The sequence below is a fragment of the Tessaracoccus terricola genome (genome assembly GCF_054776555.1).
In genome coordinates, this window is the sequence record NZ_BAAHBS010000005.1 from 1,090,185 (window position 1) to 1,147,855 (window position 57,671).

Sequence of the window (57,671 nt, forward strand, 5' to 3'; positions counted from 1 at the left end):
ACGGTCTCCCTCAGCGGCCTGCCCGACGGATTGAGCGAGGACCGCCGCCGGGACCTCGGGGCCCAACTCGTCTGGTCCCTGACGGCGATCCCCCGGATGAGCGGGCTCAGCGTCGAGGACGGTGCGGTCCCACTCGCGCTGCCCGGCCAGAACGAGGAGGGCGTGCTGGAACTGGCCTCCCAGCAGGGCTACCAAGTGCTCTCGCGCGCGACCATCCCGGACCTGTTCGGGGTCCGGCTGGGGGCTGCTGGACAGCTCGCACCCTCGGGATCCTTCGTGCGGATGCAGTCGGGCGGCCGGGACGTCGCCGAGGTGGCGGTCTCTCTGGACGCCATGCTCGTTGGCTTCATCGACGAGGAGCGGGACACAGTGCTCCTCGGCCCCCGTGCCGGTGACCTCGTCGAGGTGGGGACCGACTACGTGGAGCTCAGCTCCGCCCAGTTCGTGCAGGGTGAGCTTTGGGTGATGGGGCGGGACCCGGAGGGTCGGGTCCGCCTGCTCATCATCGACGCCCAGGCACGGGTGACCTCGGTGGACACCAGCCTCGTCTCCGAGGAGATCACCAGCTTCTCGGTCTCCCAGGCAGGGGCTCGGATCGCGTTGGTCACCGCGGGGGAGGAGGACTCGTCGCTCGTGATGGCCACCATCTCCGCCGCCGGCCGGCCGACGCTCGTCCACCCCGGGGAACTCGTCATCGCGGACCAGGCGGACCAACTGCACGACTTCGTGGACGTGAGCTGGAGCGGTGAGACCGAACTCGCCCTGATCGCCAGCGCACGTGACGACCCGTCGGTCTACCTGGTCTCCGCCGACGGGGCCCTCGTGGAGCACATCGGGCCGGTGGGTGCGGAGCCGGTGCAGATCTCCGCCCTGCCTAGGATGGGCGGCGACGCCGTCGTCATCCGCAGCGCCGACAACGAGGTGCGCCGTTACGAGGCCCGCAGCCGCTGGACCGGTCTGGACGTGACCATGTCGGAGGTCAGCTACCCGGGTTGAGCGGGCTGTGGAGACGTGGCGGAGGTGGCTGCACGACTACCAGAGTGTGGACATGGTCACCCTCCTCGACGCCGCCGCCCACCTGTTCCTCGGTTCCGTGTGCCCGGGGTGCCGGTTGCCCTCGTGGTCCCTGTGCCGCGGCTGCCGCACGCTGCTTGCCGACCCGGCGCCCAGGGCGGTGCGGCGCGGTGGGCTGGAGGGCGTCACGGTCCTGGCGGCCAACGACTACAGGCCCCTGCTCGAGCACCTGGTGCCCGCCTTCAAGGACGACGGCGCACTGCACCTGGAGCGGGTGCTGGGACATCGGCTGGCCGTGGCGGTGGCTGCGCTCCAGCCGCCTCCGGGAGCAGTCCTGGTCCCGGTGCCGTCGCTGGCGTCGAAGGTCCGGGCCCGCGGCTACGACCACGGGCGCCGACTCGCCGCAGTCGCGGCCCGCAGGACGGGTCTCAGGTGGCGTCCGCTGCTGGTGCGGGCCACGACTGGCCAGGACCAACGGGTCCTCGGCAGGCAGGGCCGCAGCCGCAACGTCGCGGGCTCGATGCGGGCCCGGCCCAGCAGTGCCCCGGTGGTGCTGTGCGACGACGTCTGCACCACGGGCTCCTCGCTCGCGGAGGCACTGCGGGCCCTGCGTTCGGTGGGGGCCGAAGTGCACGGCATCGCCGTGGTCGGGGACGCGGATCGCACCAGGGGTGCCCAAGTCTCGGATATCCCCCACCCTGCTCGGAGAACCGGGTAGCGTATGGGAATGGAGACGCCTTCGAACCAGGGTCCTTGGATCCAGACCGGTTCGGGGGCGTCTGTGTTTACCCCGTAGCGCTTCGGCGCCGAGAAGGAGGAACGATGGACATCGTCGTAACTGGCAGGCACTGCACGGTCGGACCGGATCTCAAGTCCTTGGTCAATGACCGCCTCACTTCGGTGGAGAAGTTGAAAGACCGGTTGATCAGGGGTGAGGTGGAGTTCTCCGCCACCGATGGCACCAAGAACCCGGCCGACGCCGTGGAGGTCCAGATCACGCTGCGCAGCCGCGGCCCCGTGATCCGGGCCGAGGCCAAGGCGAACGACAAGACGGCCGCCTTCGAGACGGCCTTCGACAGGCTCAAGACGCAGCTGCGCAAGGCTGCTGACCGACGCAAGACCCACCGCGGACTGCGATCCGCGATCCCGCCCAAGGACCTGCCGCCCCTGCCGACGGATGCCACGCAGGAGACCGACGACGACACGCACGAGGTGGCTGGAATGGTGGTCACTGGGGACGGGCCGCTGGTCGTGAGGGAGAAGGTGTTCAAGGCCGCCCCGCTGACTCTCGCCCAGGCGTTGGACGAGATGGAACTGGTCGGGCACGACTTCTTCCTCTACCAGGACGCCGCCACCGGACGTCCTTCGGTGGTCTACCGACGCAAGGCCTACAACTACGGAGTGATCCACCTGGACGTCGAGAGCTGAGTTTCGCGAGTCCAGATCTTGGGTGGTTCGCCGCCGCTGGCTAGGATGGTCAGCGGCGTGCGACCACCTTTGGTGGTTCAACGGCCGCTATGACGTCAACCAAAGGACCACGACGTGGGATTCATGGACTTCCTGAGCAACCTGGGCTCGGGTGCGCAGTTGAAGAAGCTGGACAAGATCGCCAAGCAGGTGAACCTCATCGAGGAGGACTTCCAGGCGATGTCCGACGCCGAACTGCGAGCCATGACGGACGAGTTCCGCCAGCGCCTGAGCGACGGCGAGGACATCGACAAGATCATGCCGGAGGCGTTCGCGGTGGTGCGCGAGGCCACCGTGCGCGTCGTCGACAAGCGACTCTTCGACGTCCAGATCATGGGCGGCGCCGCGCTCCACTGGGGAAACATCGCCGAGATGAAAACCGGTGAGGGCAAGACCCACGTGGCTACTCTTCCCTCCTACTTGAACGCCCTCACCGGCAAGGGCGTGCACGTGGTCACCACCAACGACTACCTGGCCAAGTACCAGTCCGAACAGATGGGCCGGATCCACCACTTCCTGGGCCTCACGGTGGACGTGATCCTGTCGAAGATGACGCCGACGCAGCGTCGCGAGGCCTACAAGGCCGACATCACCTACGGCACCAACAACGAGTTCGGCTTCGACTACCTGCGTGACAACATGGCCCTCAAGGTGGAGGACCTCGTGCAGCGCGGCCACCACTACGCCATCGTGGACGAGGTCGACTCCATCCTCGTGGACGAGGCCCGCACCCCGCTGATCATCTCCGGCCCCGCCCAGGACACCCACGAGTGGTACCCGGTGTTCGCCAAGCTCGTGCGTCAGCTCGAGCGTGACAAGGACTACGAGGTGGACGAGAAGAAGCGGACGGTGGCCATCAACGCCTCCGGCATCGAGCACGTCGAGGACCGCCTGGGCATCGACAACCTGTACGAGTCGGCCAACACGCCGCTGATCAGCTACCTCAACAACGCCATCAAGGCCAAGGAGTTGTTCAAGAAGGACAAGGACTACGTCGTGATGGACGGCGAGATCCTGATCGTGGACGAGCACACCGGCCGTTCGCTGTCGGGCCGTCGCTACAACGAGGGCCTGCACCAGGCGCTGGAGGCCAAGGAGGGCGTCCAGATCCGGGACGAGTACCAGACCTTGGCCACCGTGACCCTGCAGAACTACTTCCGCATGTACGAGAAGCTCGCGGGCATGACCGGCACCGCGAAGACGGAGGAGTCGGAGTTCCAGAAGATCTATGGCCTGGGTGTCATCCCGATCCCCACCAACCGGCCGATGATCCGCATGGACAAGAAGGACCTCGTCTACCGCACCGAGGAGGCGAAGTACGACGCCATCATCGCCGACGTCGTCGAACGCCACGCCAAGGGCCAGCCCGTCCTGATCGGTACCGCCTCCGTCGCGAAGTCCGAGATCCTCTCCAAGCTGCTCAAGCGCGCCGGGATCCCGCACAACGTCCTGAACGCCAAGCAGCACCAGAAGGAGGCGGAGATCGTCGCCCAGGCCGGACGCAAGGGTGCTGTGACAGTCTCCACCAACATGGCGGGACGAGGCACCGACATCATGCTCGGCGGCAACCCCGAGTTCCTGGCGGACCTGCAGCTGCGCAAGCAGGGCCTGGACCCGGTGGAGACCCCGGAGGAGTACGAGGCCCAGTGGCCCGACACCTTGCAGGCGCTGGAGGACCAGGTCCGTGCCGAGCACGAGGAGGTCAAGGAAGCCGGCGGCCTCTACGTCGTCGGTTCCGAGCGCCACGAGTCCCGACGCATCGACAACCAGCTGCGAGGCCGAAGCGGACGTCAGGGTGACCCGGGCGAGAGCCGGTTCTACCTGTCACTGTCCGACGACCTGATGCGGCTGTTCCGCCCCGAGTTGCTGGAGCGTGCGCTCCTGATGCTCAAGGTGCCGGACGACGTCCCGATCGAGAACAAGTCGGTGACCAACACCATCGAGTCGGCGCAGAAGGAGATGGAGGCGCGCAACTTCGAGATGCGCAAGAACGTCCTCAAGTACGACGACGTGATGAACCGCCAGCGCCACGTCGTGTACCGCGACCGGCGCCGGGTCCTCGACGGCGCAGACCTCGAGGAGCAGCTGCGCGAGCGGGCCGAGTCCGTGGTGGCCGAGGTGGTCCGCACCCACACCGTCGGAGTCCCGGAGGACTGGGACATCGAGATGCTGCTCAACGAGCTCCGTACCCTCTACCCGGTGGGCGTGGACATCGACGACCTGCCCGAGGACCTGCCGAACCAGTCCGAACTGGTGGAGATCTTCACCGAGGACATCAAGGAGGCCTACGACCGGCGCGAGGAGGAGCTCGGGGCAGAGACCATGCGCGAGCTGGAGCGCCAGGTCCTGCTCAGCGTCGTGGACCGCAACTGGCGTGAGCACCTCTACGAGATGGACTACCTGCGCGAGGGCATCGGCCTGCGGGCCATGGCCCAGCGAGATCCGCTCGTGGAGTACCAGCGCGAGGGTGGTGACATGTTCATCGCCATGCGTGAGGCATCCTTCGAACAGGTGGTGGGCCTGTTGTTCAACCTCGAGGTCAACAAGCCCCAGCCCGCGGTCAACGTCGGCCTCGTCACCGAGGGAGACGGCACCCCGGTTGACGTGCTGGGCAAGGCGGGCCTCGCCTCCGCCAACGGACAGGAAGCCGCCGATTCCGCCCCTGTGCCGCAGGAGCGCAAGCCGCTGGCCAAGGGGCTCGAGGCCAAGGAGCAGCAGAACCTCAGCTACTCCGCCCCGGACGAGTCCGGCGAGGCCAGCTCCACCACCACCCAGGTCAAGACCGAGCGCAAGCTGGGGCGCAACCAGCCCTGCTTCTGCGGATCCGGCAAGAAGTACAAGAACTGCCACGGCGGCGCGGCAGCCTGAGCCTCAGCGGGGGAGTCCGACGACGGCGAAGTCCGAACAGACCCAGCCGTCGGGTCCCTTGTCCAGACGTAGCACGCAGGCCAGCCAGCGGCCGCCCACAGCGATGCTCGTGGTGGCCTCGACGGCGCTCGCGGTGGGCATCTGCGCGGTGATGCGTCCCGTGGCCATCCGGATCACGCGTCCGGTGTCCAACAGATCCACGAGCGACTCGAACGCGGTGCGGGTCATCCTGGCCCGGATCTGGTGCAGCGGCCGACGCCCGGCCAACGCCTCCAGCACCCCCACCGCCACGCCCAGCGATCTCGGGGGAGCCCCGGGGGCCGGTGCGTCGGGTCGGGTGGCGGTGGCCTGCAGCAATGTCATGGCACGAGACGCTAGGACCGGCCACGGCCCGGGCGACAGGGTTCTGCGCGCATCGACAACACCGACGCCCCCGGTGACAACACCTCTGGGTCCCGTGACAACACCCGGGGCCCAACTGACAACACCCTGTGGGCCTCGGCCTGCGCGGCGCAGCGGCCCGGTGGCGCGTCGCCCGTTAGGCTGGCGCTGTGGAACGCCAACTCGTATTCGTCCCCATCCGCAGCGATGAGCTCGGCGCCATCACCGGTGCCGTCGCCTTGGAGCGACGCTCCGCCCACACCGTGACCCCCGAACTCCTCGAGGCGCTCGAGTACAGCACCGGCCAGCTGGAGGATGCCGAGTACGCGGCGATGGTGATCGCCTCCGTCGCCGCCCTGTCGGCCCACGGGGAGCGACTGGTGCTCGTGGCCGAGGTGCCGCCATCCCAGGTGCGGCCCGGCACGGACCCGGGCAACGGCCAGGTGGAGGTTCTCGAGGTGCGCCCGGAGTCGGTCACCTGTTGGTTCTCCGAGGCAGAGGGGGTGGACTACGCCGACGCCGCCGCCGCAGCGGCCGGCCTGGACATCGACACCGCCTGGGACTTCCCCCAGGTGCAGGAACTCCTTCACGCCAACGACATGCTGTGGAACGACGTGGAAGAGTACCGGAGGGCCGCTCAGGAGCTCTGAGACGCTCTGACCTTGCCAATCATGTCGAACGCGACGGCGAGGGCGGTGCTCGCTGACGCAGGCGAGTCCGGCGGCGTTGGCCCGTTCCACCGTGCTCTGGTGAGAAGATGGGACTCGGCACTGCAGCCCACGACAGGAGGACGACATGCCCAGGGCAATCTGGAACGGGTCGATCTCGTTCGGACTGGTGACGATCCCGGTCAAGCTCTACGGGGCCACCGAGGACAAGGACGTCAGCTTCCGCCAGGTGCACGCGGAGGACGGCGGTCGGGTTCGCTACCAGCGAGTGTGCGAGAAGTGTGGCGAGGTGCTGCAATGGGGGGACATCGCCAAGGGGTTCGAGGCCGCGGACGGCCGGATGGCGGTCCTCACCGACGACGACTTCAACTCCCTGCCGTTGAACTCACTGAAGACCGTCGACGTGGTGCAGTTCGTGGACGAGTCGGAGATCGATGACTCCTACCTGCAGAAGTCCTACTTCCTGGAGCCGCAGAACATGGGCCAGAAGCCCTACGTGCTGCTGCGTGACGCACTCGCCAAGCAGGACAAGGTGGCCGTGGTCAAGGTCGCGCTGCGGCAGCGGGAGTCCTTGGCGCTGCTGCGGCCCAAGGACGACCTCCTGGTGATGCACACGATGTTCTGGCCCGACGAGCTGCGCGACGGCGACTTCGCGAAACCATCCGAGGAGGTCACCGTCTCCGACGCCGAACTGGAGATGGCCAACATGCTGATCAAGCAGTTGGAGGGGACCTTCGACCCGGAGGCCTTCACCGACTCCTACCGCGAAGCGGTGACCGAGGTGGTGGAGGCCAAGCTCGCTGGTGCACCGATTCCGGAGGCTGCACCCGACGAGGAGGGCACCGGCGAGGTGGTTGACCTGATGGCCACCCTCAAGGCCTCGGTGGAGGCCGCCAAGAAGCGGCGCGCCGGGGCCAAGAAGGCGTCGTAGCGGTTCAGGTTCAGCCCTGCTGGTCCCGGGCGAGCCAGTCCTGGGCGCGGCGCTCGATGCCGGCGAAGGCCTGCTCGATGAACGGGGCCACCATCTTCTCGACCTTTCCGCCCACGAGGGGGATCTTGACTCGGAGATCGCCGCTGTAGCTGCCGGAGGTGGCGTCCCCGGCGGGGCGCAGGACGGCGGTGGCGGCCACGGTGATCGGCAGACCCTTGACGGTGACGTCGACCTTCCCTGTGCTGGAACCATCGGCCGCCGGGTCGCTCCACTCGAAACGCTGGGACAGGTCCACCTCCCCACCCACGAACTTCGCGACGTCGCCCGGCACCGGCAGTGTCATCCGCAGCTGCGTCACGTTGCCGGAGATGGCGACGTCGTGGCTGGTGGCACCGGCATGCTCGGCCACGTCGGTGATGAAGTCCTTGTTCCGCATCAGGGCGACGACCTGCTCGGGCGTGCCGTTGTAAGTGTGCTCGTAGTTCAGCTGCATGATTACAAATGTACCCAGCGGGCCCAGCACGCTGCCACGAGTTCCCGGGCTGCCCGCGATCCTAGGATGGGCGCATGAGGATCGACCTGCACACCCACTCCCGCGTCAGCGACGGCACCGACACGCCCACGGAACTCGTCGCCGCGGCGGCCGCGGCGGGCCTGGACGTCGTCGCGCTGACGGACCACGACACGTTCGACGGGCTGCCCGAGGCGCTGGCCGCCGGTGAGCGGTTCGGAGTACAAGTCTTTCCGGGCATCGAGATCTCCACGGAACTCGACGGCGCGTCGGTGCACCTGCTGGGCTACGGCTGCGACGAGACGGACCCGGCCCTGGCGGCCGAGCTGGCCCGCAACCGCGAGGGGCGGGACGGAAGACTGCCACTCATGTGCGCACGACTGGCCGCGGCCGGGGTCCCCGTGACGATGGAGGAGGTGCTCGCCGCGGCTGCCGGTGCTCCATCCCTCGGCCGGCCGCACTTCGCTGACGCCCTGGTGGCCAAGGGGCATGTCAGGGACCGCAGGGAGGCGTTCGACCTCTACCTCGCAGAGGGTCGTCCCGGCTTCGTCCACCGCTACTCCACACCACTCGCCCGGGCCATCGACCTCGTCCACGTCGCCGGGGGAGCGGCGGTGGTCGCCCACCCGTGGGGACGTGGCAGTGCCCGGCTGCTGACGCCGCCGGTGGTGGAGGACCTGGCGTTCCAACACGGGCTGGACGGGATCGAGGTCTGGCACGCCGATCACGACGACGCCGAGCGTGTCGAACTCCGGGCCCTGGCACAGCGTCTCGGCCTGGTGGCCACGGGATCCAGCGACTACCACGGGACCGGCAAGAGGGACCATCCCCTCGGCCTCAACACCACCACGCCGGAGGCCTTCGAGGAACTGCTCCGAGCGATGAATGACCACCGCACCTCCGGACGCTAGGGTAAAGGGCGCACCAGACTCAGGAGAACTCGCATGGAATCCACCCCCGACACCGAGGCGTCGCTTCGGACCGCCACCGCACGCAGCCAGGAGATCGAGGCCAAGCTCGCCAAGGACCCCTCCGGCTTCAGGATGTTGACGGGGGACCGTCCCACCGGGAAGCTCCACATCGGGCACTACTTCGGTTCCCTGGCGAACCGGGTCCGCCTGCAGGACATGGGCGTCGACACCTTCCTGCTGGTGGCCGACTACCAGGTGATCTATGACCGCGACGGTGTGGGAGACCTCTCGGACAACGTGCGAAACGCCTTGGCGGACTACGTCTCGGCGGGTGTCGACCCCGAGCGCACCGTCATCTTCACCCATTCCTCGATCACCGCGCTCAACCAGCTGATGCTGCCCTTCCTCGCGCTGGTCACCGATGCCGAACTGCGTCGCAACCCCACCGTCAAGGACGAACTGGCCGGCTCGACCCGACCCATGTCGGGACTCATGCTGACCTTCCCCGTGCACCAGGCCGCCGACATCCTGTTCTGCAAGGCGAACCTCGTGCCCGTCGGCAAGGACCAACTCCCGCACATCGAACAGGCCCGCGTCATCGCCCGGCGATTCGACGAGCGCTACGGCCGCGTCGACGCGGACCGCCCGATCTTCCCCGAGCCCGACGCGCTGCTGAGCAGCAGCGGCACCATCCTGGGGCTGGACGGGACGAAGATGAGCAAGTCGAAGAACAACACCATCGAGCTCGGCATGAGCGCGGACGAGACTGCCAAGCTGCTCAAGCGGGCGGTCACCGACTCCGAGCGGCACATCACCTACGACCCGGTCAACCGGCCGGAGGTGTCCAACCTGGTCAACATCGCGGCACTCTGCCTGGACCGGGACCCGGTCGAGGTGGCCGACGAACTGGGCGACGCCGGTGGCGGCGGCCTCAAGAAGCTCGTCACCGAGGCCGTCAACGAGCACTTCGCCGCCCACCGCGCCCGCCGGGCGGAACTCCTCGCGGACCCGGGTGCCCTGAGCGCCATCCTCGCCGACGGCAACCGGCGCGCCACCGAGGTGGCGGAGGAGACCCTCGACGAGGTGCGACGGGCCATGAACATGTCCTACTGAGCGTTCCGCAGGAACGGATCCGGCCCACCGACCAAGCAGGTCGGTGGGCCGGATCGCGTCAAGGGCCGGATCGCTCAGTCGGCGGCGGGTTGCGCGGGGGTGATGTCCTCACCCGCGCGCCTGCGCCGGCGGCGGCGGCGCGGCTTCGACGTGCCGGCCGTCGGGGCCTCGTCCTTGCGGGGGTGGTCGCCGGCCTGCTCGGTGCGGCGGCGACGACGGCGGCCCTCCCCACCCTCCCGCTCACGATCCCGGTCCCGGCTGCTGGCCTTGCGTTCGGCGCGCTCGACGGGCTTGGCGCCGGGGAGGCGTCCCTTGGTGCCCTCGGGGATGTTGAGCTGCTCGTGGAAGTGCGGCGAGGAGGAGTAGGTCTCCTCCGGGGTGCCGAGGTTCAGGTCCAGCGCCTTGTCGATGACCTTCCAGCGGGTCACGTCCGCCCAGTCCACCAGGGTCACCGAGACACCCGTGTTCCCGGCACGGCCGGTGCGCCCGATGCGGTGGACGTAGGTGGCGTCGGTGTCCGGGCACTCGTAGTTGATGACGTGGCTGATGCCTGAGATGTCGATGCCGCGGGCGGCGACGTCGGTGGCCACCAGCGTGGTGATGGTGCCGGCGCGGAACTTCTTCAGCGCACGTTCCCGGGCGGCCTGGTTCAGGTCGCCGTGGATCGGTGCGGCGGGGAAACCCCGATCCACCAAGTCGTCGGCGAGGCGCTGCGCGGCCCGCTTGGTGCGGCAGAAGATCATCACCTTGGTGGCGTCGGAGGACTGCAGGATCCTGGCCACCATCTCGGGCTTGTCGAGGTGGTGGGCCTGGTAGACGAACTGGTCGATGTCCGGCACCGTGGCCTGCGCGTCGTGTCCCTCCGCGCGGATGTTGATCGGGCGGTTCAGGGTGGCCCTTGCCAGTGCGAGGATCGGCGCCGGCATGGTGGCCGAGAACAGCAGGGTCTGGCGGTCCTTCGGGGTCTTGGCCAGGATCCGCTCGATGTCGGGCAGGAAGCCGAGGTCGAGCATCTCGTCGGCCTCGTCCAGCACCAGGACCTCCACCTTGGACAGGTCGAGGGCGCGCCGGTTGGCCAGGTCCAGCAGGCGGCCCGGGGTGCCGACGGCGACGTCGATGCCCTGCTCGAGAGCCTCCAACTGCTCGTCGTAGCCGGTGCCACCGTAGATCGTCAGCACCCGGGTGTTGAGCTTGCTGCCGGCAAGGGCCAGGTCACGGGCGACCTGCAGCGCGAGTTCACGGGTGGGGGCCACCACGAGCGCACGCGGCTTGCCGTGGTTGGGACGCTCAGTTGCGTTCTCGGCGGCGAGTTCGAGCCGGTGCAGGAGGCTGACGCCGAACGCCAGCGTCTTGCCGGTGCCCGTGCGCGCCTGGCCGATCAGGTCCGTGCCACCGACGGCCAGCGGGACCGCCAGGGCCTGGATGGGGAACGGGTGGACGATGCCGGCCTCAGCCAGCGCCGTCGTGATTTCTTCCTTGATGCCTAGTTCGGCGAACGTCTGTTCGCCCGGCTGCTCTTGATCGCTCAGCGTAAAACCTTCGTTTGGGCCGGCCCGGGCCGAAGGCCTCACAGGCGGCGGGGAGCGGCGCGCAAGCGCCGTGGATCTTTACCACGGGTCATGCTACTCCACCACCGCCCGTCACGTGGAACTCAGACGGCGCCGAATCCCACGGGACGCTCGTCGGCGGCTCCCAGGTCCACGTAGGCCACCTTGGCGGCGGGGACGACGACGCGCCGTCCCTTGTCGTCGGTCAACTCGAACAGGCCGCCGCCCTCCAGCGCGTTCCCGAGGGCCGACACCACCTCGTCCGCGGCGAGTTCGGTCTTGACTGTGAGCTCGCGGGCAACGTCCGCAACGCCGATCTTCACGTCCATGGGTTCAAGTTCTCCAGACTACGAAATTCCAGTTGGTGCCACCCTACCCGGGAGGCAAGGGGCCTCACGCCTCGTAGCGGGCCAGGGCGACGGTGATGTTGTCCCGGCCGCCCTGTTCCTTGGCCCAGTCCACGAGTGCCTCGGCGACGGCGGCCGGGGTGCCCAGACGTTCGACGAAGCCCTTGACCACGTGGTGCATCCCCTCCGGGGAGCTGGCGTAGTTCCACAGGCCGTCGGTGCACAACAGCAGCCAGCCGTTGGTGGTGGGCTGGTGGGTGATGACCGAGGGAGTGACGTTGCTGGCGTCGCGGCCGAGCCACTTGGTGATGGAGTGGGCCTGGCTCGACTGCTCCGCCTCCTCGCGAGTCATGCCCAGCATGATTCTCGCCTGGGCCATCGAGTCGTCGGTGCTCAGCAGCTGGCACAGGCCGTCATCGCCCAACCAGTAGGCGCGGGAGTCCCCGACGTTGCCGACGGCGATGCTGCCGTGCGTCATGATCCCGGCGATCAGGGTGCAGGCCGAGGGCTCGTCACCCTGCTTGGCCGCGATCACGGCTTCCTGCGCCTCGGCGAACGCCTGGACGAAGGCGAGGTTGGCGGCGGCACCCTCCTCGAGCCGGTTCACCAGATGGGTGCAGGCGGCCTCGGAGGCCACCAGGGAGGCCAACTCGGAGCCGGCTGCGGTGCTGACGCCGTCAGCGACTGCAAGGACCGCGGTGCGTTCCGCTCCGGGCCGCGCCGCCAGGCAGAAGGCATCCTGGTTCGTCTTGTGCTTGAGGCCGACGTCGCTGCAGGCAGCGAGCCAGGGCGCAGGGACACGGACGTAGTGGTTCCGTTCGCTGCGGGTCGGCGTGCTGGGGTGGGTCATTGCGTCCTTGCTGGTCTCGGTGCACAGGTCATCCTAGGTGCACTGCCCGACATGGCCGCAGGGGCCCCCAGAAAATCTGGAAGGCCCCTGCGGTTCTTGAAGTTCTGGTCTGACTTGTTGGTCAGATCACCTGGACGTGATCCGCCTGCATGCCCTTCTGACCTTGGACAATGTCGAATTCGACTCGCTGGTTCTCCTCGAGCGAACGGAATCCCGTTGCCTCAATGGACTTCCAGTGCACGAATACGTCTTCCGTCTCGCCACCATCGACGGCGATGAAGCCGTAGCCCTTCTCGGCGTTGAACCACTTGACGGTTCCCTGTGCCATTACTGCTTCTCCTCTTAAAACTCCCGCTGCACACCTCGTGCCCCGGCCCCGTCGCCTGTTCTCCACCGGCGCGGTGGCCCCACTCTTTCACAGCGGAAGGGTCAGCGGCGACCCAAACAACGAAATCGTGATCGCCGAGATGCAGTTGTCAGTGGTGGCTGGTTGCATTGGGGCCGTGAAGTTGCAGCCCACAGCCGGCTGGCGGCTGGTCCGCCGCCCGCCCGAGAGCAGTCCCGAGCCGACGCCCGCCCAGTTGGAGGCGGCGCGTCCGGGCGAAGGTGTGCGCGTGGTGGTGGGTGGTCCGGGTACGGGCAAGACCACGTCGCTGGTGGAGGCGGTGGTGGCACGGCTCCGAGGGGGATCGTCCCTGGACCGGCTGGCCGTGCTTGCCTCGTCGCGGGCGGACGCCCAACGGCTGCGGCGGGAGATCCTGCGCCGCACCGGCGGAGCGCAGGTGTCTGCCCGGGTCACCACGGTGCACGGGGTGGCGCTCGGTTGGTTGCAGGAGCTGGGGGACCCGGAGGTGGCCTGGCGGCTGCTGCGTGCCCCGGAGCAGGAACTGAGGATCCGCGAATTGCTGGACCAGCTGGGTCCGGGGTTCTGGCCGGAGGAACTGCAGGAGGCGGTCCCCACCCGCGCGTTCGCCCGGCAGGTCCGCGAGGTGCTGGCCCGCGCACGTCACCTCTCCATGGACCCCGAGGACGTGGCCCGCATCGCCGCCGAAGGGGACGACGCGCTCTTCGCACGGGTGGCCGAGTTCTTCGAGCAGTACCTCACGATCAGTGATTTCGACGGCTCCGTGGACTACGCCGAGTTGGTCTACCGGGCGCGGCTCCTGCTGGCGGACCCCGGAGCCGCGCGCACCCTGGCGGCGCGCCTGGACGCCATCATCGTGGACGACGTGCAGTCCTTGGACGCGGCACAGCTGGCGCTGCTGCTGGACTGCGCGCGCGCCGGGATCCCGCTGCACGCCTTCGGGGACCCGCAACAGCGCATCCACGGCTTCCGTGGTGCCACGGCGGACGTGGTCCCGGAGCTGTTGGCGGCACCGGGAGCGGAACTCGTGCAGCTCACCGACGGTTTCCGGAACTCGCCGGCGGTCTCGGAGGCGCTGGCGACGTTGCGGCAGCGGCTCTCGCCCGTGGGCGCGGCACCGTCCCCCACACCTGCGGGCAGCGCGCCGGGCCTGGTCACCGCCCGGGTCTACGACGACGAGGGCGCCGAGCAGGCCCACGTGGCGCAACAGCTGCGCAGGGCCGTGCTGTCAGACGGGCTCGAATGGTCTGACCTGGCCGTCGTCGTGCGCTCGGGCAGGGCCCAGCTCGGACCCCTGGCCAGGGAACTGAGCCGCTACGGCGTGCCCGTCGAGGTGGCCGGAGACGAGATCCCGCTGGCCGGCCAGCTGGCGGTCCAGGTGCTGCTGCTGGCGCTCGCAGTGGCGGCCCGGGGTGGCCGCCCGGATGCCGAGGAGACCGGAAGGCTGTTCACCTCCCCGCTGAGCGGGCTGGACTCCATCGGCCAGCGCCGGCTGGGGCGGCGCCTGCTGGAGGCGCACCGGGGCAGCGGCAACTCGGTGCAGCTGTTGGGGCGTTGCCTCGTGGAGCCCGAACTCCTCGAAGGCATCGAGGGCGAGGAGGCGGAGCTGGCCGTGCGGCTCGCGGGTCTCCTCCACGGAGCCGCCGCCGTCCTCGAGGCGGGTGGCAGCGTCCAGTCGGCGCTGTGGCAGGTTTGGGACGCCACCCAGTGGCCGCAGGAGCTGCGGGAGGCGGCGCTCGCCGGTTCCCGTCGCGCCAACCATGACCTGGACGCCATCGTCGAGCTGTTCGAACTCGCCTCGCGGCGCGAGGACCTGGTGGGCCCGGCTGGGGCGCGGACATTCATCACGGAGGTCTCCGGGCAGGAGATCCCGGCGGACACCGGACGTGAGCTGGAGCTGGTGGGCAGGGGAGTGCGGTTGCTCACCGCGCACCGAGCGGCCAGCGGCCAGTGGCGCAGGGTGTGGGTGCTGGGTGTCCAGGAGGGGCGCTGGCCACAGCTGAACCGCAGGGGACTGCTGCTGGACCCGGACCGGCTCGCGCCGGACCACCTCGACGCGGTCAGTCCCGCCACCGTCCTCGGGGACGAGCGGCGTTCCTTCCACGTCGCCTGCGCGCGGGCACAGGAGGAGCTGCACGTCTCCGCGTCCCAGGGAGTGGAGGGGGAGGCGGGCCGCCCCTCGCGGTTCCTGGACGAGCTGGGTGTCGTGGTCGAGCGCGTGCACGGACGGCCGGCGCAGCGGCTCACCGCGGCCGCGCTGGTGGCGGAGCTGCGCGCGGTCGCCAGTGACCCGGGAACCACCGAGGGCATGCGCCGGGCGGCCGCGCTGCGGCTCGCGCGGCTGGCGGAGGTCACCGACGCCGACGGGCACCGGCCCTTCCGGGCCGCGGACCCGGCCGCCTGGTGGGGCGTCCGGGAGGAATCCTCGGGCGCCCCGGAGGTCCCGGACGTCATCAGGATCACCGGCTCCCAGCTCGAGACCCTCCTCAGCTGCCCGCGACGCTGGTTCCTGTCCCGCCGGGCGGGGGCCGAGGCCGGGCGACGTTCCCGCGCATCCGTGGGCGACGTCGTCCACCTGCTGGCCGAGCGCGCCGTCAGCGACGGGCTGGACGCAGCCGCCCTGAAGGAGGAGCTCGCCAGGGTGTGGGACCGCATCCCCTTCGAGGCGGAGTGGCTATCGGTGTCCGAACGCGCGGAGATCGAGGCCGCGGTGGAGCGGTTCGCCAACTGGAACGACGCCTCGCCCGAACAGGTCCTCGCCGTCGAGGTACCGTTCAGCGTCCGCCTGCGGGTGGCGGGCCGCACCGTGGAGCTCGCCGGTGCCGTGGACCGGTTGCAGCTGGTCGACGGCCGGCTCCGTGTGGTGGACCTGAAGACCGGGCGCAAGCTGCCGCGGCCGCGCGACGTCGTGGACCACCCGCAGCTGGGCGTCTACCAGCTGGCGGCCAGCCTCGGGGCCTTCGACCAGTTCGCCCCCGGGGTACGGGCCGTCGCCCCGCCCGGCCTCCTGATGCTGCGGCACGGGGACACCTGGCCGGAACTGGTGGAGCAGCCCTCCATCGACGACAAGCCGTTCCTGGACGACGAGGAGCCCGGCGCGGAACCCACCTGGGTGCACGAGAGACTCGCGCAGGCGGTGGAGGTCCTCACCTCGCAGGAGTTCCCGGCCACCGAGTGTGCCGCGTGCTCCTACTGCCCGTTCGCGGACTCGTGCCCGGCCCTTCACCCCAGCGACAAGGAGGTCGGTTCATGACGCCGGCGATCGAGTCACCACAGGACCTGTGCGAGGCCATCGGGGTGCCCTTCTCCGAGGAACAGTTGCGTGCCATCACCGCCCCGCTGTCGCCGGCGGTCATCATCGCGGGCGCCGGCACCGGCAAGACCACGGTCATGGCTGCTCGGGTGGTGTGGCTGGTGGGCACGGGCCAGGTCAGGCCGGAGCAGGTCCTCGGCCTCACCTTCACCCGGAAGGCGGCGCAGGAACTGGCAGGACGGGTCGCCGACGCGCTCGCCTCGGCCGGGGTGCTCAGCGGCGACGACTCGGAGGGCGCCGAAGTCATCCAGACCTACGACTCATTCGCCGCGGGACTGGTGGCGGAGTTCGGGCTGCGGCTCGGGCTGGACTCGGATCCCGTGATGCTCACCGGGGCGTCGCGGTTCCGGCTCGCGGCCCGTGCGGTGGCGGCCGCTCCCGGCCCGTTCCGCAGCATCAGCCGGCTCTCCCACACCAACATCCCCGAACGCGTCCTGGACCTGGACGCGCAGTTGCAGAGCCACCTCGTGGACCCCGAGCAGGTGGTCGAACTCACCCGGACCGCCCGGGCGGCCTTCGAGCAGGCACCGCTCTACCGCGGGAACGTGATGAAGGACGTCGCAGCTGCGCTCGCGGCCCTCGACGAGCGCCTGGAACTGTTGGAACTCGTGGCCGACTACCAGCAGTTGAAGACGAAACTGGGGCTGGTGGAGTACGCGGACCAGTTGCGCCGCTCGGTGCAGTTGGCCACCACCGTGCCCGAGGTCGCCGCCACGCTGCGGCGCAGGTTCCGGGTGGTGCTGCTCGACGAGTACCAGGACACCTCGGCCGCCCAGGCCGTGCTGCTGCGGGCACTGTTCGGCAACGGCTTCCCGGTGACGGCCGTGGGGGACCCCCACCAGGCCATCTACGGGTGGCGGGGGGCCGCGGCCAACAACATCCTCGACTTCCCCCGCCTGTTCCCGATGCCGGACGGGTCCGACTCGCCACGGCTCACGCTGCGGACCAACCGTCGCAGCGGGCAGCGCATCCTGGACGTCGGCAACCGGCTGGCCGAGAGCCTCGCCTCCGTGGCCGGGGCGGAGGGGGTGCGGCTGGTGGCGCCGCCGGAGACCCCGGAGGGCAGGGTGGACGCAGCCGTGTTCGACACCCTGGCCGAGGAACTCGACGCGTTGGCCGAACGCATCATCGCGGAACACGAGTCCGGGACGCCCTGGCCGGACATCGCAGTGCTGGTGCGACGCAACCTCACCCTGGCACAGGTCTACGAAGTCCTCCGGGACCGTGACGTCCCGACGGAGATCGTGGGGCTGGGCGGTCTGCTGCACCTGCCCGAGGTGGTCCCCGTCGTGGCCACCCTGCGGGTCCTCGACGACGTCGCCGCGAACCCGGCGGCCGCGACCCTCCTGACCGGTCCCCGCTGGCGGATCGGGTTGCGAGACCTCGAGGTGCTGGGACGCAGGGCACGCGAACTCGCGGGCGACGGAGCCTCACCGCGCGAGGTCTCCGGCCTCGCGGACCTCCTGGCGGACACCGTCACCGAGTCTGACCCCGGACAGGTGGTCTCCCTGCTGGACGCCGTCGCCGACCCGGGCGATGCGCCCCTGAGCGAGGAGGGCCGTCACCGGCTCGCCCAGTTCGCCGCGGAGCTGGCCGAGCTGCGTCGGCACGTTGCCGAGCCGGTCGTCGACCTGGTGCGGCGAGTCATCGGCCGGCTGGGACTGGAGGTCGAGCTCCTGGCGCGGCCCGGGGGAGACTCCTCGCAGCTCGCCCGCTTCCTGGCGGCAGTCAGCGAGTACGTGGACGTCGACGGTGACGGCAGCCTCGGCGGCTTCCTGGCCTACCTGGACGCCGAGGAGCGGCACGGGATCGGGCTGGAGCAGGCCGTGCCCAGCGACGCGGACTCCGTGAAACTGCTGACCATGCACCGGGCCAAGGGACTCGAGTGGCACACGGTGTTCGTGCCGGCGCTGGCGGACAAGACGTTCCCGTCCCAGGACCGCGGCGGTATCTGGCCCACCCGGGCACAGTCGCTGCCGTCGCCACTGCGCGGGGACGCCTCTGGGATCCCGCAGCTCGGGGAGTACACGAAGAAGGGGATGGAGGCCTACAAGGCGGAGACGAAGGCCGAGCACCGGCGTTCCGAGGACCGGCTCGCCTACGTGGCTGCCACCCGCGCCAAGCAGTTGCTGGTGGCCAGCGGGCATGTCTGGACCCCGGGCCTGAAGCGTCCCCATGAGCTGTCCGACTACTTCGTGGCGATCGCGGAGGCAGCGGGGGTGGACCCGCAGGACCTGGACGCCTCGGTGGAGAACCCGCAGCCGCGCCGGGAGGCCGTGGCGCAGTGGCCGCCCGCCCAGGACACCACCGAACTCGTCGCCCGCCGCGACGCCGCGGCCCACGTCGCCAGCGCCACCGAACTGCTGCAGTCCGGGGCGAGCCCGGAGCGCATCGAGGACTGGGTCTGGGACTCGGGCACCGCCGAGGCGGACTCGGCCGCCCGGCTGGCCGGCTGGGACGCCGATGCGGCGCTGCTGGCAGACCAGCACCGCAGGCGGCGTGCCCGCGACGTCGGTGTCCCGGAGGGCCTGTCCGCCACCGCGCTGATGGCGATGGCCAAGGACCCGGAGGAGTTCGCGGCGAGGCTGTTGCGCCCCATGCCGCGCCACCCGTCGACGGGCGCCTCGCTCGGCACCCGCTTCCACGACTGGGTGCAGCGACGCTTCGCCACGGCGGCGGTCACCTTCGACGAGTTGGCGCCGGTGCGCGGTGCCGAGCCCCCGGGCTTCGCCGAACTGGTGGCGGCCTTCGAGGCTGGCCGGTTCGCACACCGACAGCCCCTAGGCGTGGAGGTCCCCTTCCTGCTCCACTGGGACCAGCACGTCCTGCGCGGCCGTATCGACGCGGTGCACGCCTGGGACGGCGAACGCTTCGACCACGTGGTGATCGACTGGAAGACCTCCAACCGTCCCGCCGACCCCCTCCAGCTGGCCGTGTACCGGCAGGCGTGGGCCCGCGCCAACCGGATGGACCCGGAACGGGTGGGGGCAGCGTTCTACCACGTCCTGGCCGACGAGCTGGTGTTCGCCGAGGCACCCGCCACCCTGATCGACGAGGCGCTGCTGCCAACGCGCGAGCCGTGACCCCGGCCGCCCGGTTCGCCGTAGGCTGGGGACATGAGTGAACCCGGGGCCGGCCCCGCGCCTGTCGGGCGACTGGCACAGGCCGTCCTCGGCCTCTTCTCCGCGCCGCGGATCAACATGCGCGAGGATTACCAGCTGGTCCGCCGGGCCCAGCGGGCCCTGTCCTGGCTGCCGCTCGACAGGACCCGCATCCAGGACCGCTCCGTGCCCCGTCCAGACGGCACCGAGATCCCGGTCAGAGTTTTCCACCCCAAGGGGGACGCGCGTCCCGGAGCCCTGCTGTTCTTCCACGGCGGTGGCTGGGTCATCGGTGACCTGGACACCTACACCACCACCTGCCTGACCATGGCGGACCAGACCGGGCGGGTGGTGTGCTCGGTCGACTACCGGCTCGCCCCCGAGAACCCGTTCCCGGCCGGGTTGGAGGACTGCGTGTGGGTCACCGAGTTCCTGCTCGAGCGGCCCGAACTCGTCGGTTCGGATGGTCCGGGGGAGATCACCCTGGCGGGGGACTCTGCGGGCGGGAACCTGGCCGCCTGCGTGTCACTGGTGCTGCGCGAGCGCGGGGGAGCGCTGCCCGGGGCGCAGGTACTGCTGTATCCGGTCACCCAGTGGGACCACGACGCCGCCACCTCCCCCTTCGCCTCGGTGGAGGCCTACGGGACTGGCCTGCGGTTGACGGCCCAGGAGGTGTCCGACTACGTGCAGATGTACCAGCCGGACCCGGCGCAGCGGGACTCCCCCCTGGTCTCCCCGCTGGCTGCCGAGGACCTCTCCGGGATGCCGAGGACGCTGGTCATGACGGCCGAGTTCGACCTGCTGCGCGACGAGGGGGAGGCGTTCGCGATGGCGCTGCGGGCTGCCGGGACCCCCACCCGCCTCGAGCGCATCGACGGTGCCCTGCACGGCTTCATCGCACTGCCCAGGTTCCTCAGGCCGACGGCGGCCTACGAGCACGTCAACTCGTTCCTCGACGGGGACCTCACCGACAGCCGGCAGTTGCAGGTCCACACGGGGACACCGACGCCGTGACCGAGCAAGCGGCGGGCGCCGGGCCACCGGAGCGCAACTGGGTGCGGCTGGACAACGCCGCGAACATCTTCCTGGCCGCCCGCAACGAGGTGGACACAAAGGTGTTCCGCCTCGCCGCCGACCTCGACGAGCCGGTGGACCCCGGGCTCCTGCAGCAGGCCCTGGACTCGGTCTACGCCCAGTACCCGCTGTTCCGGGCCGTGCTGCGCCACGGAATCTTCTGGTACTACCTGCAGCAGTCCACCCTCCACCCGAGGGTGGCGGAGGACGTCCTGCCGTCGGTGACCCACATCTACCGGCCCGACAGCCGCGAACTCCTGTTCCGGGTCCTCCACCGCGGCCGGCGGGTCTCGCTCGAGGTCTTCCATGCCCTGACCGACGGCACCGGCGCGCTGTGGTTCTTCGAGGACCTGCTGACCGTCTACGTGGGACTGCGGCACCCGGAGGGCTTCGCAGCAGCGACTCCGGCCGGCGCCGTCAAGCAGGAACTCACCGTGGACGCCTTCACGCACTGGTTCCGGGCGAAGCGGGGGCGCGCGTCGTTCGCTGACGAGGCGGCCGCCGCCGTGGAGTCGGCGCCCCTGCCGAAGGAGGAGGCTCCGCAGACCGCGGCCGAACGCCCACGGCACACCCCCGGGAGGCGGGTGGTGCGGGTGCACGGCAACCGCACCCCGGACCTGCGCAGCCGGGTGGTGGAACTGTCGATGCCCGTGGCCGAGGTGCTCGCGCTCGCCCGGGCCGAGGGGGTCTCCCTGACGGTCTACCTCACGGCCCTGTTCTTCCAGTCGGTGCGGCAGGTGCGTTCGGCACGGACCAGGGAGGACACGATGACCATGTCGGTGCCGGTCAACCTGCGGCAGTTCTTCCCCACCGCCTCGGGACGCAACTTCTTCGCCACCACCCGCCTGGAGCACACCCATGACACCGAAGGGGCCACCCCGATCGGTGAGGTGTGCCGCAACCTCGCAGAACAGTTCGGACGCCAACTCACCAAGCAGGGGTTGACGGCCAAGATGCACCGGTTGGTGGCGTTCGAGCGTCACCCCCTGCTCCGGGTCTTCCCGCGGCCGCTGAAGGACCTCGTCCTGGCGGTGGTCAACTGGTTCAACAACCGGGGGATCACGTTGGCGATCTCGAACCTCGGACGGGTGGACCTGCCGCAGCCCACCGCCCAGCACGTGCGCGGGCTGGCGTTCCACGTGTCCGCGGCCCGGCCCCAACTCTGCGCCATCAGCAGCGGGGCCCGGCTCACCCTCACCCTCACCAGCCCGTTCGTCGAGACCGACTACCACGCGGCCCTCGTGCAGCACCTCACCCGCCACGGCGTCGAGGTCGGTGTGGACGCCACCCGCGTCACGGCCGAGGAGATCGAGGAGGCCGGGGTGAGCGGGCAGTGAGGTGTCCCACCTGCGCTGCCGAGGTCCTGGGCCGTTGGCGGCACTGCCCCCTGTGTGGCGCAGCCCTGGAGTCGAGTACGCCGTCAGCGGCACCGGAGACCTACCCCGCGCCCGCGCTCCGCTTCGACAGGCGCCAGCTGCGCCGAGTCCTGCTGGCACTGTCCGCGGTGGCCGTCGCGGCCTCCTTCGCCGCGCAGTTGCTGGTGCCCGACCTGATGGCCCCGGTGCGCACCGTGTGGTTGTCAGTGGCGACGCTCTGGTTGGTGGTGCTGGCAGCGGCTCACCGTCGTCGCAACTTCGGGGGCCTCGTGCTCTGGCTGGTGGTCCTGCTCTCCGGCTCGGCCCTGGCCTGGGAACTCGTCACCGAGGGGCCGCCGTGGGCGGTCACGTGGGCGATTCCGGCCGTCTGCACGTCCGCCAACCTGGCACTGGGCATCGCGGGATGGGTGGTGCGGCTAGACCCGCTGGAGCACATCAGCAAGGCGGCGCTGGTGTTCCTCTTCGGACTGGTGCCGGGCGTGTTCGTGCTCCTGGGCTGGGTCAGCGTCATGACGCCGGCCCTGGTCTGCGTGGGCATCAGCATGGGCTTGCTGGCGGCGATGCTGCTCTTCCGACGGCGCGTCCTGTGGGACGCCCTGCAACGAAGACTGCACATCTGAAGCGGGCCACCGCGGCACGGTAGCGTCGGACGGGGGCGGCCCCAGTGGGCGCCGCCGGAGGAGGCAGAGATTTGAACCCGTGGAACAAGCCGTCGGCCCTGGACCGGCTGGAGACCGAACGCACCCCGGAGCGGGTCGCGGCCCTGTGGGAGGGGGCTTCGGTCCTCGAGGTGGACGACTCCGGGCGGTTCGCCGGCGAGGGCGGCGCGCCCGTGGCCATGTCCGAGCCGGGCGCACTCCGGGAGAGCGACGTGCTGCTGGGGAACCACCTCGGACGGGTCTGGTTCGCTCGCCCCACACCCGTCACGGCAGGTGAGCCCACGACGTGGCGTGCCAGCCACCCGGACCACTGGGAACTGACTGCGGCGGCGGTGGCCCTGCTTCGCTGGCACGGCACCCGGCCCCTGTGCGAGGCCTGCCACACCCCGACAGTTCCCGAGCCCGGCGGCGCACGTCGCCGCTGCCCGGAGTGCGGCGTGCTGGCGTTCGTCCGGCAGGACCCGGCGGTGATCGTGGCCATCACGGACCCCGACGACAGGCTCCTGCTGGGGCGGCAGGCCAGCTGGCCCGAGGGCAGGTGCTCGGTGATCGCCGGGTTCGTGGAGCCGGGGGAGTCCATCGAACAGGCCGTGTGGCGCGAGGTGGCCGAGGAGGTCGGGGTGCACCTGGAAGCGGTCAGCTACGTCTCCTCGCAACCTTGGCCGATGCCCCGGTCCCTGATGCTCGGGTTCGCCGCCGCGGCACCTGATGCCCGCATCGAGGTCGACGGAGTGGAGATCGTCGAGGCACGGTACTGGACGCGCGCAGAACTGCTGGACGCGGTGGGGCGGGGTGAGGCGTCACTGCCCGGCGGGGTCTCCATCGCCCGGTACCTCGTGGAGGAGTGGCTGGCCGGGAGGCTCCCGCGGCCCGGGGCATGACAAGGGCCCGGGAGGATCTCCCGGGCCCGTCATGTTCAACCCGTGCAGGTCAGCCCTGCAGCTTGCTCGTCTCGTCCTGGATCCGAGCTGCAACCTGATCGAGCTTCTCGCGGTGTGCTGCGGCGTGGTGCGCGCAGAACATGAGCTCTCCACCACTGGGGAGGATCACTCGGAGGTAGGCCTGTGCGCCGCACCGGTCACAGCGGTCCATGGCGGTCAGGGCGGGGTCAACAGCAGTTTCGGTCATCTCGCCTCGCTCTCAAGTTGCTTCTTCGTATGTTCCAACGTACCGGGTCCGCGGAATGTTCCCGGGGCGTAACGACAAACTTGTCATTACGTTCGGTAGCCTGACGGGGTGCAGTCCCCGAAGAACGTCCCACACACCAACCGCGACTACGAGGCCAAGAACCTCCTGGTGCTCGAAGGCCTGGAGGCGGTGCGCAAGCGTCCCGCCATGTACATCGGCTCCACCGACACCCGGGGCCTGATGCACTGTCTCTGGGAGATCATCGACAACTCCGTCGACGAGGCGCTGTCCGGCTTCGGGGAGGCCATCGAGATCACCCTCGGTGATGACGGCTCGGTCACCGTGGTTGACCAGGCCCGCGGCATCCCGGTGGACAAGGAGCCCCGCACCGGCCTGAGCGGCGTCGAGGTGGTCTACACCAAGCTGCACGCGGGCGGGAAGTTCGGCAACTCCTCCTACAACGCCACCGGCGGCCTCCACGGCGTGGGTGCCTCCGTGGTCAACGCTCTCAGCTCCCGCCTCGACGTCGAGGTGGACCGGGGCGGCGCCACCTGGGCGATGAGCTTCCGCCGGGGTGTCCCCGGCGTCTTCGACGGCGACGGCCCCGATGCTCCGTTCACACCGCAGAGCGGCCTGCGCAAGACCGGTAAGGTGGCGAAGGCCAAGACCGGCACGAGGGTGCGCTACTGGACCGACCGGCAGATCTTCCTCAAGGACGCCCAACTGTCCCTCCAGCACCTGCTGGACCGGGCGCGCCAGACCTCCTTCCTGGTCCCGGGGCTGAAGATCGTCGTCAACGACAACCGGGGCCCCGAGCGCACCTCGGAGGAGTTCCAGCACCTCGGAGGGATCACCGAGTTCGCCGACTACCTGGCACCGGACGCGCCCCTCACCGAGGTGCTGCGCCTGCAGGGGCGTGACAAGTTCACCGAGACCGTGCCGATGCTCGACGGCTCGGGTGCGATGACGGCCACCGATGTGGACCGTGACCTCGAGGTGGACATCGCCGTGCGCTGGGGCACCAGCTACGACACGGTGCTGAAGTCCTTCGTCAACATCATCTCCACCCCCAAGGGCGGCACCCACGTCTCTGGTTTCGAGCGCGGCCTGCTCAAGGCCTTCACCAAGTCCCTCGAGGGCACCCGAGGCATCCTCAAGAACGGCGACGAGGTGATCCGGGAGGACTGCCTCGAGGGCCTCACCGCCGTCGTCACGGTCAGGCTGGCCGAGCCGCAGTTCGAGGGCCAGACCAAGGAGGTGCTCGGCACACCGCCCGTGCAGCGGCTGGTCGCCAGGATCGTGGAGGAGGAGATGGGCTCGTGGCTCACGAGCTCCAAGGCGGCGGTCAAGCCCATCGCCCGCTCCCTGATGGAGAAGGTGGTGGCGGCCGGCCGGACCCGCGTCCAGGCCCGCTCGCACAAGGAGAACCAGCGCCGCAAGAACGCCCTCGAGTCCTCCACGCTGCCCGCCAAGCTCAAGGACTGCCGCTCCGCTGACGGCGAGCGCAGCGAACTGTTCATCGTCGAGGGCGACTCGGCCCTCGGGACCGCGAACGTGGCGCGCAACTCCGAGTTCCAGGCGCTGCTGCCCATCCGGGGCAAGATCCTGAACGTGCAGCGCGCCTCGGTGGGCGACATGCTCAAGAACGCCGAGTGCGCCAGCATCATCCAGGTGCTGGGAGCCGGGTCCGGCCGCACCTTCGACCTGGACAACGCCCGCTACGGCAAGGTCATCTTCATGGCCGACGCGGACTCCGACGGCGCCCACATCCGCTGCCTGCTGGCCACGTTGTTCTTCCGCTACATGCGGCCCATGGTGGAGGCCGGGCGGGTGTTCTCGGCCGTGCCGCCGCTGCACCGCTTCGAACTGACCAACCCGAAGCGCGGGATGGAGAAGTACATCTACACCTACAGCGACGCCGAGTACCAGCGCAAGGTGGCCGAGCTCACCAAGAAGGGCGTCAACTTCAAGGAGCCCCAGCGCTACAAGGGCCTCGGTGAGATGGACGCCCACCAGCTCGCGGAGACCACGATGGACCCGCGGCGCCGGACGCTGCGGCGCCTCACCGTCGACGACGCGCAGGAGGCCGAGGCGGTCTTCGAGATGCTGATGGGCAACGACGTGGCCCCGCGCAAGGAGTTCATCGTGCGGGGCGCCTACACGCTGGAGTCCGATCGGATCGACGTCTGAGTCCCGCCGTGCACGCCGACCGGACCCCGGTGGACCAGTGGTTCTTCCACCGGGGCCTCACCGCCCTGGTGGACGACACGTCCGTCAAGCGGGAGGCCAGCGTCCGGGCACTGCCGTTCCTGCTGGTCTGGTTCGTCCTGGTGATGGTGTTCATGGTCCCGGTGATCACCGGCCACGCCTTCATCTCAGCCGCCATCGGGCTGGTGGCGATCCTCGCCACCTGGGTGGGTGCCAACCTGTGGCGGGGCCGCCGGCTGTTCGCGGCGGTGGCGAAGTTCGGCTGGCCCGAGGGGGTGGTCTTCACCCTCGCACCCACCCTGACGGCACTGGTGGCCCCGCACACCGGCTGGCGCTTCAGCGACCTGACGATCAGCTCCATGGAGAGTCGGCTGGGCACCGCCGCTGGCGTGACACTGCTGCAGTTGCTCGTGCTGGGCATCTCCCTGCTGCTGGTGGAGTTCGGCGTCGTCTCGCTGTTCCTGTTCCTGGGACGAGAGGTGGTCTCCGCGATCCTCGCCGCCAGCGGCTCCCTGGCTCGCAGCCTGCCCATCCTGCTCGGCGTGGTGACGTTCTTCTTCTTCACCGGCGAGATGTGGCAGGCGGTCGCCACCCTCACCCTGTGGCCGTTCCTCGGCCTGATGGCGCTGTTCGTGGCGCTCTCGCTGAGCTTCCTGTCCACCCGCAGCGGCGCCCAGGTGCCGCAGCTGTCCCGGTTCGAGACCCAGGGGGACCTCGAGTCCGCGCTCGTGGGCACCCCGCTGGAGGGCCACGGCCACCTCGTCACCCTCCCGACACGCACGCCGCTCGGTCTGCAACAGCGGCTCTCGCTGCGGCTGATCGCGACGCTGTCGCGGCTGGTGGTGGCGGCGATCGTGGGCGGCAGCGTATTCGTGTTCTTCGTTCTGCTCGGCGTGCTGACGGTCAACGCCTCCCTGGTGGAGGCGTGGACCGGAGCGCCCGCCACGGCCGTCGTGGAGGTGGCCTCGTCGGTGCGCACCTACGACATCACGCTGGAGATGCTGCGGGTCTCCGGTTTCCTGGCCGTGTTCTCGGCCTTCTACTTCGCGGTGGTCTCGGCCACGGACCCCGCCATGCGGCAAGGGGTACGCGACACCGTCGAGGAGACCATCCGGCAGGCGTGCGCCTGCCGGCTGGTGGTGCTGGCGGAGGACGCCTCCCGCACGGGAAGCACTACTGGGGCAGCAGCCAGCTGAGCACGGGCGTGGCCATCAGCCCGGACAGGACGCACAGCAGCACGAGCAGGCCGAGGCTCCACCCGATCACCCGGCGCAGGATCAACGCCTCGGATCCCGGCAGGGAGATGGCGGTTGCGGCGATGGCGAGGGACTGCGGTGAGATCATCTTTCCCACCACGCCGCCGGTGGCGCCAGCGCCGACGAGCAGGGCGCGCATGCCATCGGTGCCCAGATGGCTCCCGGGCCCGATCTCGTGCCCGACGCTGGACTGCAGGCCGGAGAACAGAATGTTCGCCGAAGTGTCCGAGCCCGTCACGTAGGTGCCGATCCAGCCCAGCACGGGCGCCAGCGCCGCGTACCAGATGCCGGCTCCGGCGACGAACAGCCCCAGCGCCAGGGTCTGGCCCGAATCGCCCATCACGTACGCGAGCGCGACGACGAACCCGATGGTCAGGGCCGCGAACCGCATGCGCGTCACCTGCGCCCACAACACCCCGAAGACCTCCCGCAGGGTCATCCGGTAGACCAGCCCGGTGGCGACGGCCACGATGGCGAGGTGCAGCCCGGGGCTCGCCGCCCACCCCAGCGTGAAGCTCCGGTGGGCCGAGGGCGTGCCGTCGGCATTGGCGAGGTCCTGCAGGAACGGCCAGGCGAAACTGACCTCCAGACCGGTGAGGAACGCCTTGACGGCAGGGATCGCCGCGATGCCGAAGACCACGATCACCATCGCGTAGGGCACCAGTGCCATCATGATCCGAAGTGGCGGCAAGGCCGGGCCGTCGTCGGCCGCGTCGGCGGTCGGCGCGCTGGTGCGCTCGGCCGCCGCGTCCAGCGGTTGCGCCACCCGGGCCATGGCCGCCGCCGCTCCCCGCGGCTTCCACACGCGCAGGAACGCGATCGCGACTGCCACGCTGATCACGGAGGCGAACATCTCGGTCAGGTAGAACAGTTGCGTGGCGGAGACGATCCACTTGGTGATGCCGAACGTGACCCCGATGACGAGGCCGATCGGCCAGCACTCCCGGACGCCCGAGCGGCCGTCCATGACGGCCAGCAGCAGGAACGGGACCACCAGGCAGAGGATGGCGGTGAGCCGGCCGGCGATGGGGGAGACGGCCAGGACGTCGTCGAAGCCGCCGACGCGGGCGGCCATCAGGATGGGCAGCCCGACGACGCCGAAGGCGACAGGAACCGTGTTGGCGAGCAGCGCCACCAAGGCCGAGCGCAGCGCCGAGTGGCCGACCGCCACCAGCATGGCGGCCGTGATCGCCACGGGGGCGCCGTAGCCCGCGAGGGCCTCCAGGAGCCCGCCGAAGCAGAACGCGACGAGCAGCCCGACGACGCGCGGGTCGTCGCTGATCAGGAAGAACGTGCGCCGCAGGTCGTCGAAGCGTCCGGAGGCGACGGTCACCTCGTACATCCAGATCGCAGTCAGCAGGATGAACACGATGGGGAAGATGCCGTAGGCGAAACCGTGGGCGCTGGTTGCCAGCGTGGTGCCGAGCGGCATGCCGAACCCCACCACGGCGATGCCGGCCGCCACCAACCACGAGAACAGTCCTGCGAGGTGGGCCTTCCAACGCAGCGCCCCGAGCGTCACTAGCATCGCCACGATCGGCAGGCAGGCCACGAGGGCAGACAACCATTGCGCACCGAGCGGGTTGGCGTCAGGTGCGAAGACTTCCAGTGGGGTCATCGAGCAGGATCAGATGATCTGCTCGAGCAGGCCGGTGTCCACGTCGTACATGAACCCGCCCACCTCGGCGCGGTCCTTGACCAGCGGGTGGTTGGAGACCATCTCGTGGTCGCGGCGGAGGCGGGCCAGCTGGTCCGGGGACGCCCCGAAGTTCAGCCAGGTGGTGTCCAGGCCGTTGCGCTCGGCGATGACCTGGCGGATGTCGGCGTCGGTGCCCGAGGCCATCGCGCACTTGGTGTGGGGCACGATCATCACTCGGTCAACGTTCAGGATCTGGACGCCCAGCAGCACGCCGGTGAGAGTGGTGCTCGAGACCACGCCTCCGGGGGTCCGCAGGATCTTCGCGTCACCGTGGCCGAGCCCGATCATGTCCAGCGGATCGATGCGGGAGTCCATGCAGGTGATCATCAGGACACCTGCGCGGGCGATGCCGTCGAACCCCTTGTGCGGGAAGTCCTCGGCGTAGGTGCGGTTGGCGGCCAACAGGTCGTCGAAGTTCATGTCTCACTCTCCTTCGGTCGGCGATGCTACTCCTAAGTCGCCCCGCGGCCCGAACCGGTGCCCATCGGTGGTCACGACTCCTGGGCGGGGCCCCCCGTGTGCCTGCCGGCCAGCGCTGTGACGGGTTGCGGCATGGCGACGCCGGAGCCGTCCCTGCGGCCGGTGTTGGGAGGCAGCTGCACGGGGGAGCCGCTGGCGGCCGTCGCCACCACGGGCGCGTGGCCGATGGCGGCCAGCAGGAGGGTGTCCTCACCCTTCAGGAAGCGGTGGCAGCGGACGCCACCGGTGGCGCGCCCCTTGGCCGGGTACTCGGACAGGGGGGTCACCTTGGCGGCGCCGGGTTCGGTCCCCGGCAGGGCGGTGGCGCTGCCGGATATGGTGACCACCTCGTCGGTGGCGGGATCGGCCGTGCCGAACCACACCACCCGTGCGCCCTTGCCCAGCTTGATGCCGGCCACGCCGCCGCCGGTGCGGCCCTGCGCACGGACGCCGGTGGCGGGGAAGCGCAGCAGTTGCGCGTCGGAGGTGATGAACGCAAGGTCCACGTCCTCGGTGCGCAGCTCCACGGCGCCGACGAGTTCGTCACCGTCGTCGAGGCGGATGACGTCCCAGGAGTCCTTGGACAGCTGCTCCGCCTTGACCCGCTTGACCACACCGGCCCGGGTGCCCACGGCCAGCCCCAGGGAGTCGGGGTCCAGGGTGGTGACGCAAAGGGGGTGCTCGCCCGGCTCCAGCGGCCACAACTCGGTGGCGAGCGAACCGCCCTGCAGCGACGGCGCGGTGGCTGTCAGTGGAACGGTGGGGAGCTCGATGGCCCGGGCCCGCAGGACGCGTCCGCGGTTGGTGACCACCCCGAACTCGCCCTGGGCGGTGGTCCGGGCGGCGGAGACGATGACGTCGTGCGCCGAGCGTCCCTCGGTGGGCAGCGGGGTGTCGACGTCGGTGCGCGCCACCAGGCCTGTCCCGGACAGCAGCACCCAGCACGGGTCGTCGGGCACCTCGAGCGGGGCGGCGGCGGTGCTGGCCTTCCCGCTGGAGGCGAGCAGGACGGTGCGGCGCGGGGTCCCGAACTCCTTGGCGACGTCGTCGAGCTCCTTCGCGACGAGCCGGCGCAGCACCTCGCGGTCCTCGATGATCTCCCGGAGCCCCGCGATGGTCTCGGCGAGCTCGTCGGCCTCCTTCTCGAGTTCGATCGTCGAGTACTTGGTGAGGCGCCGCAGCTGCATGTCGAGGATGTAGTTGGCCTGCACCTCGTCCAGGTCGAAGGCCGCGATCAGGCGGGCGCGGGCCTGGGCGGCGTCGTCGGAGGTGCGGATGATGGCGATCACGTCGTCGATGTCGGCGATGGCGGTGATCAGGCCACGCACGAGGTGCAGCCGGTCCGAGGCCTTCCCCAGCTGGAAGCGGCTGCGGCGAAGCACCACGTCGAGGCGGTGGTCCAGGTAGACCTGCAGCATCTCCTTCAGGCTCAGCGTCCGAGGCTCCCCCTCCACGAGGGCGACGGCGTTGATGGCGAAGGTGTCCTCCAGCTTGGTCTGCTTGTACAGCTGTTCGAGGAGGGCCTCGGGGTTGATGCCGTTCTTCACCTCGATCACCAGACGGGTGCCGTGTGCCAGGTCGGTGAGGTCCTTGACGTCGGAGATGCCGGTGAGCTTCTTGTCCTGGACGCCCTTGCGGATCTGCTCGATGATCTTCTCGGGGCCGATCATGTAGGGCAGTTCGGTGACGATGATGCCCATCCGGCGTGGGCTGACCTTCTCGATGCGTGCGGTGGCGCGGATCCGGAAGGTGCCGCGGCCGGTCTCGTAGGCGTCGCGGACCCCGTCGAGGCCGATGATCTTGCCGCCGGCGGGGAAGTCCGGGCCGGGCAGGTAGCGCATCAGCTCGTCGAGTTCGATCCCGGGCTTGCGCAGCAGCTGCTTGAGGGCCGCCACCACCTCGATGAGGTTGTGCGGTGCGATGTTGGTGGCCATCCCGACGGCGATCCCGGTGGCACCGTTGACCAGCAGGTTCGGGAAGGCGGCGGGCAGCACGCTGGGCTCGGACTCGCGGCCGTCGTAGTTGGGCTTGAAGTCGACGGTGTCCTCGGCCAGCCCGCGGGTCATGGCCAGCGCGGGGGTGGCCATCCGGCACTCGGTGTAGCGCATCGCGGCGGGTCCGGCGTCGAGGGAGCCGAAGTTGCCGTGCCCGTCGACGAGGGGCAGCCGCATCGCCCAGGGCTGCGCCATGCGCACGAGGGCATCGTAGATGGCGGTGTCGCCGTGGGGGTGGAGAACGCCCATCACCTGGCCGACGACGCGGGCGCACTTCACGTGGCCCCTGTCGGGGCGCACCCCCATCTCGTCCATTGAGAACAAGATGCGGCGCTGCACCGGCTTCAGGCCGTCGCGCGCATCCGGGAGGGCACGCGAGTAGATGACGGAGTACGCGTACTCCAGGAAGCTGGTCTGCATCTCCTCCGTCACATCGGTGTCAAGGATGTGCTCGGTGAAGGTGTCGTCCTCGGGCGTCTTGGTCGCCATGTGGCAGAGGTCCCCTTTCAGATGATCGTGCGCAGCTTATCGGCCAGACCGTCGCCATCGGGTGCACGCACCTCCGGCGCCGTGTCGGGCGACCAGTTCTGCTCGTCCCCGGGAGGCTCGGTCAACGAGCCGTGGGCCAGCGCGTGCTCGCCGGGGGTGAGTTGCCGGATGGCGCGGGCCCGCACGTGCTCCGGCTGGAGACTGGCGAACTCGGCGTAGAGCGCCGGGTCGTGCTGGCCGTCGTCGCCCACCAGCAGCCAGCGGATGTTCGGCAGGTCCCGCGCCAGCTCGCGCAGGCAGGTCCGCTTGTGGTCAGGGCCCTTGCGGAACCAGCCGGTGTTGGTGGGGCCCCAGTCGGTGAGCAGCATCGCGCCGTCCGGGATGCCGTGCCGGGCGATGAAGCGGCGCACCATCGGGTAGGTGTTCCAGGCACCCGTGGACACGAAGATGATCGGCGCCCCCGGGTGCTGCTCCAGCAGTTGCTGGTACATCCTCGCCATCCCGGGCACCGCCTGCCGGGCCTGTTCGGTGAGCACGAACGAGTTCCAGGCTGCCACGAGGGGCCGGGGCAGCCAGGTGGAGATGATGGTGTCGTCGATGTCGCTGACGATGCCGAAGGTCTCCTCGGAGTCGATCACCTGCACCGGGGCGAGCGTCGAGGCGCCGCGGGAGCCCTCGATCTGGATGCTGTGCCAGCCCGGCTCCAGTCCCGGGTTGCGCAGTCGCACGTCGATGTAGCCGCCCCGGTCCGAGGCCACCTCCACCCGCTCCTCCCCGATCACGACGGTGGCGGGCGAGTCCACGAGAGCGGCGTTGATGAAGTTGCGCCAGCCCCGACGGTTGATCAGTTCGGTGGCCGCCTGAACGATGCCCAGTTGGCTCGGAGGGCGCAGCACCATCCGGGCGAGCACGCGGATCTGGTCCTGCGTGCCGAAGCCCGTGTAGGCCACCACCGACTCCTGCCACCCCAGACGCAACAGCACCCGGTTCAGCAGTCGGTTGATGCGGTCCTCGATGCGTGCGGCGAAGAAGGGGCGCGACTTCATGGACCACAACTTAGCGAAGGCGTGGAACAATGGCCGGGTGACCCACTCCAGCCAGACCCGAACTCCACTTCCCGCTGACCTGGTCGCAGAGATCGCGGAGTGTGGTTTCTACCCCCAGTTGGTGTGCGACACCATCGCCGGAGGGCTTGGCGGGGCAGAGGTGCAGGGCCACCTGGTCCACCACGAAGCCACCTTCGCGGGCCATGAGGTGCAACGTCACATGACCGTGCTCGTGCTCACCGAGAAGCAACTGTTGATCTGCCACACCGACGACGGGGACAACGGGGTGCCCGGACGCGCCCTGACCACCGCCGAGGTGGTGGCGCTGCGGGCGGTGGACTCCGTCGTGGTCACCCGCTCCATCGCCAACCCGGAGACCTTCCCAGCCAGGGACGCACAGTTGGTGGAGACGTGGCTGACGCTGGTCTGGGGGGCCGCGCGCCGCCTGGACATCGGCCCGGCCGCCTGCGAGGACCCGGACTGTGACGCGGACCATGGTTTCACGGGCATGCAGGTGCCCAACGACCTCACCCTTCGGATGAGCCCCGCCGGCGACGGGGACCACAACACCAGGCGCCTACTGGAGTTCGGGGCGCTGCTGCAGCGCCGGATCAGCTGATGGTTCCCGAGTTCGTCCTGCCCGACTACGACGGGGCCACGCTCGCCAACCTGCTGCCCAGCATCGAGGCCAGGCTCACGGGCGCGGCCCCCGTGATCGACCTCCCCCGGGCACGCAAGTACGTCATCTTGTTGGTCGACGGGTTGGGCTGGTACCCGCTGGCGGAGCACGCGGACCACGCCGAGCACCTGGCCGCGCTGATGCCGGCGGCCCTGACACTGACCTGCGGGGTCCCGTCGACGACGGCCACCTCGCTCACCAGCCTGGGATGCGGCACCGTCCCCGGCCACCACGGCGTCGTCGGCTACACCTTCCTGGACCCGGCGGCCGACCGCGTCCTGAACGCCCTCAGCTGGGAGGGTGGCCCCGAGGACGTCGCGGCCTTCGCGATGCGGCCGACCGTGTTCTCCCGGCTCGCGGAGGGCGGCCACCCCAGCGCGGCGGTGAGCCTCACGAGGTTCGCCGACAGCGCCCTCACCCGGATGGCCTTCGGCGGCACGGTCCACCACGGGGTGGAACTGGAGGCCGACCCGGACCACTTCACCGAGCTGATCGCCACCGCGCTGCAGGGCAGCGACGTGATCTACGCCTACGAACGGCTGCTGGACCACCACGGCCACGGCCACGGCGTCGGATCCTGGCAGTGGCTCGACGAACTGGCGCGTGTCGACGACCTGGTGGCCCACCTGGCGCAGGCGCTGCCGGACGACGTGTGCCTGTTGGTCACGGGGGACCACGGCATGGTGAACGTGCCGCAGAACCGCAAGATCGTCGCCGAGGACCACACTGCACTGGGCGGGTTCCGCCACATTGCAGGAGAGGGCCGCCTGCGCCAGCTCTACGGCGACGACGCACCGGCACTCGCCGCCGCCTGGGCCACCTTCATGGGGGAGCGCGCCGAGGTGCTGCTGCGCGAGGACGCCATCGCCGCCGGTTGGTTCGGCCCCGACCCCGAGCCCGCGGTGGTGCCGCGGATCGGCGACGTGCTGGTGGCGATGCGCGAGGACTGGGCCGTGATGAGCAACAACTTCCCGGGCGAGTTCGGACTGGTGGGCATGCACGGCTCCCTCACGCCGGCCGAGATGCTCGTGCCCCTGTTCATGGTCGGACCTCGTTGATGCGGATCGCGATCCTCATCGACGACTTCTTCCCGTCGTCGGGTGGCATCTCGCGCTCCGTCCAGACGCAGCTCGAGGAACTGACGGCCCTCGGCCACGAGGTGACCCTGATCGCCCCGGACCGGCACCTGGAGAAGCCCCGGGTGTGCCGCATCATCGAGTGCCCGACGATCTACCTCGAGGGCCTGCCGGCCCACCTGAGCGTCCTGCACTGCTCCGAGCGGCGCGCCCGCCTGATCAGCGCCCAGGGCCGCTTCGACATCATCCACTCGCAGACGGACCGCGGCGCCCTCGTGCTCGGCTCGCGGATCGCGCGGCTGCAGGGGATCCCGCACCTGCACACCTTCCACGCCAACATCGCAGGCACCCACCAGACGGTCCGGTCCTCCATCTTCGGGACGCTGTCCTACCAGGTGCTGATCAACCCGTTCCTGACCCGGGCCAGCCGGAAGTCCCCGCTGCGCTCGCGGCTCCCGCACAAGGACCACGAGACCGGGGGAGTGGCGGCCCGGATGGACTGGGCCTCCTTCGCCGACATCGCCGGCAAGGTGGACGCCTACACCGTGCCGTCGCCCTTCATGAAGGACCTCATCACAGAAGCGGCGGACCGTGAACTGCGCGGGTTCGTGGTTCCCACCGGCGTGAACCGGGGAATGCTGGAGGCGATCGGCAAGACGGAGCGGGAGCGCTCCGACGACGGTGTGGTGCGGTTCCTGTCCGTCGGCCGGCTCGCGAAGGAGAAACGCCTCGACGTGCTGGTGAAAGCCTTCCGGCGGGCCGACTTGCCGAACGCGGAACTGGTCATCGTCGGCGACGGCGACCAGCGCGACCTGCTGAAGTCACTGGCCCGGGGCGCCGACAACATCGACATGCGCGGCCACCTCAGCTCGCTGGACGCCATCGCCTACGAACTGGTCAACGCCGACGTGCTGGCCCTCAGCAGCTTCCGGTTCGACTCGCAGGCCCTCGTGATCGCCGAGGGCGTCGCCGCCGGCCTGCCGGTGCTGCTGTGTGATGACAGGCTGACCGTCGGCCTCTCGGAGGAGTCGTCCCTGCTGACCGGTCCCGGCTCTGCCGCACTGGCCGCCGGGATGCGCCGGATCATGGATCCGCAGCTGCGCAGCTCGATGTCCGCCGCGGCCGCGGAGCTGATGCCGGGGCTGACGCCCCGACGCACCGGGGAACTGTACGAGGCCGCCTACAAGGCGCTGCTGGAGGAAGAGGTGGGACAGGGTGGCTGAGCTGATCTTCCACACGGGACCGATGGATTGTGGCAAGTCGACGCTCGCGCTGCAGTTGAACCACACGCAGTCCACCCATGGCCGCGCCGGGCGGGTCTTCACCAGCCAGGACCGCTCCGGCACGCCACGCGTCACCTCCCGCATCGGGCTGGAGACCGAGGCCATCGAGGTCTCCGCGGACTTCGACTTCTGGAACTACGTGATCCGGGAACTCACCACCGGCAAGCGGGTGGACTACCTGGTCTGCGACGAGGTGCAGTTCTACGAGTCCGAGCACGTCGACCAGCTGGCACGCATCGTCGACGAGCTCCAGCTCGACGTCTACGGGTTCGGGATCCTCGCCGACTTCCGCACCGAACTGTTCCCCGGGTCGAAGCGGATGGTGGAGCTGGCGGATCGTGTCGAGACCCTGCCCATCGGGCCACTGTGCTGGTGCGGGAAGAAGGGCACCCACAACGCCCGCACCGTCGACGGGATCATGGTCACCGAGGGCTCCCAGGTGGTGGTGGGCGACACCGTCGGCGACGACGAGGTGCGCTACGAGGTGCTGTGCCGCGCGCACCACCGTCGCCGCGTCACCGCCACCCGGGCCCGGGCGACGCTCTCGCCCGAGCCGCTGCCCTTCGGAACCTGAGCGCAGGGCAACCGGCCGGCAGGCGAAAACAATCACTCCGGCTTCACATGTGCGGCCGGGGGACGCCCACGGGCGAGCGGCTGTGTCACTATCTACGCAGTCGCCGAGCCCCGTGGCGACGCCGTCCATACTCCACGAAGAGGTGCAATGATGCGCTCCCAAGCGTCCCGTGTGTTGGCCGTGATCTCTGCGCTGGCCCTGTTGGTGACGGGAATGGTGGCCACCTGGGCCCCCACCGTCTCGCAGGCGGCAGACGGCACCAACGTCGCGCTCCAGTCCGAGGGTGGCACCGCCACCGCTTCCGGAACCGAGGTCTCCGACGGCCGATGGCCCATCGCAGCCGTCAACGACGGTGACCCCGGTACCCGCTGGTCCTCCAACACCGCCGATGACGCATGGGTGCAGGTGGAGCTGGCCGAGGCAACCGTCGTCCACCACGTCACCATCCTGTGGGAGGACGCCTGCGCCGCGCGGTACAAGCTGCAGGTCTCCACCGACGGCGAGTCCTTCGTCGACGCCACGGCCGAGATCCAGCCCACTTGTGGAGCCGCCGACACCCAGACGCTGAACGAGGAGACCGCCGGCACCGCCTGGAAGTTCGTCCGGATGCAGGGCATCGAGCGCACCCCCATCGGCGGCACCAAGTACGGCATGTCCCTGTTCGAACTCCAGGTGTGGGACGGTCCGGAACCGGTGACCGTGCCGACCACCGAGCTGGCGCTGGTGCCCCTGCCGCAGCAGGTGACCGAGACTGATGGCGAGCCCTTCGTCCTCGACGCCGACACCCGCCTCGAGGCCTCCGGCGAGGCTGCGCCCGTGGCCGAGCTGCTCGCTGAGCGTCTGCGCACCTCCACGGGATTCGCGCTGCCCGTCGTCGGGTCCGCCCCCACCAACTCCATCCGCCTGGTGCTCGACGAGGCGTACGAGGGCCTCGGTGGCCGCAGCCCCGAGGAGGGCTACAGCCTGGTGGTGACCGCGGACGGCGCCGTCATCACGTCCTCGAGCGCGCACGGACTGTTCAACGGCACCAGCACACTGCGCCAGTTGCTCCCCGCGATGATCGAGTCGAGCACCCCCGTCGTCGCCGACTGGAGCGCCCCCGCAGTCGAGATCGAGGACGCGCCCCGTTTCGTCCACCGCGGCATCCAGCTGGACCCGGCCCGCTCCTTCGTTGAGGTCGAGGAGGTCAAGGAGATCATCGACACCCTCTCGTCGTTCAAGCAGTCCCGCCTCCACTTCCACCTGGCCGACGACCAGGGCTGGCGCATCGAGATCACCAACGAGGGCAAGGAGGAGGGTGACCCGGTGGACTACGAACGGCTCACCGGCATCTCCGGCCAGTCCGCGATGCTCTCCCACCAGTACGCCTACAACCAGGAACTGGGCCGTACCGGCTACTACACGCAGGAGGAGTACAAGGAGATCCTCGCCTACGCCGCGGAGCGTTTCGTGACCGTCATCCCCGAGATCGACGTGCCCGGCCACACCAAGGCCATGCTGCATGCCATCCCGGAGCTCAACTCGGACAAGTCCCGCCCGGCCACCACGGTCTACGGCACCACGATGGAGCAGAACAACGGCAACGTCGGAGAGTCCACCCTCGACGTGGACAACCCGCAGACCTGGGTCTCGCTGCGACACATCTTCGGCCAGATCGCCGCGATGACCCCCGGTGAGTACATCCACATCGGCGGCGACGAGTCCCACGTGACCCCGCACGACGACTACGTGCTGTTCGTCCAGAACACCATCGACATCATCCGCGACCTGGACAAGAAAGCCATCGGCTGGAGCGAGATCTCCGCTGCCGACACCCTCACCGAGGGCGACGTCATCCACTACTGGGTCGGCGACGTCAATCGCGTCTCCAGCGCAGTCTCGCAGGGCGCCAAGGTGGTCATGTCCCAGGCCAACAAGGCCTACCTGGACATGAAGTACCACTCCAAGACCCCGATCGGCCTCACCTGGGCCGGCCAGGGTGACCTGGACCACTACTACGACTGGGACCCCACCACGGTGATCCCGGGCACGCAGGAGTCCGACATCCTCGGGCCGGAGGCGCCGCTGTGGTCCGAGACGCACCGCGGTGGCGAGCAGAACGAGTTCCTCATCTTCCCCCGCGCCATTTCGCACGCTGAGGTGGGCTGGACGCAGCGGGAGGACCGCAACGTCGGTGAGTTCCTGACCCGGATGGCCGCCATCGGCCCCCGTCTGGCGACCATGGAGCGCAACTTCTACGACGGCAACAAGGTCGAGTGGGGCATGCAGGCCGCCGGGATCGAGACGAGCACCGGCGTCGCCGAGGCGCTGCGCGTCGACGTCGCCCAGGTGGCCGCCCCCGGCACCAAGGCGTCCCCGGACGCCACCAGCATCGTCGTGGACTCCGTCGACGACGCCGACAGCGCCAGCCGCTCGGTGGTCACCGAGCCACTCACGGCGACGATCGACTTCGGCGACGGGTCGGACCCGGTCGTCGGCACGTTCGTCACGGATGCGCCCCGGACCCCGGTGGCAGGGGCGGGTCTCTACCGGATCGGCGCCGAGCACACCTACGCCACGGCCGGCAGCTACGACGTCACCGTCACGCTGTCCGACGGGCAGGTCCTGGGCGGCACCGTCACCGCCACCGAGGACCACGAGCCCCCGGCCGTGCCCGGCATCGACGAGTGCGTCGCCCCGACGATGACCCTGGCGGCCACCCTCGTGCGCGACGACGCCCGCGTCGGCGTCGACGTCACCGGTGTCACCCCGAACTCCTACATCGACGTCATCTGGGACGGACAGCGGATCGGCTCGGTGCACAGCGACGACGAGGGCAACGCCTTCGTCAGCCACTACGTCCCCTACCGCACCCTCAAGGGCGAGCACATGCTCCGCCTCCAGGACGCGGCCGGACGCTTCGTCGAGAAGGTCATCGACGTCGACTCCCAGACCGAGCCCATCCCGGGCACCAGGGTGACCGACATCACCGCCGACGCCTCCTCCGAGGCGCCCAACGAGTCGGCACCCAACGGCGTGGCGGAGGCGCTCGTCGACGGTGACCGCCAGAGCTACTGGCACTCGCGCTGGTCGCCTCCGGCCGCCGAGTACCCGCACTGGGTCTCCTTCGACCTGGGCGAGTCCCGTGAGCTCGAGACCCTCGTGCTCGTGCCGCGCCAGGACAGCGCCAACGGCCGGGTGAGGACCCTGGACGTGCAGGTCAGCGAGGACGGGCAGACCTGGACCACACTGGAGGCCGGGGTGCAGGTCCCCAACGGCGCCGACCCGTTCCAGCTGGACGTGGACGTCGACACCCGCCACGTGCGCCTGCAGCTGCTCACGCCGCAGACGGCCAGCCACGTGTGGGCCACCTGGGGAGAGATCGAGTTCTACGAGGCATCCGACGGCGAGGTCCCGCCGGTCGAGCCGCTGGTCCCCGAGCTCTGGACCCCCGCCGAGGACTGTGGGGTCACCCCGACGCCGGATCCCTCGCCGGATCCGAGCGTGACGCCGACCGGTCCCACGAAGGATCCGTCGCCGGAGCCCACGAAGGATCCGACGTCGGAGCCCACCACCGGGCCCACAGCGACCGTCACCGTCACCCCCCACGACGGCGGCCAGCACTGGGAGGCCGCCGACGTGTACACCACGCCCGGCTACCACGACGTCAACGGCCGCAAGTGGCACACCACCTGTGAGCCCTACTCGCAGACCATCCGCTGCTTCACCGACATCTGGTCCACCCAGGTGACCCACGACGCCGGTGTCTTCAGGCAGACCACCGGTTGGCACTTCAACAACCTGACCTACCTGCCCTCGGCCAAGAGCTTGTGGGCCAACAACCCGCTGGGCAAGCCGGGTGCGTGGACGGCGACCGACGGCAGGAACTGGCGTACGGAGTGCAACACGCCCGCCACCGGGAGCAACGGCTGCCGCAGCTACATCTGGATGCAGAACCTGGGCTCCGGTGTCCAGCGGCCGGACGGCACCTGGAGCTACGGGCTCGTGGACAAGTGGGTGTTCAACAACATCGTGCAGTTCCGCTGATCAGCACTACCGAAAGGAGGGCCGCCCGGATCAACCGGGCGGCCCTCTCGTCGTTGGTCCGGGTCCTCAGGAGTCCTTGGTGGGACCGCCGAACATGATCTCGTCCCAGCTGGGGATCTTCGCGCGGCGACGACGGGACTTCGGCTTCTCGGGCTCGGGCGCCCCCTCCGGCGCCTCCACGAGGGCGTCCTGTTCCGGCTCGGTCACCTGCGGCTCCTCCTCAGGGGTGGCCTCGGTGGGAACCGGGGCGGCTGCTGCCGCCTCCTGCGCCTCCGGCTCGGGCGTGGAGTCCTGTGCGGGCTCCTCAACGGCCCGGGGAGGGGTGCTGGGCTCGGCGGCGACCTCCTGCGCGGGAGCGTCCTGCACAGGCTGCCCGTCGTCGTCCAGGCCGACGTAGATGCGCACCGAGTCCTCGCTGATGCCGCTCATCATGTCGTACAGGTCATCGAGCTCCGAGGTGGCCTCCGAGTCGTAGGAGGACTCCACCCTGGGCACGTCATCGCCCGGCACGTCCGGGGTGTCCTGGGTGGCGCGGACGAGTGCGAGTTCGTCCTGGAAGTCCACCGTGTTCTCGTTGTCCGGGCTGTCCACGCCGGGCAGTTGCTCGCCGATCATCCAGCGGCCGTCGGCGTTGGCGGCGACGTTGAAGCGGCCCTTCGGGTCGAAGAGGAACTCCGCGGAGCGCGAGGCGGCCTCGTCCTCATCCTCGATGCGGCCCAGCAGGGCCCACCGCCGGTCAGGCATCCGCCACGAGTCCCAGGAGACTTCGTCCGCGTCGATGCCGCGGGCCTCGAGCCGTTCAGTGATGATGTCCGCCAGTTTCCGATGGCCGGTGCCGTCGCCGCGGCGACGCACGGTCGATGCGAGTGCGGTCCGGGTCATGTGCTCCCGCTCGGCGAGGACGGGACCCGCGAATCCGCGGATGCGCTCGACGTCCACGCCGGCCTCCTCGGCCACCTCGGAAACCGAGGCGCCGCCGCGGATCCGGGCCTGGATCTCCCGTGGGCTGAGTGCACTGTCCATTGGCTCTCCTGTACTCCTGTTGGCTGACAACCTATCAGCGTGTCACAAGCCGTTGTGGGCACGGCGCACGAGACTCTTCGCCAAAGTTGGCTGCGCTGTGTACCATGTCGCCGTTACACGTCGGCAGGGTCCGACATTTCGCAGTGCGCAGGGAAAGGACCTGAACATGGCCACTGATTATGACGCCCCTCGCAAGACCGACGAGGAGCTCTCCGAGGACTCCATCGAGGAGCTGAAGACTCGCCGCAACGACAAGAACTCCGGAAAGGTGGACGAGGACGAGGTCGAGGCGGCCGAATCCTTCGAACTCCCGGGCGCTGACCTCTCCCACGAGGAACTCACCGTCAAGGTGCTGCCGCGGCAGGCCAACGAGTTCACCTGCGCCTCGTGCTTCCTCGTGAAGTCCAGGAGCCAGCTCGCGGAGACGAAGGACGGCCTGCCGTACTGCGTCGACTGCGTCTGAGCCCTACTTCTTGCCGAGGTCCAGCTTGTTGCTGAGGTCTCCCGGCGCCCGGTGGCCCATGTTCTTGAGCCACCGGCGCTGGATGAAGCGGTTCATCACCAGCTGAGACATCCCGACCCCGAGCCCGCTCGCGATCGCCCATGAAACGGCGCTCGACAGTGGCGTCTCGGGGTCGTTCGGGTCCGGGGGCTCGTCGCCTGTTGCTGCCTCCCAGGCCTTCGTGACCAGCTTCTGGGAGATGAGCAGGGTGGCGGCTCCCAGCACGCCGGCGTAGATCTTCCAGAAGACCTTCTCGGACAAAGCCATGGTGTTCCTCTCGTTGCCTGACTTGAGTTCATTATGGTGCACGGGGCGGGCTAGATTGGGACCCGTGGCTTATCAAGAACGTCTCCGCGTGCCCTGGGTGTGGTGGCTGCTGCTGGTGGTGCTGGTGGTCAGCCTCACGGTGGCCGTGCTCGCCTACGTCCCCATCGAACTCGGCGGCGTCGTGGTGGGACTCATCGGCGTCGCGCTGGCCGTCCTGGCGTTCTCCTACGGCAACGCCGCCGTCCGGGTGGAGCAGGGCACGCTCACCGTCGGCCGGTTCAGGATCGAGGGGGAGTGGATCGCCTCCGCCGAGGCGCTGCACGGCGAGGCCGCCGCGACGGCGATGGCCGCCGGGGCAGACCCCAGGGACCTCCTGCACACCCGCCCCTACGTGAAGGACCTCGTTCGGGTCCGCATCGCGGACCCGGCGGACCCCCACCCACACTGGATCGTAAGCTCCCGCCGCGCCGACGAACTCGCCGCTGCCATCACCGACATCGCGAAGGGGGACGCGTGAACATCGACGTCGTCCTGGACTCACCCGGGCAACTGCCCACGTACGCCCGGGCCGGCGACGCGGGGGCGGACCTGCGCTGCACCCACGACGTGACCATCGCCCCCGGGGAGCGCGTGCTCGTGCACACCGGTGTCCGGCTGGCCCTGCCCGAGGGCCACGTCGGGCTCGTCACCCCCCGCTCCGGCCTGGCGGCACGCACAGGGCTCAGCATCGTCAACGCCCCCGGGGTGATCGACTCCGGCTACCGCGGCGAGGTGCTCGTGTGCCTCGTCAACCTCGACCCACGCGAACCTGTCGAACTCTCGGCCGGCGACAGGATCGCCCAACTGCTGGTGATGCCGTTCGTGACCGCCCGTTTCTCTCCTGTCGATGACCTCGACGAGACGGAGCGGGGCTCGGGTGGTTATGGTTCAACGGGTGTGGGTCACCAGATCCCAGAACGGCCAGGAAGGCAGAACCAGTGATTTTCGGACGCAAGCGCGACGAACCCGCCGATGAGGAGGTCCGCGAGGACCTCGACGTGGTGGAGGAGGCCCTCGAGGAAGAGGAGCTCCCCGCCGAGGAGGAGGAGGGCACCGTCGCTGACGACGAGCCCACCGCGGACGAGTCGAGCCCGCACCCCGACGCCGAGAAGTGGCAGGAGTGGGACGCCGGCTTCGACAGGGACTGGGGCCCCTTCGACATCGAGGAGGTGGACCTCGAGGCGGACGACACCAAGCGACTCGACCTCGGCACCATCGTGGTCACGCCGTTCGACAACATGAAGATGCAACTGCAGGTGGACAAGACCAAGCAGAAGGTCCAGGCCATCCTCGTCGCCGACGGCGAATCCGCCATCGAGGTGGCGGCCTTCGCCGGCCCCATGCGCACCTCGCTCATCCCAGAGATCCGCGAGGAGATCATCGCCGCCACCGAACGGGAGAAGGGCCGCGTGCAGGTGGTGCGGGGCCCGTTCGGTGCCGAGCTGCGCCGGCGCCTCCCCGTCACCGACCCCAAGGGCAACCCCGCCATCCACGTGTCCCGCACCTGGCTGGTCAGCGGTCCCGGCTGGGTGCTCCGCGGAGTCCTTATGGGCCGTGCCGCCCTGGAACCGCAGGACCGCGACGCGCAGGTCACCCTGTTCGAGTTCTTCAGCAACCTCGTGGTCCGTCGCGGCACCAACCCGGCCGCCCCCGGCAGCCTGTTGCCCATGACCGTACCCACCGGGGAGAAGCAACCGGAGCAGTGATGCCTGACCGTCCCGGGTCCCCGCGCAGGTCGCTCGGGGCCCGCATCCGTCGATTGTTCGCCACCGCCGAGGAACTCGAGGCGGCGGACCAGCAGGAACGCGCACGGGAGAGCGGCGCACAGCAGATCTCCGAGGCGTCCCCGCGCTCGGTGGTCAGGCTGCGCGGAACCGTGTCCTCCATGACCACGCAGCCCGACTCCGGCTGGTTGGAGGCGGAGCTCAGCGACGGCTCGGGTTCGGTGAAGCTTGTCTGGATGGGACACCGTCGGCTGGAGTGCGTCCTGCCGGGGACCGAACTGCTCGTGGCGGGCAGACTGGCCCGGGACGAGGACGGCAACGTCATCTACAACCCGGACTTCGAAGTCCTGCTCTAGGAGACGTACCCCTCGTCGGTGGGGGCCGGACCCTCGAACATGGTGGCCAGCTCGGCCTGGGACTCCTGGGCCACGAGGAAGAGCATCTCGTCCTCGTCCTCGAGTGCCCCGTCGGCCTCGGGGACAAGGGGGACGCCGTCGCGGATGAGGGCCACGAGCGCGACATCCGGGGGTAGTTCGAGGTCGCGTACCCGGCGGCCCACGAACGGGTTGCCGGCCGGCAGGCGGATCTCAGACAGACTGGTGGTGGAGCGGTTGAACGTGAACAGCTTCACCAGTTCGCCGGTGGAGACCGCCTCCTCCACGAGGGCGGACATGATTCGCGGGGTGGAGACCGCGACGTCGACGCCCCAGACCTCATCGAACATCCACTCGTTGCCCGGGTGGTTGACCCGGCCCACGGTGCGCGGGACGCCGAACTCGGTCTTGGCGAGCAGGGAGTGCACCAGATTCGCCTTGTCGTCGCCGGTGGCGGCGATGGCGACGTCGCAGTTCTCGATCTCGGCTTCCTCGAGGCTCTCCAGTTCGCAGGCGTCGGCCTGGACCCAGGTGGCCCCGGGGACGGAGTCCTGCTTGATGGCGTGCGGGTCCTTCTCGATGAGCAGGACCTGGTGGCCGTTGGCGATCAGCTCCCGGGCGATCGAACGCCCGACGTTGCCGGCACCGGCGATTGCGACACGCATCGGTCCTCCTAGTGGTGCTTCGCCGGCGGCACGGCGAAGACGGTCTCGATGTCGGAGGTGCGCTCGGTCTCGCACCCGACGAAGATGGTGTCACCGTCCTGGTAGACGGTCTCGCTGTCGGGGACCATGCCCCGGCCCATCCGGGACATGAACGGGATCGGCGCGTGGGCGGCCGCGGACAGGTCCCTGACCCGCTTGCCCACCCAGCCGCTGTGCACGAACACCTGCAGCAGGCGCACCTCGCCCGAGGCGTCCCGCCAGACCGGCTCGCTGCCCTCCGGGAGCAGTCGGCGCAGGACCTGCCCGACGGTCCAGCGCACGGTGGCCACGGTCGGGATGCCCAGGCGTTCGTAGACCGACGCCCGGCCCTGGTCGTAGATGCGGGCCACGACGTTGTCGATGTGGTAGCCGTCGCGCACCACCCGGGCGGCGAGGATGTTGGAGTTGTCGCCGCTGGAGACTGCTGCGAAACCGTCGGCGCTGCGGATCCCGGCGGCCTCGAGGATCTCCCTGTCGAAGCCGACACCCTTGACCGTGGTGCCCTGGAAATCGGGGCCGAGGCGACGGAACGCCTCCACGTCGACGTCGATGACGGCGACGCCGTGGCCACGTTTCTCGAGGCCTCGGGCGAGCATCGCGCCGACGCGTCCGCAGCCCATGATCACGATGTGCACGAAACCGCCTCCTTCCACTCCTGACGGGGTGCTGGACATCCTATCCAGCGCGGTGTTCCCACGCACGGCCGTGCGGGTCTACCGTGTGCTGGTGAAGATCCTTTCCGGGCTCAAGCGCCTGGTTGTCGGGCGTCGGCTCCCGAACGAGAAACTGGGGGAGACCCTCCTGCCGAAGCGCCTCGCGCTGCCCGTGTTCGCCTCCGATGCGCTCAGCTCGGTGGCCTACGCCCCGGACGAGATCCTGATCACGCTGTCCCTCGCCGGGATGGCCGGCTACCTGTTCTCCTGGCAGATCGGGGTGGCGGTCGCCGTGGTGGTGGCAGTGGTCGTGTGGTCCTACCGGCAGACCGTTCACGCCTACCCCTCGGGCGGCGGAGACTACGAGGTGGCCGCCGCCAACCTCGGCCGGCCGGCCAGCCTGACGGTGGCCTCGGCGCTGATGGTGGACTACGTGTTGACCGTGGCGGTCTCGGTCTCGGCCGGCGTGCTCAACGCCAAGGCCATGTTCGGCTGGATCGACGGGCACGAGGTGGGCATCGCGGTGGCCGTGATCCTCCTCCTGACGGTCATGAACCTCCGCGGGGTGCGGGAGTCCGGCGCGTTCTTCGCGTTCCCCACCTATGTGTTCATGGGCTCGGTGCTGCTGATGATCGGCGTCGGCCTGTTCCGGATCCTGGTGCTCGGGCAGCCGCTGGCCAGCGAGACCGCGCACCTCGTGGTGGTCGCCCCCGACGGTGCGAAGGATGCGGTGGGCTGGGTGCTGGTGGCGGTCATCGCGCGCGCGTTCTCCTCCGGCTGTGCCGCCCTCACGGGGGTGGAGGCCATCAGCAACGGGGTGCCGGCGTTCCGGGAGCCCAAGAGCAGGCACGCCGCGAGCGTGTTGGGGCTGCTCGGTGCGCTCGCGGTGACGATGGTGCTCGGCATCATGGCGCTGGCCCACCTCACCCGGGTGCACCTGATCGACGAGCTCACCGGCGCCCACTACGTCGACCCGGACGGCAACACCATCCACACCGCGGCCGTCACCGTAATCGGGCAACTCGCGCGCGTGGTGTTCGGCGACTGGTTCCAGCCCGCGTTCTACATCGTGGTGACCGCGACGATGCTGATCCTGTTCCTGGCCGCCAACACGGCGTTCAACGGCTTCCCGAGCCTGGCGAACATCCTCGCGCGCGACGGCTTCCTGCCCAAGCAACTCCACTCGCGGGGGGACCGGCTGGCGTTCTCGAACGGCATCATCAGCCTCGCCGTGACCGCCATGGTGCTGGTGTGGGTCTTCGACGCCTCGGTGACGGCCCTTATCCAGCTCTACGTCGTTGGCGTGTTCATCTCCTTCACGCTGGGCCAGAGCGGCATGGTGCGCCACTGGAACCGTGCTCTGCGGCAGGAGACGCAGCAGGCGGCCCGCCGTCGCATGCTCCGCTCGCGGGCAGTGAACGCCACGGGCGCGGCCCTCACGGGCCTGGTGCTGCTGGTAGTGCTGGTGTCCAAGTTCACCCACGGTGCCTGGATGGCCCTGGTGGCCATGGCCGTCATGTACTCGATGATGACCCTCATCAGCCGCCACTACCGGAGCGTGGCCGACGAGGTGGCGCTGCGTGACGACTCCGACCGTGCCCTGCCCAGCCGGGTCCGCGCTGTGGTGCTGGTGCAGGAGGTGAACCGGCCGACGGCGAAGGCCGTCTACTTCGCCAGGGCCAGCCACAGCAGCAGCCTGAGTGCGGTGGCGGTGGCGGTGGACCCGGAGGCCAGCGGTGAGCTGGTGCGGCAGTGGGATGCCGAGCACTTCGGGGTCCCGCTGACGGTCATCGCATCCCCGTACCGGGAGATCACGGGGCCGTTCATCAAGTTCATCTCAGAACTGCGCACTTCCAACCCGCGCGACGTGGTGGCGGTCTACATCCCCGAGTACGTCGTCGGACACTGGTGGGAGGCCGTCCTGCACAACCAGACGGCGTTGTTCATCCGCACCCGCCTGCACTTCATGGCGGGTGTGATGGTGATCAGCGTGCCCTACCAGCTGCGTTCGTCAGGATCGGCGAAGGAACGGGCCCGGCGCGCATCCACTCCTCGTGGCCGCAGGAACGGCCCTACGATGGAGCAATGATCCACGCCGTCACCGGTGACCAGCTCACCACTACTCAGTTGTACGAGATCTGGAAGATTCGCGACGTGGTCTTCGCCGTCGAGCAGCAGTGTGACGAGCCCGATGTCGACGATCTGGACCTGCTGCCCACCACCACCCACATGTGGATCCAGGAGGGTTCGGTCATCGTCAGCTACCTGCGGGTGCTGGCCCACGGTGAGGTGCGGAGGATTGGGCGGGTGTGCACGCTGGCCAGCCATCGCGGCAAGGGACTGTCGGGAAGGATCCTCGACGAGGCCCACCGACGGTGGGGGAGCGAACCAATCAGGATCGGCGCGCAGGCATATCTGGAGGCTTGGTACGCCAAGTACGGCTACGTGACGACGGGAGACCCCTTCACCGAGGCAGGAATCGACCACGTGCCGATGATCCGCGCGTGACGGTCGTGGAGATCGAGCTCGAACGGGTGGCCCATGGCGGCAGCGTCGTCGGCCGTGTGGGGGAGAAGGTGGTGTTCGTCACCGGTGGCCTGCCCGGCGAGCGGGTGCGGGCCGAGATCACCTCCACCTCCAAGCGGTTCGAGAGGGCTCGTGTGGTGGAGGTGCTGGAGCCGGCTGCCGGCCGCGTTGAGCCGCCCTGTCCCATCGCGTTGGAGTGCGGCGGCTGCGACTGGCAGCACGCCTCCACCGAGACCCAACTGGACCTCAAGACGGCGGTGGTTGCCGAGCTGCTGCAGCGGATGGCGGGCATCGAGTGGGAAGGTCGGGTGCAGTCGGTTGGCGCCCCCGAGGGGTCTCGAACCCGAATGCGCTACGGCGTCGCCCCCGACGGCGCGGTGGGGCTGCGCGGCCGCCGCAGCAACGAGATTGTCCCCCTGCCCGCTCAGGGCTGCATGGTGGCCGCGCCCGGCCCCGACGTCGCGGGCCTACGCCGGTTCGCCGCCGGTGCCCGGGAACTCGAGGTGGTCAACGCCGACGGCGCAGTCACCGTCCTGGCCGACGGTCGCCTCAAGCAGGGCGGCAGGAACGTGATCCAACACGTCCACGGACGTGACTACACGGTCTCCGCCGCCGGGTTCTGGCAGGTGCACCCCAGGGCCGCCGAGGTCCTCACCACCGCCGTCCTCGAGGGGCTGGTCCCGCAGCCGGGGGAGAGCGCGCTGGACCTGTACTGCGGCGTCGGGCTGTTCGCAGGCTCCCTCGTGGACGCCGGTTGCGACGTGCTGGGGATCGAACTGAGCAGGGACGCCATCGCCCACGCCCGCCGCAACGTGCCGGAGGCGGAGTTCATCGCCGCGCCGCTGGCGAAGGCGCTGGACCGGTTCCCCGAGCGGGCCGACCTCGTGGTCCTCGACCCGCCGCGCAAGGGCGCCGGAGCCGAGGTGGTCGCCCGGGTGGCGGCCCTCGATGCACGCGCCATCGCCTATGTCGCCTGCGACCCGGCGGCACTGGCGCGTGACCTAGCGACCTTCACCGAACTGGGCTACTCGCCCGTGTTCATCGATGCTTGGGACCTGTTCCCGATGACCCACCATGTGGAGTGCGTGGCCATCCTGCAGCGTTGAGCAGATTGTCCCCCTAGACTCTTGACAAAGCTTGAAACGGCAGTCGGGAAATGATATCTTGACGTCAAGACAAATCAGAGGAGAGCGATGAGCGTCAACAGCTTCGGGGCAAAGTCAAACCTGGAGGTCAACGGCACCTCCTATGAGATCTTCCGGGTGGATTCGGTACCCGGTCACGAGAAGTTGCCCTTCAGCCTGAAGGTGCTCCTCGAGAACCTGCTCCGCACCGAGGACGGCCAGAACATCACGGCCGATGACATCAAGGCGCTCGGCGCCTGGGACCCGACGGGGGACTCGGACCACGAGATCCAGTTCACGCCCGCCCGCGTGATCATGCAGGACTTCACCGGCGTGCCCTGCGTCGTGGACCTGGCCACGATGCGTGAGGCCATGGTTGACCTCGGGGGAGACCCGGCCAAGATCAACCCGCTCTCGCCCGCAGAGATGGTCATCGACCACTCGGTCATCACCGAGGTCTTCGGCATTGCAGGGGCCTTCGAGGCCAACGTGGACATCGAGTACGAGCGCAACCGTGAGCGCTACCAGTTCCTGCGCTGGGGCCAGACCGCCTTCGACGACTTCAAGGTGGTGCCCCCGGGCACCGGCATCGTGCACCAGGTCAACATCGAGAACCTGGCCCGCGTGATCTTCCCGCGCACCGTCGACGGCGTGCTGCAGGCCTACCCGGACACCTGCGTCGGCACCGACTCCCACACCACCATGGTCAACGGCCTCGGCGTCGTCGGCTGGGGCGTGGGCGGCATCGAGGCCGAGGCTGCGATGCTCGGCCAGCCCGTTTCCATGCTGATCCCGCGCGTCGTGGGCTTCAAGCTGACCGGCAAGCTACCCGAGGGCACCACCGCCACGGACCTCGTGCTCACCATCACCGAGATGCTGCGCGAGCACAAGGTGGTCGGCAAGTTCGTCGAGTTCTACGGCGACGGCGTCACCGAGGTCCCGCTGGCCAACCGCGCCACCATCGGGAACATGAGCCCGGAGTACGGCTCCACCATCGCGATCTTCCCGATCGACGACAAGACCGTCGACTACATGCGCCTCACGGGTCGCGACGAGGACCAGCTGGCCCTCGTCGAGGCCTACTCCAAGGAGCAGGGCCTGTGGCACGATCCCACGGTGGAGCCCGTCTTCTCCGAGTACATCGAGCTGGACCTGTCCACCGTCGTGCCCTCCATCGCCGGCCCGAAGCGCCCGCAGGACCGCATCCGTCTGGACGAGTCGCGCGTCGCCTTCCGTGAGGCCGTCGCAGCGTTCGTGGGCGAGCCGGACCACCACGACGCCGAGTACAGCGGCTACGACGCCGCCGTCGAGGGCACCATGGTGGCCTCGGACCCCACCGGTCCGGACTCGCACCTCGTCGACGATTCGCCCGCGCCGGCGGACCAGGGTCACTCCGGCCTGAAGCGACGCGTCCGCAAGCTCGTGCCCGTCGAACTGCCCGACGGCTCCGAGTTCGAGCTGGACCACGGCGCGGTCACCATCGCCTCCATCACCTCGTGCACCAACACCTCCAACCCGAGCGTCATGCTGGGTGCGGCGCTGGTGGCGAAGAAGGCCGTCGAGAAGGGACTCAACCGCAAGCCTTGGGTCAAGACCTCCCTTGCCCCCGGCTCCCAGGTGGTTACCGACTACTACGAGAAGGCCGGCCTCACCGAGTACCTCGACGCCATCGGCTTCAACCTCGTCGGCTACGGCTGCACGACCTGCATCGGCAACTCCGGTCCGCTGATCCCGCAGGTCTCCAAGGCCATCAACGACCACGACCTGGCCGTGTCCGCCGTGCTCTCGGGCAACCGCAACTTCGAGGGTCGCATCAACCCCGACGTGAAGATGAACTACCTCGCCTCGCCGATGCTGGTCATCGTCTACGCGCTGGCGGGCACCATGGACATCGACCTGTTCAACGACCCGATCGGTCAGGACCAGGACGGCAACGACGTCTTCATGCGCGACATCTGGCCCACCCAGGCCGAGATCGAGGAAGTCGTCGGATCCTCCATCAACGCCGACATGTTCACCGAGCGCTACGCCGACGTGTTCCGCGGCGACGAGCGCTGGCGCGGCCTGCCCACCCCCGAGGGCAAGACCTTCGAGTGGGAGGATGACTCCACCTACGTGCGCAAGCCCCCGTACTTCGAGGGCATGCCCGCGCAGCCGGAGCCCGTCTCCGACATCGAGGGCGCCCGCGTGCTGCTGAAGCTCGGCGACTCCGTCACCACGGACCACATCTCGCCGGCCGGTGCCATCAAGGCCGACTCCCCGGCGGGCAAGTACCTCACCGAGAACGGTGTGGAGCGCAAGGACTTCAACTCCTACGGCTCGCGCCGTGGCAACCACGAGGTCATGATCCGCGGCACCTTCGCCAACATCCGCCTGCGCAACCAGCTGGCACCGGGCACCGAGGGTGGCTTCACGCGTGACTTCACGCAGGCCGACGGCCCCGTCAACACCGTCTACGACGCGTCCATCAACTACGCCGAGCAGGGCACCCCGCTCGTCGTGCTGTCGGGCAAGGAGTACGGTTCCGGCTCGTCGCGTGACTGGGCGGCCAAGGGCACCTCGCTGCTGGGCGTGCGCGTCGTGATCGCGGAGAGCTACGAGCGCATCCACCGCTCCAACCTCATCGGCATGGGCGTCCTGCCCGTGCAGTTCCCCGAGGGCGAGACCGCCGACTCGCTGGGCCTGACCGGCGAGGAGACCTTCTCCTTCACCGGCATCACCGAGCTGAACGAGGGCCGCACGCCCAAGACCATCAAGGTGGTGGCGAAGAAGGAGGACGGCAGCGAGATCACCTTCGACGCCGTGGTCCGCATCGACACCCCCGGTGAGCGCAACTACTACCTCAACGGCGGCATCATGCAGTATGTGCTGCGCAACCTGGCAGCCGCTGCCTGAGCCTGACGGCGGCAGGTCCGGACCGTCCTGGTCCGGGCCAGCCGCCGGCCCGTCCGACCCGACACGCCGAGTGGAATCGACGCAGGGGGCACCCGTGCCCCTTCCGCCTGATCCGTTCGGCGGGTCGGGTCGTCGTCGTTCCGGGCGACGACGCGTGCGCGACTCGCCGGGGGACTGGACGGGAGCCACACCCAGGGTGTCTAATCGAACACATGTTCGACGAAGAGGAAGTGATCCGGGTCTACGTCCCGCCGGGCTGGCCCGCGTCCGTGCGGCCACCCGGTGCACCCGGCTGGCTGAAGACGGCGACGGCGTTCCTGCTGGACTGCTGTCCGCCCGAGTACCGCGGCTACCCGGTGGTGCTGCGCCACCCGGTGGTGCTCGCCAGGTTCGCGAAGGAGTTCGTCGCGGGCCAGCTCAACGCCACGCGCGGGAACCTCGCAGGCATGCGGCCGGACCTGGCCGGCGTCGTCGACACCTCCACGGCCGACGCCGTCGCCTCCGTGCTGCAGCAGGAGGAGGCGCGGCTCGTGCGGGTGGGGCGGGCCGTCTCGCTGGTGGAGCAGGCGCTGCGGGATGTGCGTTTCGTGCCCAAGCTGTGAGCCACACCCGCCGGAAAGCCCTACTATGGAACGCATGTCCCTCCTCGATACTGTCCGCACGCCCAAGGATCTGCGAGCGCTGTCCAAGCGCCAACTGATCCTGCTCGCGGACGAGATCAGGAGCTTCCTGGTGACCAAGGTCAGCCGCACCGGCGGCCACCTCGGCCCCAACCTCGGAGTGGTGGAACTCACCCTCGGTCTGCACCGCGTGTTCGACTCCCCGAACGACCCGATCATCTTCGACACCGGGCACCAGAGCTACGTCCACAAGATCCTCACGGGCCGCCGCGACGGTTTCGACGAACTGCGCCAGTCCGGTGGACTCTCCGGCTACCCGAGCCGCGCCGAGTCCGAGCACGACTGGGTGGAGAACTCCCACGCCTCCACGTCCCTGTCCTGGGGAGAGGGGCTCGCCAAGGGCTTCAAGCTGCGCGGGGAGGACCGCACCGTCGTCGTGGTGGTGGGCGACGGCGCCCTGACCGGCGGCATGGCTTGGGAGGCGTTGAACAACATCGCCATCCACGAGGACCTCAGGATCGTGATCGTCGTCAACGACAACGGCCGCTCCTACACACCCACAGTCGGTGGCCTGGCCAAGCACCTGGCCCACCTGCGCACCGACAAGCGCTACGAGCGCACCCTCAGCTTCATCAAGCGCCGCGTCACCGGGCTGCCCGTCATGGGCCAGACGCTCTACGACCTGATGCACGGCTTCAAGACCGGCGTCAAGGACATCGTGGCCCCACAGGGCATGTTCTCCGACCTGGGCATCAAGTACACCGGCCCCATCGACGGCCATGACATCACCGCCGTCATCTCCCACCTCGAGGCGGCGCGCCGCTACGGCGGTCCCGTGATCGTGCACGCCATGACCCGCAAGGGCAAGGGCTTCCGGGCTGCGGAGGAGAACGACGAGGACCAGTTCCACTCCGTCGGTCGCATAAACGAGTTCACCGGCGAGCCCATCTCCGCCACGGTCCAGGCCACTTGGTCCGACGCCTTCGCCGAGGCGATGGTGCAGATCGGTCGCAGGCGCAGCGACGTCGTGGCCATCACTGCGGCCATGCTCAACCCCACCGGCCTCGGACGGTTCGCGGCCGCCTTCCCGGACCGCACCTTCGACGTCGGCATCGCCGAGCAGCACGCCGTCGTCTCGGCCTCCGGCCTCGCCGCCGCCGGACTGCACCCCGTGGTGGCGCTGTACGCGACGTTCGTGAACCGTGCCTTCGACCAGGTGCTGATGGACGCGGGCCTGCACAACAAGGGCGTCACCTTCGCGCTGGACCGGGCCGGCATCACCGGCACCGACGGCGCCAGCCACAATGGCATGTGGGACATGTCCCTGCTGGGCCTGGTGCCCGGGCTGGAGATCTCCGCCCCGCGCGACCAGCCCCGCCTCGTCGACGCGCTGGAGCGTGCCGTCACCGTCGACGACCGCCCCACCGTGGTGCGCTACTCCAAGGAGCGCCTCCCCGACGTGCTGCCTGCGGTCAGCCAGCGCGGCACCGGGCGGGACCAGGTGGACCTCCTGCGGCGCGACGAGGACCCCGCAGTCCTCGTGGTGGGCTACGGCCAGTTCGCCGGGATCGGGATGGAGGTCGCGGCCCGACTCGCCAAGCAGGGGATCGCGACGACGGTGGCGGACCCGCTGTGGTGCGTCCCGGTGAGCCCGGAACTGGTGGCGCTGGCCGGCGAGCACCAGCTGGTGGTCAGCATCGAGGACAACCTGTTGCAGGGTGGGCTGGGGGAGCGGCTACGCAGTCTGCTCGCCGCCACCCCGGAGGTGGACGAGGTGCCCGTGATGGCCTTCGGCGTCACCCAGGAGTACCTGGACCACGGCTCCCGCGACGAGGTCCTGGTAAAGCTGGGCCTCGACGCCCGGGAGATCGCACGGGACGTGCTGGAACGCGCCCTGGCGCTGGAGGGTTCAGCTCCCGGCGATGGCGTCGGAGAGCAGGGGGCCGAGGAACTCGACCTGCCAGGGACGGGCCCCGCCGCGCAGCAGTGACTCGGCCGGGTCCTGGCCCTCACTGTGGTGGTAGACCACGTCCTGCAGCACCGCGGGCGGGGCGATCAGGCTCGGCTGGAGGTTGATCTCGCAAGCCAGTTCGTCGACCGCCGGGCGGACGCGTGCCCACAGGGCGGCGGCCCGCGGGTTGGTGCGGTCCCAGTTCTTCGGGTGAGGGATCCCCGTCGACGGCGTCCGTCGCGGCGGGTACTGGGACGACTTCATCGCTGCCACCCGCTCGAGCGCGCGCACCCAGTTGGTGCGGTAACGCTGGGCGCCGCGATGGCGGAAGCCCGCGATGGCGGAGACGTCGGCAGCTCCCGGGATGGGGGCATCGCCCTTCGCCCGGAGCGCCACCTCGAGGATGGCCGAGTCGTGCAGGATGCGGCCCGGCGGCCGGTCCCGGTCCCGGGCGATCTGGTCGCGCTCCAACCAGAGTTCCCGCGCGACGGCGAGTTGCTTCGGCGTGCGCAGCGTGGTGATGCCACTGAGGCGGCGCCACGGGTCCTGGCGGGGCTCCGGGGCGACGCTGAACTGTTCCAGCGTGGCGGCGAACTCCTGCTCGGCCCAGTCGATCCGGCCCGTGCTCTCCAGTTCGGTTCGGACCACCTCCGCGAGATCCAGCAGGTAGTCGACGTCGAGGGCGGCGTAGATCAGCCAGTCCTCGGGCAGTGGGCGGGTGGCCCAGTTCTGCGCAGAGTGGGCCTTGCGCAGGGAGATGCCCAGCTTGGACTGCAGGAGTGCCCCGAGGCTGACAGACGGCTCGCTCAGCAGTCTGCCGCCCAGTTCCGTGTCGAACAGGCGGGGCGGGATGATTCCGACCTCTCGCATGCACGGCAGGTCCTGGCTGGCGGCGTGCACCACCCAGGTGGCGTCGCCGCAGACCTCGACCAGTTCGTCGAGTTCGGCGAGTTTGCCCTCTTCGAACGCCACCGGGTCGATGAGCCAGGTTCCGGCCCCTTCGCGACGGATCTGCAGGAGGTAGGCCTTGGGCCAGTAGCGGTGGCCGTGGGCGCGCTCGGCGTCGAAGGCCACCGGCCCGGTCCCGGCCTCGAGGGCGTCGAGACAGTCGTCGTAGGCCGCCCACGTGTTGACCACTGGGCGCAGTGGTTCCCTGGACTGCTCGACGAAACCGTTCACGAGCGCCCCGGGAACTGGACGACGCCGGGAGGCAGCGGGGGCCGGCCGCCGACGTGCCCCAGGAGGTCCTGCCACGCGAACAGGTGGCCGGTCAGGGGCGAGTCGGCGCCGAGCAGGGGGGTCCAGGAGGAGCGGATCTCGACGTCGGCCTGGTCCGATGCGTCCCCCATCTCCCCGAAGCTCTTGCCGTAGGAGGCGGTGACGGTGCCGGCGAGGGCAGTGTGGAGGGCATCGTGCAGTTCGAGCGCGTCGGTCATCCAGGACCAGGCCACCTCAGGAAGCAGTGGGTCCGCCACCATCTCGAGGCCCACCTCCGCCCGGGCGAACGAGACGACCCGGAAGGTGCCGTGCCACGCGTCGTTGCCGGCCGGATCGTGCAGGAGGATCAGCCGACCCGAGGAGACCTGCTCCTCCCCGTCGGTGAACTCCGCGGACAACGCGACGGAATGCGGCGCGATGCGCTGCGGGGACCCGATCTCCTCGACGGTGATCCCCTTGCGCCAGGTCATGGCACCCAGTTCCGCCACGGCCCTCCGGAAGTCAGCGGGCGTGGTGCTTGAGCGAGTTTCGGCCACGCGTGCACACTATTGCGCCGCACCGACAATCCACGGGTGGCGCGCCGCACGTGACCCTACTGTGACTTCGGGGCGAGCGTGAGGCTGACCGAGTTGATGCAGTAGCGCAGGTCCGTGGGGGTGTCGTAGCCCTCGCCCTCGAACACGTGGCCGAGGTGGCCGTCGCAGGCCGCGCAGCGGACCTCGACGCGGGGGCGCCCAGGGATGGAGGTGTCCTTCAGGTAGCGGACACGCTCCTCCGCCAGCGGCTCGAAGAAGCTCGGCCAGCCGCAGTGGGAGCTGAACTTCTGGTCGCTGCGGAACAGTTCGGTGCCGCAGCCGCGGCAGGAGTAGACGCCCTCGGTGGTGGTGTCGGTGTACTCGCCCACGAAGGGGCGCTCCGTGCCGCCCTCGCGCAGGACGTGGTACTCCAGCGCGTTCAGCTGCTCGCGCCAGGTGGTGTCCGGCTTGCTGATGGGGGCGACGTAGTCGGTGCTCTCGGTGGACATGGGGGATCCCCTCCTTCTGGGCCCAGTCTATGCGCGCCGTCAGGGGGTGTGACTACGCTTCCTCCCATGGCGAAGACCGATGCAGTGGAGCTCGAAGTCGATGGCCGCGCGGTGCGCCTGTCCAGCCCGGACAAGGTTTACTTCCCGGAGTTGGGGCTCACCAAGCGCGACGTGGCCGAGTACGTGATAGCGGTCGGGGGCGGAATGCTCGCCGCGCTGCAGGACCGTCCCACCACGATGGAGCGTTGGCCCGGGGGCGTGGTGGAGGGCGCAGTCGTGTCCACTGGCCGCGGCAGCGGTGGTGACGCGTTCTACCAGAAGCGGACCCCCAAGGGGGCGCCCGACTGGGTGCAGCAGGCCACCATCACCTTCCCCTCGGGACGGAAGGCGGAGACCGTTGCCCCCGCGGACGTGGCGACGTTGGTGTGGATGGTGAACCTGGGGACGCTGCGGTTCCATGCGTGGCCGGTGCGCGCCACCGAGCCCGACGCCGTGGACCAGCTGCGAATCGACCTGGACCCCCAACCCGGGACGGACTTCTCCGACGCCGCGGCCGCGGCGATCGAACTGCGCGAGGTGCTGGCCGAAGCGGGGCTGGAGGGCTTCCCCAAGACC

51 protein-coding genes (1 of these 51 only partly in view) are annotated in these 57,671 nt (G+C 69.5%); 33 read left to right on the plus strand and 18 right to left on the minus strand.

Features of this window, described 5'->3' with window-relative positions:
- From ACYU7G_RS15005 to secA, 4 genes are all read left to right on the plus strand, one after another.
- The coding region (locus ACYU7G_RS15005) for an LpqB family beta-propeller domain-containing protein (protein WP_461109210.1) at nt 1-996 on the plus strand (996 nt) is incomplete at its 5' end.
- A gap of 52 nt (nt 997-1,048) precedes the next feature.
- On the plus strand, nt 1,049-1,732 hold the full coding sequence (locus tag ACYU7G_RS15010; RefSeq protein WP_461109212.1) for a ComF family protein: 684 nt from the start codon (nt 1,049-1,051) through the stop codon (nt 1,730-1,732).
- 104 nt (nt 1,733-1,836) lie between these two features.
- A complete protein-coding gene (gene hpf / locus ACYU7G_RS15015) occupies nt 1,837-2,442 on the plus strand; it encodes a ribosome hibernation-promoting factor, HPF/YfiA family (protein ID WP_461109214.1) in 606 nt (201 codons plus the stop codon).
- Between the two features lie 114 nt (nt 2,443-2,556).
- Nucleotides 2,557-5,349, plus strand: a complete 2,793-nt coding sequence (secA, locus tag ACYU7G_RS15020; protein ID WP_461109217.1) for a preprotein translocase subunit SecA — start codon at nt 2,557-2,559, stop codon at nt 5,347-5,349.
- 3 nt (nt 5,350-5,352) lie between these two features.
- On the opposite strand, the gene ACYU7G_RS15025 is transcribed toward secA, so the two are convergent.
- Entirely contained in the window at nt 5,353-5,712 is a 360-nt protein-coding gene (locus tag ACYU7G_RS15025; RefSeq protein WP_461109219.1) for an Rv3235 family protein, read from the minus strand.
- A 188-nt stretch (nt 5,713-5,900) separates the two neighbouring features.
- On the opposite strand from ACYU7G_RS15025, the gene ACYU7G_RS15030 reads away from it, so the two are divergent.
- Complete coding sequence (locus ACYU7G_RS15030; RefSeq protein WP_461109221.1) at nt 5,901-6,380, plus strand: DUF6912 family protein; 480 nt, start codon at nt 5,901-5,903, stop codon at nt 6,378-6,380.
- 145 nt (nt 6,381-6,525) lie between these two features.
- Entirely contained in the window at nt 6,526-7,329 is an 804-nt protein-coding gene (gene ku, locus ACYU7G_RS15035) for a non-homologous end joining protein Ku (protein ID WP_461109223.1), read from the plus strand.
- Nucleotides 7,330-7,339: 10 nt separating this feature from the next.
- Here the strand turns inward: ku and ACYU7G_RS15040 are convergent, their stop codons facing one another.
- Entirely contained in the window at nt 7,340-7,822 is a 483-nt protein-coding gene (locus ACYU7G_RS15040) for a DUF2505 domain-containing protein (protein WP_461109225.1), read from the minus strand.
- A 74-nt stretch (nt 7,823-7,896) separates the two neighbouring features.
- Between ACYU7G_RS15040 and ACYU7G_RS15045 the strand changes: the two genes are divergently transcribed.
- On the plus strand, nt 7,897-8,751 hold the full coding sequence (locus ACYU7G_RS15045; protein WP_461109227.1) for a PHP domain-containing protein: 855 nt from the start codon (nt 7,897-7,899) through the stop codon (nt 8,749-8,751).
- A 33-nt stretch (nt 8,752-8,784) separates the two neighbouring features.
- A complete protein-coding gene (gene trpS, locus ACYU7G_RS15050; RefSeq protein ID WP_461109229.1) occupies nt 8,785-9,864 on the plus strand; it encodes a tryptophan--tRNA ligase in 1,080 nt (359 codons plus the stop codon).
- Between the two features lie 74 nt (nt 9,865-9,938).
- On the opposite strand, the gene ACYU7G_RS15055 is transcribed toward trpS, so the two are convergent.
- The 4 genes from ACYU7G_RS15055 to ACYU7G_RS15070 all read right to left on the minus strand — a co-directional run bounded on the left by ACYU7G_RS15055 (nt 9,939) and on the right by ACYU7G_RS15070 (nt 12,936).
- A complete protein-coding gene (locus tag ACYU7G_RS15055) occupies nt 9,939-11,435 on the minus strand; it encodes a DEAD/DEAH box helicase (RefSeq protein ID WP_461109231.1) in 1,497 nt (498 codons plus the stop codon).
- An 80-nt stretch (nt 11,436-11,515) separates the two neighbouring features.
- The gene (locus tag ACYU7G_RS15060; protein ID WP_461109233.1) at nt 11,516-11,740 is read right to left on the minus strand and encodes a DUF3107 domain-containing protein; all 225 of its coding nucleotides are present in this window, start codon (nt 11,738-11,740) and stop codon (nt 11,516-11,518) included.
- A 64-nt stretch (nt 11,741-11,804) separates the two neighbouring features.
- Nucleotides 11,805-12,608, minus strand: coding sequence for a PP2C family protein-serine/threonine phosphatase (locus ACYU7G_RS15065; protein WP_461109235.1), 804 nt, complete (start codon nt 12,606-12,608; stop codon nt 11,805-11,807).
- Between the two features lie 121 nt (nt 12,609-12,729).
- The gene (locus ACYU7G_RS15070; RefSeq protein WP_461109237.1) at nt 12,730-12,936 is read right to left on the minus strand and encodes a cold-shock protein; all 207 of its coding nucleotides are present in this window, start codon (nt 12,934-12,936) and stop codon (nt 12,730-12,732) included.
- 175 nt (nt 12,937-13,111) lie between these two features.
- On the opposite strand from ACYU7G_RS15070, the gene ACYU7G_RS15075 reads away from it, so the two are divergent.
- The 6 genes from ACYU7G_RS15075 (at nt 13,112) to nudC (ending at nt 23,376) form a co-directional block, all read left to right on the plus strand.
- Nucleotides 13,112-16,225 carry a PD-(D/E)XK nuclease family protein gene (locus tag ACYU7G_RS15075; protein WP_461109239.1) on the plus strand — a complete coding sequence of 1,038 codons (3,114 nt, stop codon included), beginning with the start codon at nt 13,112-13,114 and terminating at the stop codon, nt 16,223-16,225.
- Complete coding sequence (locus ACYU7G_RS15080) at nt 16,222-19,368, plus strand: ATP-dependent DNA helicase (protein ID WP_461109241.1); 3,147 nt, start codon at nt 16,222-16,224, stop codon at nt 19,366-19,368. Before ACYU7G_RS15075 ends, ACYU7G_RS15080 begins: the two co-directional genes overlap by 4 nt.
- 33 nt (nt 19,369-19,401) lie before the next feature.
- Nucleotides 19,402-20,400, plus strand: a complete 999-nt coding sequence (locus tag ACYU7G_RS15085; protein WP_461109243.1) for an alpha/beta hydrolase — start codon at nt 19,402-19,404, stop codon at nt 20,398-20,400.
- A complete protein-coding gene (locus ACYU7G_RS15090) occupies nt 20,397-21,797 on the plus strand; it encodes an alcohol acetyltransferase (RefSeq protein WP_461109245.1) in 1,401 nt (466 codons plus the stop codon). Before ACYU7G_RS15085 ends, ACYU7G_RS15090 begins: the two co-directional genes overlap by 4 nt.
- Nucleotides 21,794-22,456 (plus strand): DUF6320 domain-containing protein, encoded by a 663-nt coding sequence (locus tag ACYU7G_RS15095; protein ID WP_461109247.1) that lies wholly within the window; start codon nt 21,794-21,796, stop codon nt 22,454-22,456. The genes ACYU7G_RS15090 and ACYU7G_RS15095 overlap by 4 nt, the downstream gene beginning before the upstream one ends.
- A 71-nt stretch (nt 22,457-22,527) precedes the next feature.
- Nucleotides 22,528-23,376 (plus strand): NAD(+) diphosphatase, encoded by an 849-nt coding sequence (gene nudC, locus ACYU7G_RS15100; RefSeq protein ID WP_461109249.1) that lies wholly within the window; start codon nt 22,528-22,530, stop codon nt 23,374-23,376.
- Nucleotides 23,377-23,425: 49 nt separating this feature from the next.
- On the opposite strand, the gene ACYU7G_RS15105 is transcribed toward nudC, so the two are convergent.
- Nucleotides 23,426-23,623 carry a DUF7455 domain-containing protein gene (locus ACYU7G_RS15105; protein ID WP_461109251.1) on the minus strand — a complete coding sequence of 66 codons (198 nt, stop codon included), beginning with the start codon at nt 23,621-23,623 and terminating at the stop codon, nt 23,426-23,428.
- A 108-nt stretch (nt 23,624-23,731) separates the two neighbouring features.
- Between ACYU7G_RS15105 and ACYU7G_RS15110 the strand changes: the two genes are divergently transcribed.
- Nucleotides 23,732-25,813, plus strand: coding sequence for a DNA gyrase/topoisomerase IV subunit B (locus tag ACYU7G_RS15110; RefSeq protein WP_461109254.1), 2,082 nt, complete (start codon nt 23,732-23,734; stop codon nt 25,811-25,813).
- 8 nt (nt 25,814-25,821) lie between these two features.
- Complete coding sequence (locus tag ACYU7G_RS15115) at nt 25,822-27,027, plus strand: hypothetical protein (RefSeq protein WP_461109256.1); 1,206 nt, start codon at nt 25,822-25,824, stop codon at nt 27,025-27,027.
- Here the strand turns inward: ACYU7G_RS15115 and ACYU7G_RS15120 are convergent.
- The 4 genes from ACYU7G_RS15120 to ACYU7G_RS15135 form a co-directional block, all read right to left on the minus strand.
- Nucleotides 27,005-28,705, minus strand: a complete 1,701-nt coding sequence (locus ACYU7G_RS15120; RefSeq protein WP_461109258.1) for an L-lactate permease — start codon at nt 28,703-28,705, stop codon at nt 27,005-27,007. The genes ACYU7G_RS15115 and ACYU7G_RS15120 overlap by 23 nt on opposite strands.
- 9 nt (nt 28,706-28,714) lie before the next feature.
- Nucleotides 28,715-29,206 carry a beta-class carbonic anhydrase gene (locus ACYU7G_RS15125; RefSeq protein WP_461109260.1) on the minus strand — a complete coding sequence of 164 codons (492 nt, stop codon included), beginning with the start codon at nt 29,204-29,206 and terminating at the stop codon, nt 28,715-28,717.
- Between the two features lie 71 nt (nt 29,207-29,277).
- A complete protein-coding gene (locus ACYU7G_RS15130) occupies nt 29,278-31,728 on the minus strand; it encodes a DNA gyrase/topoisomerase IV subunit A (protein WP_461109262.1) in 2,451 nt (816 codons plus the stop codon).
- Between the two features lie 17 nt (nt 31,729-31,745).
- Nucleotides 31,746-32,774 (minus strand): App1 family protein, encoded by a 1,029-nt coding sequence (locus ACYU7G_RS15135; protein WP_461109264.1) that lies wholly within the window; start codon nt 32,772-32,774, stop codon nt 31,746-31,748.
- Between ACYU7G_RS15135 and ACYU7G_RS15140 the strand changes: the two genes are divergently transcribed.
- The 5 genes from ACYU7G_RS15140 (at nt 32,773) to ACYU7G_RS15160 (ending at nt 40,412) form a co-directional block, all read left to right on the plus strand.
- Nucleotides 32,773-33,393: a DUF5998 family protein gene (locus ACYU7G_RS15140; RefSeq protein ID WP_461109266.1), complete on the plus strand. Its 621-nt coding sequence runs from the start codon at nt 32,773-32,775 to the stop codon at nt 33,391-33,393. The genes ACYU7G_RS15135 and ACYU7G_RS15140 overlap by 2 nt on opposite strands.
- Nucleotides 33,393-34,511, plus strand: a complete 1,119-nt coding sequence (locus ACYU7G_RS15145; RefSeq protein ID WP_461109268.1) for an alkaline phosphatase family protein — start codon at nt 33,393-33,395, stop codon at nt 34,509-34,511. The genes ACYU7G_RS15140 and ACYU7G_RS15145 overlap by 1 nt, the downstream gene beginning before the upstream one ends.
- The gene (locus tag ACYU7G_RS15150; RefSeq protein ID WP_461109270.1) at nt 34,511-35,752 is read left to right on the plus strand and encodes a glycosyltransferase; all 1,242 of its coding nucleotides are present in this window, start codon (nt 34,511-34,513) and stop codon (nt 35,750-35,752) included. The genes ACYU7G_RS15145 and ACYU7G_RS15150 overlap by 1 nt, the downstream gene beginning before the upstream one ends.
- The gene (locus ACYU7G_RS15155; protein WP_461109272.1) at nt 35,745-36,386 is read left to right on the plus strand and encodes a thymidine kinase; all 642 of its coding nucleotides are present in this window, start codon (nt 35,745-35,747) and stop codon (nt 36,384-36,386) included. The genes ACYU7G_RS15150 and ACYU7G_RS15155 overlap by 8 nt, the downstream gene beginning before the upstream one ends.
- A 150-nt stretch (nt 36,387-36,536) precedes the next feature.
- On the plus strand, nt 36,537-40,412 hold the full coding sequence (locus ACYU7G_RS15160) for a family 20 glycosylhydrolase (RefSeq protein ID WP_461109274.1): 3,876 nt from the start codon (nt 36,537-36,539) through the stop codon (nt 40,410-40,412).
- Nucleotides 40,413-40,478: 66 nt separating this feature from the next.
- Here the strand turns inward: ACYU7G_RS15160 and sepH are convergent, their stop codons facing one another.
- Complete coding sequence (sepH, locus tag ACYU7G_RS15165) at nt 40,479-41,435, minus strand: septation protein SepH (RefSeq protein WP_461109276.1); 957 nt, start codon at nt 41,433-41,435, stop codon at nt 40,479-40,481.
- Nucleotides 41,436-41,601: 166 nt separating this feature from the next.
- On the opposite strand from sepH, the gene ACYU7G_RS15170 reads away from it, so the two are divergent.
- The gene (locus ACYU7G_RS15170; RefSeq protein ID WP_461109278.1) at nt 41,602-41,898 is read left to right on the plus strand and encodes a DUF4193 domain-containing protein; all 297 of its coding nucleotides are present in this window, start codon (nt 41,602-41,604) and stop codon (nt 41,896-41,898) included.
- A 3-nt stretch (nt 41,899-41,901) separates the two neighbouring features.
- Here the strand turns inward: ACYU7G_RS15170 and ACYU7G_RS15175 are convergent, their stop codons facing one another.
- Entirely contained in the window at nt 41,902-42,204 is a 303-nt protein-coding gene (locus ACYU7G_RS15175; RefSeq protein ID WP_461109280.1) for a DUF4235 domain-containing protein, read from the minus strand.
- A gap of 64 nt (nt 42,205-42,268) precedes the next feature.
- Between ACYU7G_RS15175 and ACYU7G_RS15180 the strand changes: the two genes are divergently transcribed.
- The 4 genes from ACYU7G_RS15180 to ACYU7G_RS15195 are packed head-to-tail and all read left to right on the plus strand — an operon-like array spanning nt 42,269 to nt 44,323.
- A complete protein-coding gene (locus ACYU7G_RS15180; protein WP_461109282.1) occupies nt 42,269-42,721 on the plus strand; it encodes a DUF3093 family protein in 453 nt (150 codons plus the stop codon).
- Between the two features lie 2 nt (nt 42,722-42,723).
- On the plus strand, nt 42,724-43,185 hold the full coding sequence (gene dut, locus ACYU7G_RS15185) for a dUTP diphosphatase (RefSeq protein ID WP_461109624.1): 462 nt from the start codon (nt 42,724-42,726) through the stop codon (nt 43,183-43,185).
- Nucleotides 43,182-43,949 (plus strand): DUF3710 domain-containing protein, encoded by a 768-nt coding sequence (locus tag ACYU7G_RS15190; RefSeq protein ID WP_461109284.1) that lies wholly within the window; start codon nt 43,182-43,184, stop codon nt 43,947-43,949. Before dut ends, ACYU7G_RS15190 begins: the two co-directional genes overlap by 4 nt.
- A complete protein-coding gene (locus tag ACYU7G_RS15195) occupies nt 43,949-44,323 on the plus strand; it encodes an OB-fold nucleic acid binding domain-containing protein (protein WP_461109286.1) in 375 nt (124 codons plus the stop codon). The genes ACYU7G_RS15190 and ACYU7G_RS15195 overlap by 1 nt, the downstream gene beginning before the upstream one ends.
- On the opposite strand, the gene ACYU7G_RS15200 is transcribed toward ACYU7G_RS15195, so the two are convergent.
- On the minus strand, nt 44,320-45,006 hold the full coding sequence (locus ACYU7G_RS15200; protein ID WP_461109288.1) for a potassium channel family protein: 687 nt from the start codon (nt 45,004-45,006) through the stop codon (nt 44,320-44,322). The genes ACYU7G_RS15195 and ACYU7G_RS15200 overlap by 4 nt on opposite strands.
- Before the next feature lie 8 nt (nt 45,007-45,014).
- On the minus strand, nt 45,015-45,719 hold the full coding sequence (locus tag ACYU7G_RS15205; RefSeq protein ID WP_461109290.1) for a potassium channel family protein: 705 nt from the start codon (nt 45,717-45,719) through the stop codon (nt 45,015-45,017).
- A 52-nt stretch (nt 45,720-45,771) separates the two neighbouring features.
- Here ACYU7G_RS15205 and ACYU7G_RS15210 point away from each other — a divergent pair, with 52 nt between their 5' ends.
- The 6 genes from ACYU7G_RS15210 to dxs all read left to right on the plus strand — a co-directional run bounded on the left by ACYU7G_RS15210 (nt 45,772) and on the right by dxs (nt 54,853).
- Complete coding sequence (locus tag ACYU7G_RS15210) at nt 45,772-47,787, plus strand: APC family permease (protein ID WP_461109292.1); 2,016 nt, start codon at nt 45,772-45,774, stop codon at nt 47,785-47,787.
- The gene (locus tag ACYU7G_RS15215) at nt 47,784-48,206 is read left to right on the plus strand and encodes a GNAT family N-acetyltransferase (RefSeq protein ID WP_461109294.1); all 423 of its coding nucleotides are present in this window, start codon (nt 47,784-47,786) and stop codon (nt 48,204-48,206) included. Before ACYU7G_RS15210 ends, ACYU7G_RS15215 begins: the two co-directional genes overlap by 4 nt.
- Complete coding sequence (locus tag ACYU7G_RS15220; protein ID WP_461109296.1) at nt 48,203-49,330, plus strand: class I SAM-dependent RNA methyltransferase; 1,128 nt, start codon at nt 48,203-48,205, stop codon at nt 49,328-49,330. Before ACYU7G_RS15215 ends, ACYU7G_RS15220 begins: the two co-directional genes overlap by 4 nt.
- Before the next feature lie 87 nt (nt 49,331-49,417).
- The gene (locus ACYU7G_RS15225) at nt 49,418-52,243 is read left to right on the plus strand and encodes an aconitate hydratase (RefSeq protein ID WP_461109298.1); all 2,826 of its coding nucleotides are present in this window, start codon (nt 49,418-49,420) and stop codon (nt 52,241-52,243) included.
- Between the two features lie 212 nt (nt 52,244-52,455).
- Complete coding sequence (locus ACYU7G_RS15230; protein ID WP_461109300.1) at nt 52,456-52,845, plus strand: hypothetical protein; 390 nt, start codon at nt 52,456-52,458, stop codon at nt 52,843-52,845.
- A 34-nt stretch (nt 52,846-52,879) separates the two neighbouring features.
- Complete coding sequence (dxs, locus tag ACYU7G_RS15235; protein ID WP_461109301.1) at nt 52,880-54,853, plus strand: 1-deoxy-D-xylulose-5-phosphate synthase; 1,974 nt, start codon at nt 52,880-52,882, stop codon at nt 54,851-54,853.
- Here the strand turns inward: dxs and ACYU7G_RS15240 are convergent.
- The 3 genes from ACYU7G_RS15240 to msrB are packed head-to-tail and all read right to left on the minus strand — an operon-like array spanning nt 54,773 to nt 57,056.
- Complete coding sequence (locus tag ACYU7G_RS15240; protein ID WP_461109303.1) at nt 54,773-55,993, minus strand: HRDC domain-containing protein; 1,221 nt, start codon at nt 55,991-55,993, stop codon at nt 54,773-54,775. The two genes, dxs and ACYU7G_RS15240, sit on opposite strands and share 81 nt — an antisense overlap.
- Complete coding sequence (locus tag ACYU7G_RS15245) at nt 55,990-56,568, minus strand: DUF3000 domain-containing protein (protein WP_461109305.1); 579 nt, start codon at nt 56,566-56,568, stop codon at nt 55,990-55,992. The genes ACYU7G_RS15240 and ACYU7G_RS15245 overlap by 4 nt, the downstream gene beginning before the upstream one ends.
- Before the next feature lie 56 nt (nt 56,569-56,624).
- Complete coding sequence (msrB, locus tag ACYU7G_RS15250; protein WP_461109307.1) at nt 56,625-57,056, minus strand: peptide-methionine (R)-S-oxide reductase MsrB; 432 nt, start codon at nt 57,054-57,056, stop codon at nt 56,625-56,627.
- Between the two features lie 66 nt (nt 57,057-57,122).
- On the opposite strand from msrB, the gene ACYU7G_RS15255 reads away from it, so the two are divergent.
- On the plus strand, nt 57,123-57,671 hold the 5' portion of the coding sequence (locus ACYU7G_RS15255; protein WP_461109310.1) for a DNA polymerase domain-containing protein. Its footprint extends 510 nt past the window's final position; 549 of the gene's 1,059 nt are visible here — the first part of the coding sequence; its start codon is at nt 57,123-57,125; its stop codon lies off the right edge, out of view.

Coding starts and splice junctions, on each gene's coding strand:
- ACYU7G_RS15010 (WP_461109212.1), top strand. CDS start 1,049: ATGGTCACCCTCCTCGACGCCGCCGCCCACCTGTTCCTCGGTTCCGTG.
- hpf (WP_461109214.1), top strand. CDS start 1,837: ATGGACATCGTCGTAACTGGCAGGCACTGCACGGTCGGACCGGATCTC.
- ACYU7G_RS15025 (WP_461109219.1), bottom strand. CDS start 5,712: ATGACATTGCTGCAGGCCACCGCCACCCGACCCGACGCACCGGCCCCC.
- ku (WP_461109223.1), top strand. CDS start 6,526: ATGCCCAGGGCAATCTGGAACGGGTCGATCTCGTTCGGACTGGTGACG.
- ACYU7G_RS15040 (WP_461109225.1), bottom strand. CDS start 7,822: ATGCAGCTGAACTACGAGCACACTTACAACGGCACGCCCGAGCAGGTC.
- ACYU7G_RS15045 (WP_461109227.1), top strand. CDS start 7,897: ATGAGGATCGACCTGCACACCCACTCCCGCGTCAGCGACGGCACCGAC.
- trpS (WP_461109229.1), top strand. CDS start 8,785: ATGGAATCCACCCCCGACACCGAGGCGTCGCTTCGGACCGCCACCGCA.
- ACYU7G_RS15060 (WP_461109233.1), bottom strand. CDS start 11,740: ATGGACGTGAAGATCGGCGTTGCGGACGTTGCCCGCGAGCTCACAGTC.
- ACYU7G_RS15065 (WP_461109235.1), bottom strand. CDS start 12,608: ATGACCCACCCCAGCACGCCGACCCGCAGCGAACGGAACCACTACGTC.
- ACYU7G_RS15070 (WP_461109237.1), bottom strand. CDS start 12,936: ATGGCACAGGGAACCGTCAAGTGGTTCAACGCCGAGAAGGGCTACGGC.
- ACYU7G_RS15080 (WP_461109241.1), top strand. CDS start 16,222: ATGACGCCGGCGATCGAGTCACCACAGGACCTGTGCGAGGCCATCGGG.
- ACYU7G_RS15085 (WP_461109243.1), top strand. CDS start 19,402: ATGAGTGAACCCGGGGCCGGCCCCGCGCCTGTCGGGCGACTGGCACAG.
- ACYU7G_RS15105 (WP_461109251.1), bottom strand. CDS start 23,623: ATGACCGAAACTGCTGTTGACCCCGCCCTGACCGCCATGGACCGCTGT.
- ACYU7G_RS15120 (WP_461109258.1), bottom strand. CDS start 28,705: ATGACCCCACTGGAAGTCTTCGCACCTGACGCCAACCCGCTCGGTGCG.
- ACYU7G_RS15125 (WP_461109260.1), bottom strand. CDS start 29,206: ATGAACTTCGACGACCTGTTGGCCGCCAACCGCACCTACGCCGAGGAC.
- ACYU7G_RS15130 (WP_461109262.1), bottom strand. CDS start 31,728: ATGGCGACCAAGACGCCCGAGGACGACACCTTCACCGAGCACATCCTT.
- ACYU7G_RS15140 (WP_461109266.1), top strand. CDS start 32,773: ATGGACCACAACTTAGCGAAGGCGTGGAACAATGGCCGGGTGACCCAC.
- ACYU7G_RS15135 (WP_461109264.1), bottom strand. CDS start 32,774: ATGAAGTCGCGCCCCTTCTTCGCCGCACGCATCGAGGACCGCATCAAC.
- ACYU7G_RS15145 (WP_461109268.1), top strand. CDS start 33,393: ATGGTTCCCGAGTTCGTCCTGCCCGACTACGACGGGGCCACGCTCGCC.
- ACYU7G_RS15150 (WP_461109270.1), top strand. CDS start 34,511: ATGCGGATCGCGATCCTCATCGACGACTTCTTCCCGTCGTCGGGTGGC.
- ACYU7G_RS15160 (WP_461109274.1), top strand. CDS start 36,537: ATGCGCTCCCAAGCGTCCCGTGTGTTGGCCGTGATCTCTGCGCTGGCC.
- sepH (WP_461109276.1), bottom strand. CDS start 41,435: ATGGACAGTGCACTCAGCCCACGGGAGATCCAGGCCCGGATCCGCGGC.
- ACYU7G_RS15170 (WP_461109278.1), top strand. CDS start 41,602: ATGGCCACTGATTATGACGCCCCTCGCAAGACCGACGAGGAGCTCTCC.
- ACYU7G_RS15175 (WP_461109280.1), bottom strand. CDS start 42,204: ATGGCTTTGTCCGAGAAGGTCTTCTGGAAGATCTACGCCGGCGTGCTG.
- ACYU7G_RS15195 (WP_461109286.1), top strand. CDS start 43,949: ATGCCTGACCGTCCCGGGTCCCCGCGCAGGTCGCTCGGGGCCCGCATC.
- ACYU7G_RS15200 (WP_461109288.1), bottom strand. CDS start 45,006: ATGCGTGTCGCAATCGCCGGTGCCGGCAACGTCGGGCGTTCGATCGCC.
- ACYU7G_RS15205 (WP_461109290.1), bottom strand. CDS start 45,719: ATGTCCAGCACCCCGTCAGGAGTGGAAGGAGGCGGTTTCGTGCACATC.
- ACYU7G_RS15215 (WP_461109294.1), top strand. CDS start 47,784: ATGATCCACGCCGTCACCGGTGACCAGCTCACCACTACTCAGTTGTAC.
- ACYU7G_RS15225 (WP_461109298.1), top strand. CDS start 49,418: ATGAGCGTCAACAGCTTCGGGGCAAAGTCAAACCTGGAGGTCAACGGC.
- ACYU7G_RS15230 (WP_461109300.1), top strand. CDS start 52,456: ATGTTCGACGAAGAGGAAGTGATCCGGGTCTACGTCCCGCCGGGCTGG.
- dxs (WP_461109301.1), top strand. CDS start 52,880: ATGTCCCTCCTCGATACTGTCCGCACGCCCAAGGATCTGCGAGCGCTG.
- msrB (WP_461109307.1), bottom strand. CDS start 57,056: ATGTCCACCGAGAGCACCGACTACGTCGCCCCCATCAGCAAGCCGGAC.